At 58.3% G+C, this 57,671-nt stretch carries 53 protein-coding genes, 1 other RNA gene and 1 pseudogene (1 of these 55 running past the window's edge); 37 read left to right on the top strand and 18 right to left on the bottom strand.

Features of this window, described 5'->3' with window-relative positions:
- From Q1B27_RS23335 to Q1B27_RS23320, 4 genes are all read left to right on the top strand, one after another.
- On the top strand, window positions 1–490 hold the 3' end of the coding sequence (locus Q1B27_RS23335) for a saccharopine dehydrogenase (RefSeq protein ID WP_299852155.1). The gene continues 566 nt to the left of window position 1, outside the view; only the last 490 of its 1,056 coding nucleotides appear in the window; the start codon falls outside the window, past its left edge; it ends in the stop codon at window positions 488–490.
- Window positions 491–739, top strand: a complete 249-nt coding sequence (locus Q1B27_RS23330; protein WP_299852152.1) for a SemiSWEET family transporter — start codon at window positions 491–493, stop codon at window positions 737–739.
- A 25-nt stretch (window positions 740–764) separates the two neighbouring features.
- Window positions 765–1,904, top strand: coding sequence for a saccharopine dehydrogenase family protein (locus tag Q1B27_RS23325; RefSeq protein ID WP_299852150.1), 1,140 nt, complete (start codon window positions 765–767; stop codon window positions 1,902–1,904).
- Window positions 1,905–2,198: 294 nt separating this feature from the next.
- The gene (locus Q1B27_RS23320; protein WP_299852148.1) at window positions 2,199–2,402 is read left to right on the top strand and encodes a DUF1127 domain-containing protein; all 204 of its coding nucleotides are present in this window, start codon (window positions 2,199–2,201) and stop codon (window positions 2,400–2,402) included.
- A gap of 65 nt (window positions 2,403–2,467) precedes the next feature.
- Here Q1B27_RS23320 and Q1B27_RS23315 read toward each other — a convergent pair whose 3' ends face one another.
- Window positions 2,468–3,121, bottom strand: coding sequence for a peroxiredoxin (locus Q1B27_RS23315; protein ID WP_299852145.1), 654 nt, complete (start codon window positions 3,119–3,121; stop codon window positions 2,468–2,470).
- Window positions 3,122–3,251: 130 nt separating this feature from the next.
- Here Q1B27_RS23315 and Q1B27_RS23310 point away from each other — a divergent pair, with 130 nt between their 5' ends.
- The 3 genes from Q1B27_RS23310 to Q1B27_RS23300 are packed head-to-tail and all read left to right on the top strand — an operon-like array spanning window position 3,252 to window position 6,306.
- Window positions 3,252–4,694: an aldehyde dehydrogenase family protein gene (locus Q1B27_RS23310; protein WP_299852142.1), complete on the top strand. Its 1,443-nt coding sequence runs from the start codon at window positions 3,252–3,254 to the stop codon at window positions 4,692–4,694.
- Between the two features lie 3 nt (window positions 4,695–4,697).
- Complete coding sequence (locus tag Q1B27_RS23305) at window positions 4,698–5,456, top strand: glycosyltransferase family 25 protein (RefSeq protein ID WP_299852139.1); 759 nt, start codon at window positions 4,698–4,700, stop codon at window positions 5,454–5,456.
- Complete coding sequence (locus Q1B27_RS23300; protein WP_299852137.1) at window positions 5,449–6,306, top strand: alpha-1,2-fucosyltransferase; 858 nt, start codon at window positions 5,449–5,451, stop codon at window positions 6,304–6,306. The genes Q1B27_RS23305 and Q1B27_RS23300 overlap by 8 nt, the downstream gene beginning before the upstream one ends.
- Before the next feature lie 51 nt (window positions 6,307–6,357).
- On the opposite strand, the gene parC is transcribed toward Q1B27_RS23300, so the two are convergent.
- A complete protein-coding gene (parC, locus tag Q1B27_RS23295) occupies window positions 6,358–8,661 on the bottom strand; it encodes a DNA topoisomerase IV subunit A (protein WP_299852171.1) in 2,304 nt (767 codons plus the stop codon).
- Between the two features lie 139 nt (window positions 8,662–8,800).
- Here parC and Q1B27_RS23290 point away from each other — a divergent pair, with 139 nt between their 5' ends.
- From Q1B27_RS23290 to Q1B27_RS23255, 8 genes are all read left to right on the top strand, one after another.
- On the top strand, window positions 8,801–9,394 hold the full coding sequence (locus tag Q1B27_RS23290; RefSeq protein ID WP_299852135.1) for an SH3 domain-containing protein: 594 nt from the start codon (window positions 8,801–8,803) through the stop codon (window positions 9,392–9,394).
- A gap of 36 nt (window positions 9,395–9,430) precedes the next feature.
- On the top strand, window positions 9,431–10,258 hold the full coding sequence (locus tag Q1B27_RS23285; protein WP_299852133.1) for an SDR family NAD(P)-dependent oxidoreductase: 828 nt from the start codon (window positions 9,431–9,433) through the stop codon (window positions 10,256–10,258).
- Between the two features lie 89 nt (window positions 10,259–10,347).
- On the top strand, window positions 10,348–10,557 hold the full coding sequence (locus tag Q1B27_RS23280) for a twin transmembrane helix small protein (protein WP_299852125.1): 210 nt from the start codon (window positions 10,348–10,350) through the stop codon (window positions 10,555–10,557).
- A gap of 1 nt (window position 10,558) precedes the next feature.
- Window positions 10,559–11,131, top strand: a complete 573-nt coding sequence (locus tag Q1B27_RS23275) for a cob(I)yrinic acid a,c-diamide adenosyltransferase (RefSeq protein WP_299852122.1) — start codon at window positions 10,559–10,561, stop codon at window positions 11,129–11,131.
- A gap of 445 nt (window positions 11,132–11,576) precedes the next feature.
- Entirely contained in the window at window positions 11,577–12,740 is a 1,164-nt protein-coding gene (locus Q1B27_RS23270; protein ID WP_299852120.1) for an extracellular solute-binding protein, read from the top strand.
- Window positions 12,741–12,772: 32 nt separating this feature from the next.
- Window positions 12,773–14,374 (top strand): BCCT family transporter, encoded by a 1,602-nt coding sequence (locus Q1B27_RS23265; protein WP_299852115.1) that lies wholly within the window; start codon window positions 12,773–12,775, stop codon window positions 14,372–14,374.
- Window positions 14,375–14,601: 227 nt separating this feature from the next.
- A complete protein-coding gene (locus tag Q1B27_RS23260) occupies window positions 14,602–15,360 on the top strand; it encodes an electron transfer flavoprotein subunit beta/FixA family protein (protein WP_299852112.1) in 759 nt (252 codons plus the stop codon).
- Window positions 15,360–16,286 (top strand): FAD-binding protein, encoded by a 927-nt coding sequence (locus tag Q1B27_RS23255; RefSeq protein ID WP_299852110.1) that lies wholly within the window; start codon window positions 15,360–15,362, stop codon window positions 16,284–16,286. The genes Q1B27_RS23260 and Q1B27_RS23255 overlap by 1 nt, the downstream gene beginning before the upstream one ends.
- A gap of 65 nt (window positions 16,287–16,351) precedes the next feature.
- Here the strand turns inward: Q1B27_RS23255 and Q1B27_RS23250 are convergent, their stop codons facing one another.
- Window positions 16,352–17,185, bottom strand: a complete 834-nt coding sequence (locus Q1B27_RS23250; protein ID WP_299852107.1) for a DUF6473 family protein — start codon at window positions 17,183–17,185, stop codon at window positions 16,352–16,354.
- 163 nt (window positions 17,186–17,348) lie between these two features.
- On the opposite strand from Q1B27_RS23250, the gene Q1B27_RS23245 reads away from it, so the two are divergent.
- The 3 genes from Q1B27_RS23245 to Q1B27_RS23235 all read left to right on the top strand — a co-directional run bounded on the left by Q1B27_RS23245 (window position 17,349) and on the right by Q1B27_RS23235 (window position 20,501).
- The gene (locus tag Q1B27_RS23245; RefSeq protein WP_299852104.1) at window positions 17,349–18,224 is read left to right on the top strand and encodes a 3-hydroxybutyryl-CoA dehydrogenase; all 876 of its coding nucleotides are present in this window, start codon (window positions 17,349–17,351) and stop codon (window positions 18,222–18,224) included.
- Between the two features lie 243 nt (window positions 18,225–18,467).
- Window positions 18,468–18,851, top strand: a complete 384-nt coding sequence (locus Q1B27_RS23240; RefSeq protein ID WP_299852100.1) for a hypothetical protein — start codon at window positions 18,468–18,470, stop codon at window positions 18,849–18,851.
- 399 nt (window positions 18,852–19,250) lie between these two features.
- On the top strand, window positions 19,251–20,501 hold the full coding sequence (locus Q1B27_RS23235; RefSeq protein WP_299852097.1) for a hypothetical protein: 1,251 nt from the start codon (window positions 19,251–19,253) through the stop codon (window positions 20,499–20,501).
- Window positions 20,502–20,584: 83 nt separating this feature from the next.
- On the opposite strand, the gene Q1B27_RS23230 is transcribed toward Q1B27_RS23235, so the two are convergent.
- Window positions 20,585–22,183, bottom strand: a complete 1,599-nt coding sequence (locus Q1B27_RS23230) for a phosphoenolpyruvate carboxykinase (protein ID WP_299852094.1) — start codon at window positions 22,181–22,183, stop codon at window positions 20,585–20,587.
- Between the two features lie 375 nt (window positions 22,184–22,558).
- On the opposite strand from Q1B27_RS23230, the gene Q1B27_RS23225 reads away from it, so the two are divergent.
- From Q1B27_RS23225 to Q1B27_RS23175, 11 genes are all read left to right on the top strand, one after another.
- Window positions 22,559–23,260, top strand: coding sequence for a response regulator transcription factor (locus Q1B27_RS23225; RefSeq protein ID WP_299852091.1), 702 nt, complete (start codon window positions 22,559–22,561; stop codon window positions 23,258–23,260).
- 35 nt (window positions 23,261–23,295) lie between these two features.
- The gene (locus tag Q1B27_RS23220) at window positions 23,296–24,969 is read left to right on the top strand and encodes a sensor histidine kinase (RefSeq protein WP_299852168.1); all 1,674 of its coding nucleotides are present in this window, start codon (window positions 23,296–23,298) and stop codon (window positions 24,967–24,969) included.
- A 15-nt stretch (window positions 24,970–24,984) separates the two neighbouring features.
- Complete coding sequence (locus Q1B27_RS23215; RefSeq protein ID WP_299852088.1) at window positions 24,985–25,425, top strand: HPr kinase/phosphorylase; 441 nt, start codon at window positions 24,985–24,987, stop codon at window positions 25,423–25,425.
- A gap of 12 nt (window positions 25,426–25,437) precedes the next feature.
- Window positions 25,438–26,376: an RNase adapter RapZ gene (gene rapZ / locus Q1B27_RS23210; protein WP_299852085.1), complete on the top strand. Its 939-nt coding sequence runs from the start codon at window positions 25,438–25,440 to the stop codon at window positions 26,374–26,376.
- Window positions 26,373–26,765, top strand: a complete 393-nt coding sequence (locus Q1B27_RS23205; protein ID WP_299852081.1) for a PTS fructose transporter subunit IIA — start codon at window positions 26,373–26,375, stop codon at window positions 26,763–26,765. The genes rapZ and Q1B27_RS23205 overlap by 4 nt, the downstream gene beginning before the upstream one ends.
- A 7-nt stretch (window positions 26,766–26,772) precedes the next feature.
- Window positions 26,773–27,051, top strand: coding sequence for an HPr family phosphocarrier protein (locus tag Q1B27_RS23200; protein ID WP_299852078.1), 279 nt, complete (start codon window positions 26,773–26,775; stop codon window positions 27,049–27,051).
- A 44-nt stretch (window positions 27,052–27,095) separates the two neighbouring features.
- On the top strand, window positions 27,096–27,974 hold the full coding sequence (locus tag Q1B27_RS23195; protein WP_299852075.1) for a lysophospholipid acyltransferase family protein: 879 nt from the start codon (window positions 27,096–27,098) through the stop codon (window positions 27,972–27,974).
- 183 nt (window positions 27,975–28,157) lie between these two features.
- Entirely contained in the window at window positions 28,158–28,538 is a 381-nt protein-coding gene (locus Q1B27_RS23190) for an antitoxin Xre-like helix-turn-helix domain-containing protein (RefSeq protein WP_299852072.1), read from the top strand.
- Window positions 28,525–29,241, top strand: a complete 717-nt coding sequence (locus Q1B27_RS23185) for an RES family NAD+ phosphorylase (protein ID WP_299852069.1) — start codon at window positions 28,525–28,527, stop codon at window positions 29,239–29,241. Before Q1B27_RS23190 ends, Q1B27_RS23185 begins: the two co-directional genes overlap by 14 nt.
- Before the next feature lie 67 nt (window positions 29,242–29,308).
- A complete protein-coding gene (locus Q1B27_RS23180) occupies window positions 29,309–31,276 on the top strand; it encodes a cache domain-containing protein (RefSeq protein ID WP_299852066.1) in 1,968 nt (655 codons plus the stop codon).
- Between the two features lie 82 nt (window positions 31,277–31,358).
- Complete coding sequence (locus Q1B27_RS23175; RefSeq protein WP_299852063.1) at window positions 31,359–32,723, top strand: HD-GYP domain-containing protein; 1,365 nt, start codon at window positions 31,359–31,361, stop codon at window positions 32,721–32,723.
- Window positions 32,724–32,847: 124 nt separating this feature from the next.
- Here the strand turns inward: Q1B27_RS23175 and Q1B27_RS23170 are convergent, their stop codons facing one another.
- The 3 genes from Q1B27_RS23170 to Q1B27_RS23160 all read right to left on the bottom strand — a co-directional run bounded on the left by Q1B27_RS23170 (window position 32,848) and on the right by Q1B27_RS23160 (window position 35,634).
- Complete coding sequence (locus tag Q1B27_RS23170; RefSeq protein WP_299852165.1) at window positions 32,848–33,219, bottom strand: methyltransferase domain-containing protein; 372 nt, start codon at window positions 33,217–33,219, stop codon at window positions 32,848–32,850.
- 285 nt (window positions 33,220–33,504) lie between these two features.
- A complete protein-coding gene (locus Q1B27_RS23165; RefSeq protein ID WP_299852060.1) occupies window positions 33,505–34,581 on the bottom strand; it encodes a PLP-dependent cysteine synthase family protein in 1,077 nt (358 codons plus the stop codon).
- A gap of 84 nt (window positions 34,582–34,665) precedes the next feature.
- Complete coding sequence (locus Q1B27_RS23160; RefSeq protein ID WP_299852057.1) at window positions 34,666–35,634, bottom strand: LysR family transcriptional regulator; 969 nt, start codon at window positions 35,632–35,634, stop codon at window positions 34,666–34,668.
- Window positions 35,635–35,701: 67 nt separating this feature from the next.
- Between Q1B27_RS23160 and Q1B27_RS23155 the strand changes: the two genes are divergently transcribed.
- Window positions 35,702–36,694, top strand: coding sequence for a sterol desaturase family protein (locus Q1B27_RS23155; protein ID WP_299852054.1), 993 nt, complete (start codon window positions 35,702–35,704; stop codon window positions 36,692–36,694).
- 174 nt (window positions 36,695–36,868) lie between these two features.
- Here Q1B27_RS23155 and Q1B27_RS23150 read toward each other — a convergent pair whose 3' ends face one another.
- The 6 genes and pseudogenes from Q1B27_RS23150 to Q1B27_RS24575 all read right to left on the bottom strand — a co-directional run.
- On the bottom strand, window positions 36,869–37,552 hold the full coding sequence (locus Q1B27_RS23150) for a DUF4956 domain-containing protein (protein WP_299852051.1): 684 nt from the start codon (window positions 37,550–37,552) through the stop codon (window positions 36,869–36,871).
- Window positions 37,553–37,566: 14 nt separating this feature from the next.
- On the bottom strand, window positions 37,567–38,328 hold the full coding sequence (locus tag Q1B27_RS23145; RefSeq protein ID WP_299852048.1) for a polyphosphate polymerase domain-containing protein: 762 nt from the start codon (window positions 38,326–38,328) through the stop codon (window positions 37,567–37,569).
- A gap of 2 nt (window positions 38,329–38,330) precedes the next feature.
- Entirely contained in the window at window positions 38,331–41,153 is a 2,823-nt protein-coding gene (locus tag Q1B27_RS23140; RefSeq protein ID WP_299852045.1) for a CotH kinase family protein, read from the bottom strand.
- Window positions 41,150–42,148, bottom strand: a complete 999-nt coding sequence (locus Q1B27_RS23135; RefSeq protein WP_299852042.1) for a hypothetical protein — start codon at window positions 42,146–42,148, stop codon at window positions 41,150–41,152. Before Q1B27_RS23135 ends, Q1B27_RS23140 begins: the two co-directional genes overlap by 4 nt.
- A 172-nt stretch (window positions 42,149–42,320) precedes the next feature.
- Window positions 42,321–42,419: signal recognition particle sRNA small type (gene ffs / locus Q1B27_RS23130), an RNA gene on the bottom strand.
- A 117-nt stretch (window positions 42,420–42,536) separates the two neighbouring features.
- Window positions 42,537–44,387 (bottom strand): annotated as a pseudogene (locus tag Q1B27_RS24575) (bifunctional 2',3'-cyclic-nucleotide 2'-phosphodiesterase/3'-nucleotidase); the annotation flags it as partial.
- A gap of 219 nt (window positions 44,388–44,606) precedes the next feature.
- Between Q1B27_RS24575 and nudC the strand changes: the two are divergent.
- The 3 genes from nudC (at window position 44,607) to Q1B27_RS23105 (ending at window position 47,119) form a co-directional block, all read left to right on the top strand.
- Window positions 44,607–45,572, top strand: a complete 966-nt coding sequence (gene nudC, locus Q1B27_RS23115; RefSeq protein ID WP_299852033.1) for an NAD(+) diphosphatase — start codon at window positions 44,607–44,609, stop codon at window positions 45,570–45,572.
- 41 nt (window positions 45,573–45,613) lie between these two features.
- The gene (locus Q1B27_RS23110) at window positions 45,614–46,081 is read left to right on the top strand and encodes an SRPBCC family protein (RefSeq protein WP_299852030.1); all 468 of its coding nucleotides are present in this window, start codon (window positions 45,614–45,616) and stop codon (window positions 46,079–46,081) included.
- A gap of 114 nt (window positions 46,082–46,195) precedes the next feature.
- Entirely contained in the window at window positions 46,196–47,119 is a 924-nt protein-coding gene (locus Q1B27_RS23105) for a PHP domain-containing protein (RefSeq protein WP_299852027.1), read from the top strand.
- On the opposite strand, the gene Q1B27_RS23100 is transcribed toward Q1B27_RS23105, so the two are convergent.
- Together Q1B27_RS23100 and Q1B27_RS23095 are read right to left on the bottom strand one after the other, a co-directional pair.
- Window positions 47,116–47,604 (bottom strand): protein phosphatase, encoded by a 489-nt coding sequence (locus Q1B27_RS23100; RefSeq protein WP_299852022.1) that lies wholly within the window; start codon window positions 47,602–47,604, stop codon window positions 47,116–47,118. The two genes, Q1B27_RS23105 and Q1B27_RS23100, sit on opposite strands and share 4 nt — an antisense overlap.
- Before the next feature lie 6 nt (window positions 47,605–47,610).
- A complete protein-coding gene (locus Q1B27_RS23095) occupies window positions 47,611–48,450 on the bottom strand; it encodes a neutral zinc metallopeptidase (RefSeq protein WP_299852019.1) in 840 nt (279 codons plus the stop codon).
- A 189-nt stretch (window positions 48,451–48,639) separates the two neighbouring features.
- On the opposite strand from Q1B27_RS23095, the gene Q1B27_RS23090 reads away from it, so the two are divergent.
- Window positions 48,640–49,038, top strand: a complete 399-nt coding sequence (locus tag Q1B27_RS23090) for a DUF202 domain-containing protein (protein WP_299852016.1) — start codon at window positions 48,640–48,642, stop codon at window positions 49,036–49,038.
- Between the two features lie 23 nt (window positions 49,039–49,061).
- Here the strand turns inward: Q1B27_RS23090 and Q1B27_RS23085 are convergent, their stop codons facing one another.
- The gene (locus Q1B27_RS23085; protein WP_299852013.1) at window positions 49,062–49,880 is read right to left on the bottom strand and encodes a PilZ domain-containing protein; all 819 of its coding nucleotides are present in this window, start codon (window positions 49,878–49,880) and stop codon (window positions 49,062–49,064) included.
- 228 nt (window positions 49,881–50,108) lie between these two features.
- On the opposite strand from Q1B27_RS23085, the gene Q1B27_RS23080 reads away from it, so the two are divergent.
- A complete protein-coding gene (locus Q1B27_RS23080) occupies window positions 50,109–51,881 on the top strand; it encodes a DNA polymerase III subunit gamma/tau (protein ID WP_299852010.1) in 1,773 nt (590 codons plus the stop codon).
- A 314-nt stretch (window positions 51,882–52,195) separates the two neighbouring features.
- Complete coding sequence (locus tag Q1B27_RS23075) at window positions 52,196–54,928, top strand: molybdopterin-dependent oxidoreductase (protein ID WP_299852007.1); 2,733 nt, start codon at window positions 52,196–52,198, stop codon at window positions 54,926–54,928.
- Between the two features lie 32 nt (window positions 54,929–54,960).
- Here the strand turns inward: Q1B27_RS23075 and Q1B27_RS23070 are convergent, their stop codons facing one another.
- Entirely contained in the window at window positions 54,961–55,260 is a 300-nt protein-coding gene (locus Q1B27_RS23070) for an HdeA/HdeB family chaperone (protein WP_299852004.1), read from the bottom strand.
- 28 nt (window positions 55,261–55,288) lie between these two features.
- A complete protein-coding gene (locus Q1B27_RS23065) occupies window positions 55,289–55,642 on the bottom strand; it encodes a hypothetical protein (RefSeq protein WP_139836451.1) in 354 nt (117 codons plus the stop codon).
- A 218-nt stretch (window positions 55,643–55,860) separates the two neighbouring features.
- Here Q1B27_RS23065 and gltS point away from each other — a divergent pair, with 218 nt between their 5' ends.
- A complete protein-coding gene (gltS, locus tag Q1B27_RS23060) occupies window positions 55,861–57,066 on the top strand; it encodes a sodium/glutamate symporter (RefSeq protein WP_085801339.1) in 1,206 nt (401 codons plus the stop codon).
- The last annotated feature ends 605 nt before the right edge of the window (window positions 57,067–57,671 follow it).

The following is a 57,671-nucleotide window of genomic DNA, read 5'->3' as shown; positions in this document are numbered from 1 at the left end:
CATCGGTGCCCTGGGCCGCGTGGGCACAGGTGCGTCCGGTCTTTGCATCGCGATGGGCATCACGCCGACCCGCTGGGACATGGCCGAGACCGCGCATGGCGGGCCGTTTCCCGAAATTCTGGCGCATGATCTTTTTATCAACTGCATCTTTGCGCGCCCGGGCACGCCGGTTTTCGTGCCAAAATCCGCGCTGGCAGCGGAACGCGCGCTTGGCGTCATCGGCGACGTTGCCTGCGATCCGGACAGCGATTACAACCCCGTACCGGTCTATGATGCGGCCACATCGTGGGACGCGCCCGCCATCCGCGTGCACAGCGATCCGCCGCTTGACGTGATGGCCATTGATAACCTGCCCTCGCTTTTGCCGGTCGAATCCTCGGAAGATTACGCCGCGCAGCTTTTGCCGTCGCTGCGGACACTGACCGATCTTGACCAAGGCGTCTGGCAGCGGGCGGAAACCACCTTTGGCATCCATATGAAAGACCTGTGAGTGGCGATCTACATCGGGTATCTGGCCGCGATCATGGGCACGATCTGCTGGATACCACAGGCGTGGAAGGCATGGGCCACCCACGATACATCCGGGTTGTCGCTGCCATCGAACCTGATGTTTCTTACAACGGTTTCCCTCTGGCTGCTCTATGGGATACTGATAACCGACTGGCCGCTTATCCTGGCCAATATCTGCGCGGTCACCGCGATGCTGATCATCGTCGCGGCCAAGCTGAAATACAAATAACGCGGGACCATAAGGGGGACGAGAAATGACAATCCACTGGTGCGGCACCGGCCTTTCGGCCATTCCCGGATTGCGCAGGCTGATCGAGGCGGGCCATGAGGTCACGGTCTGGAACCGGACGCTCGACAAGGCTGAAAGTGCTGTGGGCGATCTGACCAAGCGCATCATGGTGTTTGACGCCGACGCGCTGGCCGCCGAGGTACAGGAAGGTGATATTGTCGTTTCGATGCTGCCCGGTGACTGGCACGTGCCACTGGCCGAGATGTGTATCAACAAGGGCGCGCATTTCGTCAGCTCGTCCTACATCGCGCCCGAGATGCGCGAGTTGCACGCCAAGGCGCTGTTGCGTGGCGTGTCCTGCGTCAACGAGGTGGGGCTGGACCCGGGCATCGACCATCTGATGGCGCATCAGCTGATTGCCGATTACCGTGCCTCGGACGCGTTTGACGGCGAAAATGACCTCAGCTTCATTTCATATTGCGGTGGCATCCCGAAACACCCCAACCCGTTCCGTTACAAATTCAGCTGGTCACCGCTGGGCGTGCTCAAGGCGCTGCGGTCCCCTTCCAAGTCGATCCGCAATTATGTCGAGTTGAACGTCAACCGCCCGTGGGATGCGATCAGCAGCTATGTCGCGCCCCTGCCGAGCCCTGAAAGCTTCGAGGTTTATCCCAACCGCGACAGCCTGCCCTTCATGGAAGATTACCAGTTCGAGCCGCATTGGCGGGTCAAGGAATTCGTCCGCGGCACGCTGCGCCTGAATGGCTGGGCCGAGGCGTGGAAGGACGTGTTTACCGAAATCGAAACGCTTGAAGGTGCCGCCGGTGACGCCCGCCTGAAGGAAATGTCCGATCAGTTCTGGGCCGACAACGCCTATGATGACGGCGAACCCGACCGCGTGGTGCTTTGCGTGGCACTGAAGGCTGAACGCGAGGGCAAGCCCGTCTGGCACAAGACCTTCGTGATGGATGCCTGGGGTGATGCGCGCGGCACGGCAATGGCGCGCCTAGTCTCGATCCCTGTCGCACTGGCCATCGAGGCGGTGATGAATCGCGAAATCCCCGCCGGTGTCAGCCCGGCCCCGCATGACCCTAAACTGGTGAGCCGTTTCCTGGGTGAGATCGATAAATTGGCACAGCATTTGCAGGTGGTGGATCACCTCTGAACGCCACAAAGTGCGTTAGCGTGGCGTCGCGGTTAGCCCTCGATCTCGCGTGAGCCGCTTTTCCTCAAGGTCTGTTTCGGGCCAATGGCGGCCTCAGGATATCATTTCAAAACCTGCAGGGGCGGGCCTTCCCATGCTGCTGGCCGCTGAAACCATTGAAACACTGTATCACCGCTGGTGATGACAGGCTGAAACATGTGCCCTCTATCCCGCGTCACGACGTATTTAGAGGAGCCACCGATCGCACATTTCATCAATCATTTTAAAGCCCCGGCATTTCCGGTCCGTTTCACATTGTCTTTTGCCTGGGAAAGGGTTTCCAGCGCGGTCTCGAAACTCAGGCCCGCGCGGCCCGCAAAATCCGATATCGACCATCTGTTGGAGCTATCTGATGCCGAGCTCGCCGATATTGGCCTGCTGCGTGCCGACCTCAGCGACATGCGGTTCGACACGGCCATCGACACCCAGGCGCAAGCCATGCTGAGGGTCTACAGGTAGGACCGCAAAACAAGGGCAGCGGACACGATAGGTATCCGCTGCCCGGGTCGTTCACGGAAAATGTATCAGCTCGGCATCTTGGTCTTGCGCAGGTAGGGCAATATGGTCTCGAACTCGCCAAACTTGGCCTTGGCGTCTTCGTTCGACACGGCTGGCGGGATGATCACATCCTCGCCCATCTGCCAGTCTGCGGGTGTTGCCACGCCCTTGCCGGTGCTTGTCTGCAACGCATCAAGTGCGCGCAGCACCTCGGCAAAGTTGCGGCCCACGGTCATCGGATAGGTCATGCTGAGCTTCAGTTGCTTATCCGGCCCTATGATGAAAACACTGCGCACCGTGGCGCTGTCGGCGGGGGTGCGGCCATCGGGCAGATAGGCCTCGGCGGGCAGCATGTCAAAAGCCTTGGACACGGCCAACCCCTCGTCGGCGATGATCGGAAAGCCGGGTTTCGCGCCGCCCACCTGTTCGATATCGCCCTTCCATTTCTTGTGGTCCTCGACCCCGTCGACGGAAACCCCGATCACCTTGGTGCCGCGTTTCTCCCATTCTTCGCCCAACCGGGCAACGGCGCCGAACTCGGTGGTGCAGACCGGCGTGAAATCCTTGGGGTGCGAAAACAGGATCGCCCAGCTGTCGCCGATCCAGTCATGAAAACTGATCGATCCCTGATCGGTTTCAGCGGTAAAATTCGGTACGGTATCGTTGATGCGCAATCCCATGTCTTCTTCCTTTTCAGTTGTTTTCCGGCAATTCAAAAAATTTGATCAAATTGCCCGACTCGGCTAACTTCTCACCTTGCAGGTCCGCCTGTCCCCTGACACAGTGCCGCAAAATTTACGGAGGTCAACCATGATCGAAAAACGCGATTTCTATATCAACGGTAGCTGGGTCGCCCCCAGCGTAGCAAACGACCACAACGTGATCGACCCGTCCACGGAAGAGCCCTGTGCGATCATTTCGCTGGGGGGAAAAGCCGATACCGATGCCGCCGTTGCCGCCGCCAAGGCGGCCTTTCCCGGCTGGATGGCCACGCCCCCGGCTGAGCGTATCGCCGCGGCCGAACGCATCCTTGCGGTCTATAACTCCACGGCCGAGGAGATGGCGCAGGCGATCAGCCTTGAAATGGGTGCGCCCATCGACATGTCGCGCCAGCAGCAGGTTGGCGCGGGAAGCTGGCACATCCAGAACTTCATCACCGCCGCCAAGGATTACAAGTTCGATGCACCTTTGGGCGATCATGCGCCCAACGACCGCATCATTCATGAGGCGATCGGCGTCTGCGCCCTGATCACACCGTGGAACTGGCCGATGAACCAGGTCACGCTCAAGGTCATCGCCGCCCTGATTGCAGGCTGTACGATGGTGCTGAAACCGTCGGAAGAATCACCGCTCAACGCCATTCTCTTTGCCGAGATCGTGGATGAGGCCGGGCTGCCGCCGGGTGTTTTCAACCTGGTCAATGGTGACGGCGCGGGCGTTGGCAGCCAGCTGACCGCGCACCCGGATGTCGACATGGTCAGCTTTACCGGCTCGTCGCGCGCGGGCAAGCTGATCTCGAAAGCTGCTGCGGACACGCTGAAACGCGTCAGCCTTGAGCTGGGCGGGAAAGGGGCGAACCTGATCTTTGCCGATGCCGATGAAAAGGCCGTCAAACGCGGCGTGCTGCATTGCATGAACAACACCGGCCAGTCCTGCAACGCCCCCACCCGCATGCTGGTGCAGCGTGAAATCTACGATCAGGCGGTCGAAACCGCTGCCGAGGTTGCGGGCAAGATCACCGTCGGGTCGGCCCATGACGAAGGCCGCCATGTGGGGCCGGTGGTGAACGAGGTGCAGTTCAACAAGATCCAGGACCTGATCCAGAAGGGCATCGACGAAGGCGCCAGGCTGGTGGCTGGCGGTACCGGGCGGCCCGACGGGCTGAACCGGGGGTTCTACGTCAAGCCCACGGTCTTTGCCGACGTCACGCCCGACATGACCGTGGCGCAGGAGGAAATCTTTGGCCCGGTCCTGTCGATCACGCCGTTTGACAGCGAAGAGGACGGTATCGCGATCGCCAATGATACGCCCTATGGCCTGACCAATTACGTGCAGACCAGCGATCCGGCACGCGCCAACCGGCTGGCTCGCGCCCTCAGATCCGGCATGGTCGAGATGAACGGCCAGAGCCGCGCCGCAGGTTCGCCCTTTGGCGGCATGAAGCAATCGGGCAACGGGCGCGAAGGCGGCACCTGGGGTATCGAGGATTTTGTCGAGGTCAAGGCGGTCTCGGGCTGGACACCGGGCGCCTGAACCATGCAACTCAGCGCCTTTGTCCTGCATCTGACCCGCGCGGAAAAGCGGCGGGCAAACGCGCATGATCTCAGGGATAACTCAGGTCTGGCCAGCGAAATCTGGCCAGCCGTCGACGGATCGACGCTTTCATCCTCGGACCTTTCAACGCTGGTCCGCGACCAAGTGTTCGATCCGCCCTACCCGTTTCCTCTCAAGACCGGTGAGATCGGGTGCTTTCTAAGTCACCGACAGATGTGGGCCGAGATTGTCCGCCGTGGTCTGCCCGCGGCTTTTATCATCGAGGACGATGCCGGGCTTGATCCCGACCTGTTCGACACCGCGCTTGACATGGCCAGCCAGTATATTGACCAGTTGGGCTATATCCAGTTCCAGACCCGCGCGCCGAAAGACCCGAAACTGCTGATCGACACGACGGGGGGCTGCACCCTGACCGTGCCGCAACAGGGCGGGCTGCGCACGACCGCGCAGATGGTCAGCATCGAGGCCGCACAACATCTGCTGGACAGATCGCAGGTCATCGACCGTCCCGTGGACACTTTTGTGCAAAGCCACTGGTTTACCGGCCTGCGCCCCGCGATGATCTATCCGTCGGGCGTGCTGGAAATCGCCGACACGCTGGACGGATCGACCATTCAAGGGGGTAAGAAACCCATTTGGGACAAACTGAAACGCGAGATTTCACGTACCCGCTATCGCAGCGCGGTCAAACGGCTGTCACGCCATAGCGAGGCGTCGGCCGAGGGTGGATTGCATGGCTGATCGCATCATCTCGCGCCTCTTTGGCGGGGCGGGTAACCAGCTTTTCCAATATGCCGCCGGGCGCGCGCTGGCTGATCATCTGGGCTGCGATCTGGTGCTGGATTCGCGCTATGTCGCGGGCAGTGCAGAGCGAGGCGATTGCTTTAGCCACTTTGAAAACGCCCGTTTCAGCCGCGACGCAAATCTGCCCCCGGCCAAGTCGGACGGCGCCTTGCGCTACGCTTTCTGGCGCAAATTCGGGCGCAATCCCGCGTTTCATCGCGAACGTGGCCTGGGTTTTGATCCGGCTTTCTTTGATCTGCCGACAGGCACCTATTTGCATGGCTACTGGCAGTCGCAAAAATACTTTGACGCGATCATCGACCAATTGCGTCAGGATCTGACCTTTACCACCGCCCTCAACCCTGCCAATGCCGACATGGCCGAGCAGATCGCCTCTGCCGCCAATCCCGTTGCCCTGCATGTCCGGCGCGGAGATTACGTGTCCTCTGGCAGTTATGCCGCCTGTTCACCCGCCTATTACCGTGCGGCAACTGACCTGCTGGCGGAAAAGATCGACGGGCCGCTCACCTGTTTCGTGGTGTCCAACGATCCTGCCTGGGCGCGCGAAAATCTGGATCTGGGACAAGAGAGTGTTTTCGTCGACCTCAATGACGAGAAAACCGGCCATTTCGACCTGCATCTGATGTCGCTTTGTGCCCATAACGTGATTGCCAACTCCACCTTCTCGTGGTGGGGCGCGTGGTTGAACGGCACTCCCGGCAAGCGCGTCGTTGCCCCGAAAGACTGGTTCGCTAAAGATGCGCTTTCGAACCCCGATATCTGCCCCGAGGACTGGTTGCGGCTTTAGGCGGCGGGCATTGATCGGCGCCTGAGCGTCGTTCTGCCGCTGAACCGGCCCTTAGGTAAACGTGTTATCCCTTGGGAAGCCGCGTGGGGCCATGCGCCCGGCGCTGGCGCGCTTGCCGGTCCATTCGGCCAGTTCGGTCTCGGTTCGGGTGCGGCCGGCGGGATCAAGCCAGCTGAGCCCTTCGGCAAGCGTGAAGGTGGTGGCGTCGCTCAGCCCGCCATCCTTGTATTTCTGCAACCGCACGCCCTTGCCCCGGCCCATTTCGGGCAGTTCATCCAGCGGGAACACCAACACTTTGCGGTTTTCGCCCACACAGGCCACGTGATCACCCGTCACCGGCTGGCACACATGCGCGCGCACGCCGTCCTTGACGTTCAGCACCTGCTTGCCCGAGCGTGTCTGCGCCAGGACATCGTCTTCGGGCACGATGAAGCCGTCACCGGCACTGGATGCGACAAGCAGTTTGCGCCCCGGCTGGTGTATGAACAGGTCAACAATCTCGGCCTCGTTCGGCAGATCGACCATCAGGCGCAGCGGTTCGCCCATGCCACGCCCACCGGGCAGGTTGGAGGCGCTGATCGTGTAGAAGCGTCCGTTGGAGCCAAAGGCCAGCAAGCGGTCAGTGGTTTCCGCGTGGAACAGGAAACGCGGCGCATCGCCATCCTTGAATTTCAACTCGCGGGTCAGGTCGATATGGCCGGTCATCGCCCTGATCCAGCCCATTTGGGAGCAGACCACGGTGATGGGTTCACGGTCGATCATCGCCTCCAGCGGCACCTCTTCAACCTCGCCCGCCTCGGAAAACTGGGTGCGGCGTGCACCGTATTCGTAATCCTTGCCGAACTTCTTTTTCACTTCTTTGAGCTGATCCGCGATCGTCTCCCATTGCAGGGCTTCGTCATCCAGCAGGCGCGCCAGCCCGTCGCGTTCTTCAATGAGTTCGGATTGTTCACGCAACAGCTCCATCTCTTCCAGGCGCCGCAAACTGCGCAGGCGCATGTTGAGGATGGATTCGGCCTGAAGTTCCGACAACTCGCCCTCACCGGGTGCCGGTGGCACATAATCGGCCTCGTCCCTGGCGCGGACATGGGTTTTTGACCAATCCTCGCGCATCAGCGCAGCTTTGGGGTCTTCGTCATAGCGGATGATGTCGATCACCCGGTCGAGATTGAGGAAGGCGACGACCAGCCCTTCCAGCACCTCCAGCCGGTGGTCGATCTTTTCCATCCGGTGGGTCGAGCGGCGGATCAGTACTTCCTGGCGGAAATCGAGGAAGGCGCGCAGCACCTCCTTCATCGAGCAGACCTTGGGCGTCACCCCGTCGATCAGGACGTTCATGTTCAGGCTGAATCGCACCTCAAGATCCGAATTGCGATAGAGCATGCCCATCAGCACATCCGGTTCGACATTCTTCGAGCGCGGCTCGATGATCAGGCGAATGTCTTCGGCGCTTTCATCGCGCACATCGCCCAGAATCGGGATTTTCTTGGTCTGAATCAGCTCGGCAATCTTTTCGATCAGCTTGGATTTCTGCACCTGATAGGGGATTTCGGTGACCACGATCTGCCATTGGCCACGGCCCAGATCCTCGACCTCGTATTTGCAGCGCAACCGGAACGATCCGCGCCCGGTGCGATAGGCCTGCGCGATATTCTCGGGCGGCTCAACGATCACGCCGCCGGTGGGGAAATCAGGGCCGGGCACGTATTTCAGCAACGTATCATCGCGCGCATCCGGCGTTTTGATCAGGTGCAGGCAGGCATCGCACAGCTCGGCGATATTATGCGGCGGGATGTTCGTCGCCATGCCCACGGCAATCCCCGAGGAGCCGTTTGCCAGAAGGTTTGGAAAGGTCGCGGGCAGCACAACCGGTTCGGTCAGCGTGCCATCGTAATTGTCACGAAAATCCACCGCGTTTTCGTTGAGGCCCTCGAGCAGCGCCTCGGCCACGGCGGTCATCCGCGCCTCGGTATAACGGCTGGCGGCGGGATTATCACCGTCGATATTGCCGAAATTCCCCTGCCCGTCCACCAGCGGATAACGCACGGCAAAATCCTGCGCCAGCCGGGCCATCGCGTCATAGATCGCGGCATCGCCATGCGGGTGGTAGTTACCCATCACGTCGCCGCTGATCTTGGCCGACTTTCTGAACCCGCCTGTGGAACTTAATCGCAGTTCGCGCATTGCATAGAGGATTCGGCGATGCACTGGCTTCAACCCGTCGCGCGCATCGGGCAAAGCCCGGTGCATAATCGTGCTTAAGGCATAGGTCAGGTACCTTTCGCCAATCGCACGGCGCAAGGGCTCAGCTATTGTTTCGGGGCCGATATTGGGGTCGTCCAGCGTTTCATTCATAGATGCTGTGATACCCAAGCCAAATTCGCCCGTAAAGCGGGTTAGGTGGGAAATCTTTATGCTTTTCCCATGATTCAGAGGATGGAATCGTATATGCTGTCTGTGCTGCTAATTTTGTATGGTAAATAGGGGTTGCGCGATGTGGCGCTTTATTCTTGTATCTTTCGCCTTTCTTGGCTGGTCTTTTTACGTGCTCAGCGGTGGCGCTGACTACGAACCGCGTGTGCAATCTATTCAGGCGCGCGCCAAACTTGATGATATCCGTCCGCTGGCGCGTCCAGGTTCGATTCTGATTGCCGAAACCGCAGAGCCGGAGCCGGTTCCCGAGGATGAGGCCGTGGTCACGCGGGCGCTGTCATCGCCGAATGACCTTGATCTGCCGAAAACCGGCACTTTTGAAATCACGCTTGCTTCGGTCGCACCGGAAGAGCTGTCGGAGCCAAGTTTTGAATCCGATCCACAGAAGGCTGACACCCTGACACAGGTTCCCGACCTGAATGAGGATATTGCAGATCAGGTTGAAACGCTGGCCGATTTGCGCCTTGTCACGGGTACGTCTGTCAACATGCGGGACGGCCCCAGCACCTTCTATCTGGCCATTGGCAGATTGACCAAAGGGGACGAGATCGAAGTGTTGGAAAACCCCGGCGAAGGCTGGTTGAAAATCCGCGTCGCGAGGACCGAGCAGGTGGGCTGGATGGCGGACTGGCTGGTCACGGCGGCTGCAAACTGATTGCATCAATCTTTCTGCCGCGCCATAGCTGGCGGCATGACACAGAAATCCATCCTGATCACAGGCTGTTCATCCGGCATCGGTTATGACGCGGCGCATGAATTACGGTCGCGGGGCTGGCGGGTCTTTGCAGCCTGCCGCAAACAGGCCGATTGCGACCGACTGATAGCGGAAGGGCTGGAAAGCCCATTGCTCGACTACCAGGACGAGGCAACGATGAAGACAGCCCTAGCCGAAGTTCTTGAGGCGACAGGCGGCACGTTGGACGTGCTGTTCAACAACGGCGCATATGCCATCCCGGCGCCGGTCGAAGATGTACCCACGGATGCGCTGCGTTCGATATTCGAGGCCAATCTGATCGGCTGGCACGACCTGACCATACGGATCATCCCGGTGATGCGCGCGCAGGGCCATGGCCGGATTGTTCAGTGTTCTTCGGTGCTTGGGTTGGTGTCGATGAAATGGCGCGGGGCCTACGTGGCCACCAAGTTTGCCCTTGAAGGGCTTAGCGATGCGTTGCGAATGGAAATGGCTGGAACCGGCATTCACGTCTCGGTCATCGGTCCGGGACCGATTGAAACATCGTTCCGAGCCAATGCTGCGAAGCAGTTCGAAAAGTGGGTCGATTGGGAAAACTCGGCGCGCGCCGATGAATACCGCGCCTCTCTGCTGGACCAGCTTTACAAGGGAGGCAGCGGTGGACCGCAATGGCCTGCTTCGACGGTGACGAAAAAGTTGATACATGCGGTCGAGGCCAGACGACCACGACCGAGATATTATGTGACACCGCCCACCTATATCATGGGCACGCTCAGGCGCGTTCTGCCTGCACGTGCGCTGGATTGGGTGCTCTCGAAATCCTAGGAGAAACCCGGGCTGCGTCATGATTACACTTTTGCTTTTCCCGCCGCTCCGCCTACATGGGCGCACAGACCAGCCGCGAAGGACCCAAAATGGCCGATGATCCGCTTTTCTATATCGTGGCAATTGCCTGCCTTGCCGTTGCCGGTATCCTGCTTTTCGGTGTTCTGACATTCGGCAAAGGCGGTGAATTCAACCGCAAGCACGCCAACAAGATCATGCGCTGGCGCATCGGGGCGCAATTCATTGCGGTCGTGCTGATCCTACTATTCGTATTCATCCGCAGACAGACGGGACAGTGACATGGTTGTCTTGAACAAGATCTACACCAAGACCGGGGATGCCGGGGAAACCGCGTTGGGCAATGGCAGCCGTGTTGCCAAACATTCGGCCCGCGTAAACGCCTATGGCACCACCGATGAGGTGAATGCGACTGTCGGGATGGCCCGGCTGCACGCAGTTGGTGACGTCGATGCGGCACTGGCACGTATTCAGAACGATCTGTTCGATCTGGGGGCTGACCTGTGCCGACCTGATATGGAAAAGGACGCCGAGGCCGAATACCCGCCGCTACGGATGAGCGACACGCAGGTCTTGCGGCTGGAAGCCGAGATCGACGCGATGAACAAGGTACTGGAACCGCTGCGCAGTTTCATCCTGCCGGGCGGAACAGGGTTGGCGGCATATCTGCACCTGTGTCGGACGGTGTGCCGCCGCGCGGAACGGTTGGCGGTTGAATTGGCAACAATGGAAAGCGTCAATCCGGCGGCGGTAAAATATCTCAACCGGTTGTCAGACTGGTTCTTTGTCGCTGCCCGCATGGCCAACGATGACGGTCGTGCAGACGTCTTGTGGGTTCCGGGCGCGAACCGCTAAGAACGCCGCCATTCGGTCGAAGGATCAGCGCCCAAGGCGCAGGGTTCCGGGATGTCGATCCAACCCGAATTGCCGAGGGCGGCGGGTCTAAGGACACGCTTTGGCAACCGCATTGCAATCGGTGTTGCAGATAAATTTCCTTGTCATTTCAAGCGCTGCTGAAATGCAGTCAAGCGCTGCTTAGGTCGCGACGGCCTTCCCGTCTTTTCAAGCTTCAGAATACCGCGGCATACCAAGAAACCCTGGCTAACTTTTTGCGTAATGTCGGTTTTCCATCATTTTGCGTCGATTTCTTTGGTCGGGGGGTAGGCAATCCAATTCAAGCTTTGCTGAAGTCGGATTCAGCTTTTCTGAAATTTGACCTTGATAACATCCCAACCGCTCAAAGGACATTATTTGAGTGAGAAAACGAATTGGGAGAAGCTTTGAACCAGGGAGGACTAAGATGAAATTTTGTCAAATCAGGTCATCTGTGAATGCACGGATGCTCTGTGCACTTTTGACGGTGACTGCGCTACCTGTGGCAGTCAGCGCGCAGAGTACCGTCGATTTGTCCGGCACCATGTCGATCGCCAAGCCTGAGATTACCTTTACCTCGTGGACCGGACCCTACATGCGCAGCCAGATGCTGGGCTTTGTCCGTCCCTACGAGGCCGAAAGCGGATCGCGGGTCAATGTCGAGCATTACAATGGCGGCATCGGCGAAATACGCGATCAGGTGGAATCGGCGAATGTGATCTGGGATGTCGTTGACCTGACGCAGGCAGATTCGCTGCGGGCCTGTGAAGAGGGCTTGCTGGAAAATCTTTCCGATATCGACCTGCCTGCGGGCGCCGATGGAACGCCTGCCAAGGACGATTTCGTCGAAGGGGCACTGAACGATTGCGGTGTCGGTGTGATCGTCTGGGGCACCGCCTTCGCCCACAGCAAATCGGCCTTTCCTGAAAATCCACCCTCGACCATTGCGGATTTCTTCGACAATGACACCTATCCCGGCGCCCGCGCCATCCGTGACGATCCGACGGTGATCATGGAATGGGCGTTGATGGCCGATGGCGTCGCCCGCGATGACGTCTATGCCACGCTTGAGACACCCGAGGGTGTGGAGCGCGCCTTTGACAAGATGGAAAACATCCGGTCCGGGCTGCAAACCTGGCAAGCCGGGCGTGAACCTGTCCGGATGCTGAACGGCGGTGAAGTCGTGATGTCGATGATCTGGGCAACCACCGGTGCCACGGCGTCCAAGGAAGAGGGTGCGGATTTCACTGTCAACATGGATGGGCGCGTGATCGAACTGGATCTCTTCGGCATCCCCAAGGGCAGCCGCCACAAGGATGCGGCCGTCGAATTCATCCGTTACGCAAGCAGCACCAATTCGCTTGCCAACATGGTGGGTTTCCTGCCGAACGGGCCGACACGCAAATCGTCCCTGTCCCGGCTCAGCGACGATACCCTGGCGCAAATTCCCAATGGTCCGGCTTACGAAGACAAGCTGAGCATTCAATCGGATGCCGCATGGTGGGCCAAAAATCATGCCCGACTGGAAGAAGCCTTTGACATCTGGATGTCAGCGGGTGCGCGTCAAGGCGCGTCGGGCACGGTTCGCTAGGCCGATTGAACAGGACATAGAGGTTATAAAAGATGAGTGATCAAACAACACCAACGCCCGACAATCTTGTTGCGAAATCGGGCCTTTTCAAGGGTATGAACCCCCTTATGGGCATCCTGTCGATGCTTATGATTATCGGGTTCGTCGGCTATACAATCATGGACGTCGAACGTTCGTCCGAAGTTTTTGCCGCCGGTAAGAATTTCATTATCGGCACGATGGACTGGTTCTATGTGATTGTGGTCAATGCCGCGCTTTTCTTCGTTTTCTGGCTGATGGTCAGCCGGTTTGGCGATGTAAAGCTGGGCAAGGATGACGACGAACCGGATTTTTCCACCTTTTCCTGGATCTGCATGCTGTTCAGCGCCGGTCTTGGATCGGGCCTGATCTACTGGGGTGTGGCCGAGCCGATGTACCACATTCAGGGCAGCCCGTTCATGGAACGCGCGGGCGCTGAAGCCGGTAGCGTGGACGCGGCGATCTCTGCCGTGACGGTGACAAACTTCCACTGGGGCTTCCACGGCTGGGGGCTTTATGTGCTGGTCGGGCTGAGCTTGGCTTATTTCTCATACCGTCGCGATCTGCCACTGACATTGCGCACAGCGCTTTATCCCGTCCTCAAGGACCGGATCTTTGGGCCCTGGGGGCATCTGGTGGACTTGATCGGCGTGTTCGGTACGATCTTCGGCCTGGCCACATCGCTGGGTCTTGGGGTCACGCCAATTGCGGCGGGTCTGGAAAACCTGGGATGGATGGAGAATACCCAGACCAACCAGTTGATCCTTGTGGCGATCATCACCTGCCTTGGCACCGCTTCGGCGGCGTCCGGTGTTGGCAAAGGCGTACGTATCCTGTCAGAGGCAAACGTTATGGCGTCGATCGGGTTGCTGATCCTCTTCATCATCCTGGGACCAACGGCATTCCTGCTTGGCATTACGATCTCGGGCTTTGGCGATTACCTGTGGAACGTCATTCCGATGGGCTTCTGGATCAATGGCGATCCCGAGGTACAATGGCAGGGTTGGTGGACCATCTTCTACTGGGGTTGGTGGATCGCGTGGTGCCCGTTTGTGGGTCTCTTCATCGCGCGGGTTTCCAAGGGCCGCACCATCCGTCAGTTCTGCTTCTGCGTTCTGCTGATCCCGACTTCGGTCGTGATGCTGTGGATGGGTGTCTTTGGCGGCGCGGCCACCGGTGTGGATCTGTTCTACAACGCCGGTGTCGTCGATGCGGTGAACAATGATTACGCCGCGGGCGTGTTCCAGACTGTCGCCGGGTTCGGATATGATTTCCTGACCTATCCGATCACGGTGCTGATCACGATCCTGCTGATCTCATGGTTCGTGACATCATCGGACTCGGGGACGTTGGTGATGTGCACAATGCTGTCGATGGGCGATGAGCATCCTCCCGTCAAGTTCCGCATCTTCTGGGGCCTGACCTCGGGGATCGTGGCAGGTGTGCTGATGCTGGCCGGGGGCCTCAGCGCCCTTCAGACAGCGTCGATCGTGGCCGGGCTGCCGATTGCGGTCATCCTGCTCTTCATGATCTACGGCATCATCCATTCGCTGCACGAGGATCATCCGGTGCCGGATGTCGAGGACAAATACGACCTCGAATTCCTCAACCGCTGATCCTGAAGCAACACAAAAAAGACCACGAGGGGCGGCCCGTGCCGCCCCTTTATTTTTTGGGAAAATCCGCATTTTTTTATCATCCCTACCGGAAACGCGACGTCGCGGGACGCAAACGTGACGATTTTACCCTGTTTCCCGGATTAACAAGTCTGTATCAACGCGCCAGAGAGCTTTCTGGAGAGTCGTGAAAACGGCTCTCCCTCATTTTAACGGAGACCATGCCAATGAAGGTGCTCGTACCTGTCAAACGCGTGATCGACTATAACGTGAAGGTCCGTGTCAAAGCGGACGGCAGCGGTGTCGATCTTGCCAATGTCAAAATGTCGATGAACCCCTTTGACGAGATTGCAGTCGAAGAGGCCATCCGCCTGAAAGAAGCCGGGAAGGCCGACGAAGTGATCGCCGTGTCGATCGGCGTCAAGCAGAGCCAGGAAACCCTGCGCACGGCGCTGGCCATGGGTGCGGACCGCGCCATTCTGGTTGTGGCCGCCGATGATGTGCACACCGACATCGAGCCGCTGGCAGTTGCCAAGATCCTTGCCAAGATTGTCGAAGAAGAGCAGCCCGGCGTTGTTCTGGCCGGCAAGCAGGCGATCGACAACGACATGAACGCCACCGGTCAGATGCTTTCAGCCCTGCTGGGTTGGTCGCAGGGGACATTCGCATCAGGTCTGGACATTGATGGCGACAACGCCCTGGTCACCCGCGAAGTGGACGGCGGCCTGCAGACGATCAAGGTCAAGATGCCGTCGATCATCACGGTTGACCTGCGCCTGAATGAGCCGCGCTATGCCTCGCTGCCGAACATCATGAAAGCCAAGAAAAAGCCGCTGGATGAGAAAACCGCGGCCGATTACGGCGTCGATGTCACCCCGCGTCTGGAAATCGTCAAGACCGACGAACCCGAAGCGCGCAAGGCTGGTGAAATCGTAGGCTCGGTCGACGAGCTTGTTGCGAAACTCAAAGAAGCGGGGGCTGTATAATGGCTGTTCTTCTTCTCGCCGAAGTAACCGATGGCGAACTGGCAATGGACGCGACCGCAAAGGCCGTGACTGCCGCAAGCAAACTGGGTGATGTGACAGCGCTCTGCTGTGGTGGTTCTGCCGCTGCTGCTGGTGAAGCCGCCGCCAAGATCGATGGCGTGTCCAAGGTGCTGGTCGCTGAAGACGAAAGCCTGGGTCACCGCCTGGCGGAATCGACCGCGGCGCTGATCGTGTCGCTGGCAGGTGATTACGAGCATATCGTTGCCCCGGCCACAACCGACGCCAAGAACGTCATGCCACGCGTAGCCGCGCTGTTGGATGCGATGGTGATCTCGGACGTATCCGGCGTTGTTGACGGCAACACGTTCGAGCGTCCGATCTATGCGGGCAACGCGATCCAGACCGTAAAATCGTCGGATGCCAAGAAGGTTGTGACCTTCCGCACGTCGACCTTTGACGCGGCTGGTGAAGGCGGCTCTGCCTCGGTTGAAACCATTTCGGCCACGGATAACCCCGGGCTGTCCGAATGGGTCGAAGACAAGGTTGCCGCAAGTGATCGTCCCGAGCTGACCTCGGCCGGTGTGGTCGTATCCGGTGGCCGTGGCGTTGGTTCGGAAGACGACTTCAAGATCATCGAAGCGCTGGCCGACAAGCTGGGTGCTGCTGTGGGTGCGTCGCGCGCCGCGGTGGATTCCGGTTTTGCGCCGAACGACTGGCAGGTGGGTCAGACCGGTAAGGTGGTTGCCCCTGATCTATACATTGCTGTTGGTATCTCGGGTGCGATTCAGCACCTTGCGGGTATGAAAGATTCGAAAGTCATCGTTGCGATCAACAAGGACGAAGAGGCACCGATCTTCCAGGTTGCTGACTACGGCCTTGTGGCAGACCTGTTCCAGGCGGTGCCGGAACTGACCGAAAAACTGTAAGTAAGCGTGGTGTAACGCCACTTGCCCAAGGCTAAAGAAGGCTCGCCAGATCGGCGGGCCTTTTCTTATGAGCCGACCACTTCGGCAATCAATGGGGCCAGCGCATCGGCCACCTCATAATGCACTGTCGGACCAAGCACTTCTTGCGCGGCCGGGGCCTCAAGATCGCTGAAACGCATGCCTTTTGTACCCTCGGCTTGTGCCGCGTCGCTCGCGGTCACTTCAACCAGTTGAGTGGCCTTGCTGCGCAAGCTCTCGATCATTTCGCGTGTCACGTAGCTGGGATCGTAGGCCACATTTGTCTGATCCGCATCCTCCTCGGGCTTGCGGGCGGACATCCATAGCAGGACGACATCGCCCTCAAGCTTTTGCAGAAGAAGTTGCATGCGCGAAACCCAGGCGGTCTGGATCTCCTCGCGCACCGTGCCAAAGCGCCCTTCCGAGACGGTTTGCAGGCGGTGCAGCATGTGCCGGACGAAATGGAACTCGGTGAAATCGACTTCTCCGAACATGGCGCGCAGTGTGCCCGATGCTTCGAGGAACCGGTCGTTGCGGCGCGGATGTACCGAATAAAAGCGGTTGGTCATGTTGGCGACACATGGCACCTGCAACACTGTCAGGCGCGCGTTGCGGGCTGCCAATTGCACTCCGATATCATTCAGATAGACATCGACGCCGGCGTTCGGCCAGCCGAAATTCACGCATTTCACACCGGTTCGCGCCTCAATCAGCGCGGGAAACGGTTGCTCAATGAACTTCCCGTAAGTGTCGGTGCCGCCCAGAAAAGCGGCATAGCGCCCTTCCAGTTTGCGGCGCGGACCGCGAAAGGAAAGTTTCGATCCCGTGTAGCGACACGGTAGATAGTCAAGAGGGCTATCCCCCAGTCGTTCATAGGCCATGTTTACCCACCAAATTAATCTCACCCGGCGGCAGGATTCGGTGAAAGCCGTTGATAATTCTCTAATGCGCGAATTCACCACAGTTTTTAACGATCTCCGGCCCTTGCGGCTGGCCCCTTGGCGGGCCTATGTTGGCGGCAAATGACGTGAAAGGGCGTTCGAAATGGCGATCCAGACGATTGGTGTGATCGGGGCGGGACAGATGGGCAACGGGATTGCCCATGTGATGGCGCTGGCGGAATACGATGTTCTGATGACAGATATCAGCCAGGACGCGCTGGATAACGCATTGGAAACAATAACAAATAACATGGAGCGCCAGGTCAGCCGCGACAAGATCAGCCAGGCCGACATGGACGCCGCACTGGGCCGTATCACCAATACGCTGACCCTGACAGACCTTGGCAAGACCGATCTGGTAATCGAGGCCGCGACCGAGCGGGAAACGGTCAAACAGGCGATCTTTGACGAGCTGCTGCCGCATCTGCAACCGCACACGATCCTGACCTCCAACACCTCGTCGATTTCGATCACGCGTCTGGCCAGCCGCACCGACCGGCCCGAGAAATTCATGGGCTTCCACTTCATGAATCCGGTACCGGTGATGCAGTTGGTCGAGCTGATCCGGGGTATCGCCACGGATAGCGAAACCTTTGACGCCTGCATGGAAGTCGTTGAAAAAATAAGAAAAACATCAGCCACTGCTGAAGATTTCCCGGGCTTTATCGTCAATCGCATCCTGATGCCGATGATCAACGAGGCGGTCTATACGCTCTATGAAGGCGTGGGCAACGTGAAGTCGATCGACCAGTCGATGAAGCTGGGCGCCAATCACCCGATGGGCCCGCTGGAACTGGCGGATTTCATCGGGCTGGATACCTGTCTGGCGATCATGAACGTGCTGCATGACGGGCTGGCGGACACCAAGTACCGCCCCTGCCCGCTGCTGACGAAATATGTCGAGGCCGGATGGCTGGGCCGCAAGACCGGTCGTGGCTTTTATGACTATCGCGGCGAAGAGCCTGTGCCGACGCGCTGAGGCGCTGACCAAAGCCAAAACGTACAAAGCGTACGGAATGTACGCCCAAAACGTACGGAAATCCGGGTGTTTTGCCAAACGACCGTACGGGCCGTACGTTTCGCCGGAAATCCAAGCGGATTTTCATCGCAATGCGCGACCAGTGACACCCCCAATCGGCGAATGGCAGAATTGCCTTTCGCTTTTAATGATGTATCAGAGATCAAACAGAATTCCGTCATTCAGATCGAAAGGTCATCTCAGATGAAGCAGATTATTTTGAAAACCAGATCAGCCCTGACAAACGGCGTCGTTGCGGGATGCCTCGTTCTGGGGCTGGCGACATCGTCGCTGGCACAATACGCGCATTTTTTCCGGGATGCGGCGATGACCCCCGAAGATATCGAGATGGCGAAGAATGCCGCCGCAACGCTTTACACGAAATCAGGCGTCGCGGTGGGCGAGACGGAAAAATGGTCGAACGCCAAAAGCGGTGCGGAAGGCGTTGTTGAAATACTTGAGGTCGAAGATCAGGGCCCTTGCGTTACCTTCCGGCATCTGGCGAAGACCAAATCCGAGCCCCAGATCAGATACTATTCGCGCCGCTGCAAGGATGCCGGCGGCAACTGGGTCCTCTCCGCGAACTGAATCAGCCGCCTTGGCGGACTGGCCAATATCGGCTGGTCGCACGGCACCGGATCGGGGCTTATCTATCCCCCGCAATACCGACGCGACAGGTGCGTTTGCCGTAGGGCTGCGCCTGCCCAGGTGGCACGGACATTCCCAATACAGGCATTCCCAATGGTGACGATCATCGGGCTGCGCTTTGGCCCGGAAATTCAAGATCAGTTGGCGATCACTGCCTGCCGCACGAGTGAGATGGGTCATCAGGTCACGATCCCTCGGCGTAGCTGTGGCGACCGGGGTGAATTTCGACGTGGGCAAGCCGCGTGCGAAGGGCCAGACCACCGGACAGGGTAAACATTGTCACGACACGGGCAGAAAGATTACTCTGGCGGCATTTATTAACAACAAAGGTTTAGTCGGATGTTCATTCTGTTTGGAGATATCAAGGCCAGCGATCCCAAAAGCTATATTGCGGATAAGATCGCGCGCTTCACCCCCGAAGACATTCTGGAAGAGGTGTCAGAGACATTGGCGAAAGGCCACGGCGGGACGCTTCCGCTGGCGGCTGAAGCCGATATTCCGGAGCTGTCCGGCGCCTTGCAACGGCAGGTGGACGCGCGCAAGACCTGCGCGCTGGACCATCTGGAAGAGGAGGCGCAACTGGCCGCGGGAGAGACCGTTGAGCATGAGCTTTTTACCTACCTCACGGCCGATCATGGCGCCTATCCAAGCGGGACACCGATCCTGCACCGCGTCACCAATATGGCCGAGTTGTTCTATGCCTTCCCCAACCTTGTCGTCGATGCGCAGGCGGTGGCGCTGAGCGAAGTGCCAATTCAGGACCCCGCACCATGTCAGGCGGTGGCCGTCGGGTTGCAAAGCGGCCCGGACCCGGTTTCGGACCTGGCCAAGCAACTTGGCATCGCGCTGCTTGAGAAACTGGGTGCGATGGCCTTTGGCGCGGTGTTTCCGCCGCAACCGCCCAGCTATTTCCAGCAGGTTTATGCGGAACTGAAAAAGATCGTCAGGCAGGAACTGACGGAACAGAATATCGCCTTGATCAGCGGCGCGGTGAACGGCACCGGCACCTGGTTCAAGTACGAATATGTGGAAATCAAGGAAGGCGGCGAAAAACCGGCGGAGCTATTGCGGCTTTTGCGGACGCAATCCATGGACCTTCACCGCCAGATTTCCACCCTGCTGGAAGAGAAATTCCGCATGCCGGGATTGCAGGTGTTTCTGGTGGCCGGGGCGGTGCATCTGGCATTGCGGCAGGAAATGCAGATCGTGAAGCGCGACAACCCCGGTCAGGAGGCAGAGCTGACCGAAGAGGAGAAAACATACGCCCAACGCTATGCGCAGAACGTGGTGGATACTTTCAACAAGATCGTCAGCACGCGCTGCCAGATGGTGAAGATCAAGACCAAGGTCCTGACGCAGGATTATCCAGCGGTCGTCAAATACGGGTATTATTGGGAGGATACCTATACCGGTCAGAAAAGCGAGATTTACTGGGATATGATCGTCAAAAGCAAGGACGTCCCCGGGAAGCCGCAGGCAAAGGCAGACCGGAAACGACACAACACCGCCTTGCGGGCGCAGCTGAGCCTGGATCTGGGAGAGCCCGAAAAGGTGGCGCAGGCCTGGCGGGACAGCGAAATCATCCTGTGAGACCCCGGCGCATTAAAAAAGGGCGCACCATGGCGGCGCACCCTTTTGGATTGGTCGGGATTGGTCGGCCCGGTATCCGGGACTTAGCCGATGGCGGCGGCCTTCACGTCTTCGTCGATGAAGGGCAGGTATTGCTCGAAATTGTCGGCGAACATCTGCACCAGTTTTTCCGCCTGACGGTCATAGCTGTCGGGTTTGTCCCAGGTGCGGCGCGGGTTCAGCAGCACCGTGGGTACGCCGGGCGCATCGACGGGCACTTCGAAGCCGAAGTTTTCATCCTTGCGGAATTCAACCTTGTTGAGCGATCCGTCCAGGGCGGCGGTCAGCAGCGCGCGGGTGGCCTTGATCGGCATCCGGCTGCCGGTACCGTAGGCACCGCCGGTCCAGCCGGTATTGACCAGCCAGCAGGTCGCGCCGTGCTTGGCGATCTTTTCGCGCAGGAGGTTGCCGTACACCTCGGGGCGGCGCGGCATGAAGGGCGCGCCAAAGCAGGTCGAGAAGGTGGGTTCGGGTTCGGTCACGCCGCGCTCGGTCCCGGCCACTTTCGAGGTGAAGCCCGAGAGGAAGTGATACATGGCCTGCGCCGGTGTCAGCCGCGAAATCGGAGGCAGCACGCCAAACGCATCGCAGGTCAGCATGATGATGTTCTTGGGGTGCCCGCCGATGGCCGTTTGCGACGCGTTCGAGATATAGTGCAGCGGATAGGCGCAGCGCATGTTGGCGGTGAGTGAATCGTCTTCGAAATCCAGCTCGAGCGTTTCCGGGTCATAGACCATGTTTTCGATGACGGTGCCGAATTTGGTGGTGGTGGCGTAGATTTCCGGCTCGGCCTCGGGGTTGAGGCTGATGGTCTTGGCATAGCAGCCACCTTCGAAGTTGAAGGTGCCGCGATCGGACCAGCCATGTTCATCGTCGCCGATCAGCGTGCGCGCGGGATCGGCGCTGAGGGTGGTCTTGCCGGTGCCGGAAAGGCCAAAGAACACGGCCGTATCGACCGCATTGCCATTGGCGTGGTTGGCCGAGCAGTGCATCGGCATGATGCCTTTTTCGGGCAGCAGGTAGTTGAGCAGCGTAAAGACCGATTTCTTGTTCTCGCCCGCATATTCAGTGCCGCCGATCAGGATCAGCTTGCGGTCAAAGTTGAGCGCGATCACGGTTTCGGAGCGGCAATTGTGCTTTTTGGGGTCCGCCTGGAAGCTGGGGCAGTTGATCACGGTGAAGTCGGCGATGAAGTCGTCCAGGTCTTCGCGGTCAGGGCGGCGCAGCATGGTGCGGATGAAAAGCCCGTGCCAGGCCAGTTCGGTGACCATACGGACATTGATCGAATGCGCGGGATCAGCCCCGCCCACCAGATCCTGCACGTGATAATCGCGGCCCTTCATATGGGCGGTCATGTCGTCATAGAGCGCATCGAACCCTTCGGGCGACATGGCGGCATTGTTTTCCCACCAGATCGTATCGGCGACGCTGTCGGATTTGACGACATGTTTGTCCTTGGGTGACCGTCCGGTGAATTTGCCGGTGGTCGCAAGAAACGCCCCGCCACGGCCCAGATGACCTTCGCCGTTTTTCAGCGCGATTTCGATCAACAGCGGCTCGATCAGGTTGTACGTGACATTGCCCAGGCCCTCGATCCCCTGATCTTCAAGCCGGAATTGCGGGTTTACCCGTCCAAATGTCATATGTGTCTTGCTCCTAGTAGGCGTATCGCCCGACGGGCGGTTGCGCGTGAATCTACGTGCCAAAAATGGCGCCGGTGTGGCGATGTATACCGCCGTTTGCGCGCCTATTAACATGACGGTTTCCGGATTGAACAGGACGGTTTGGCACAGTTAGCGCAACCAAGTGGAAGTTAGCGCAACCATGGCGCGCAACGTGCAAAACCCGCCCACGCCTGAAATGAAAAGTGAGTCTATTTAGTCATTCCTAAAAGGTTTGTGTCCCAATTGAGACAGTAAAAAAGGGTGATTCGCACTTTGGGATTGATTGTAAAGAGCGAAAAAGCGCATAGTGAAAGAAAAAAACAGGCAACAAGAGCAGTATAAGGAAAACCCCCAATGTCAAAAATCGCCCTTGTGGACGATGACAGGAATATTCTGACATCGGTTTCGATGACCCTCGAGGCTGAGGGTTTCGAAGTGGAAACCTATAACGACGGCCAACAGGCGTTTGACGCGTTCAGCAAGAAGCTGCCCGACATGGCAGTTCTGGACATCAAGATGCCGCGGATGGACGGCATGGACCTGCTGCAGCGACTGCGGCAGAAATCATCGATGCCGGTGATCTTCCTGACCTCCAAGGATGACGAGATTGACGAGGTTCTGGGCCTGCGCATGGGCGCGGATGACTACGTCAAGAAACCGTTCTCGCAACGGCTGCTGGTGGAACGCATTCGCGCGCTTCTGCGGCGTCAGGATGCGGTGGCCGGTGATGTTGTCGGCGATACCGAAGAAACCAAGGTGATCGAACGCGGCGATCTGCGGATGGACCCGCTGCGCCACGCGGTGACGTGGAAGGGGATGGATGTCTCACTGACCGTCACCGAATTCCTGCTGTTGCAGGCGCTGGCGCAACGTCCCGGCTTCGTGAAATCGCGCGATCAGCTGATGGATGTCGCCTATGACGATCAGGTCTATGTGGATGACCGCACGATCGACAGCCACATCAAGCGCCTGCGCAAGAAACTGCGGATGGTCGATGATGAATTTTCGGCGATCGAAACGCTTTACGGTATCGGATACCGCTACAACGAAGAATAGGTGAGGCTCTGGCCGAAAGGACGAACGTGCGCGATCTGACCCCACACAGGGACGGTGATGTTGTTCTGGGCGACGATTTCGTGGCGCCCGACAATGTCGAGCATGAGCTGCGGTCCCGGCGCGAGCGGCGCCGGTTGTTTTCGTTGCGGGAATCCTCGCTGACGCGCAAGATCGTCACTTTCAACCTGATTGCCCTGAATGTTCTGGTGGCGGGTATCCTCTACCTGAACTCTTCACGCGACAGCCTGGCGCTGCAACGCGCCAACAGCCTTGTCGGCGAGGTGGAACTGATCGCCGATGTGTTCGAGGCGCAATTGCCCGCGGACGCGCCGGTCAACCTGGTGACCGGGGATGGCGTCGATGTGGGCGAAACCCTGCAAGAGCTTGATATCAGGTCCGGCATCGAGGTTTATGTATTCGATCCCAGCGGTCGCGTTGCCGGACATATCGTTGGTGAATCGCAACGCGGCGACGATCCCGAGACACGGCCCACGGTCATCACCGACGCACTGTCGGAGCTTTGGAACCTGGTATCGGCGCCGTTTTCGTCCTTTACCACCAAGCAGGTGCCCCCCTCGATCGAGGAACAGGCCCGCGCACTGGTCGGCCTGACGCTGTCGGAGGGTACGCAGGTTGCCTCGGGCGACGTCTATGAGGGCACGGTTTTTTCGGTCTCGACACCGGTGATGCGTGGCGACACGCCCGTTGCCGTCGTGGCGCTGGTCAGCGCCTCGGGCGAGATTGACAATCTGGTATCGTCAGAGCGCGAACGCGTGTTGCAGATGTTCGTCATTGCCACGCTGGTCAGTGTCGGCCTCAGCCTGATCCTGGCCTCGACCATCGCCAATCCGCTGGCCGATCTGGCGTCGGCGGCGGAAATCGGCGGTGACCGCAAGCAATCAAATGGCAGTTCGGGCCGCATCCGCATCCCGGATCTGACCGCCCGGCCCGACGAGATCGGCAGGCTCAGCGGGGCACTGCGCGGCATGGTCTCGGCCTTGTACAACCGGATCGACAGCAACGAACAATTCGCCGCAGACGTGGCGCATGAGATCAAGAACCCACTGGCCAGCCTGCGCAGCGCCGTGGGCACCATGCGTGTGGCCAAGCGTGACGACCAGCGCGAAAAGCTTCTGGAAGTGATCGAACATGACGTGCGTCGGCTGGACCGTCTGGTCAGCGACATCTCGAACGCCTCGCGGCTGGACAGCGAACTGGTCAAGGAAGAACAGGAAGCCTTTGACCTGATCGGCATGCTCAGCAATCTGGGGCATTACCTGGGTGAAGAGGCCAGCAAGAAGGGCATCGATTTCATCACCGATTTCCCGGATCAGCCCATCGTCATCACCGGGCTTGAGGGGCGTCTGGCGCAGGTCTTTGTCAACTTGATCACCAATGCCATCAGCTTTTGCGAGGATGGCGACGCGATCCGCCTGTGGACCCGCAAGCGCGAAAACCGTGTGCTGATCGTGGTCGAAGACACGGGCCCCGGCATTCCCGATCAGGCGCTGACGAAGGTGTTCCAGCGTTTCTATTCGGAACGGCTGGAGGGTGATTTCGGCAATAATTCCGGCCTTGGCCTGGCGATCTCGAAACAGATTGTCGAAGCCCATGACGGCGTGATCTGGGCGGAAAACATCCGCCCGACCGATGCCGATATCACCTCGGATCCGCTGGGCGCGCGTTTCGTCGTGGGCCTGCCGGTCTGATCCGGGATCGCGGCGGTGGCTGTTCCCGGCGCGTCGCCTGACACTTCCCCACTCCATGCAACCACAGTGGCCCATGCGGGCCGGGCGGCCCTGATCCAGGGCCCCGCAGGCAGCGGCAAATCGGGGCTGGCACTGCAGATGATCGCGATGGGTGCACGGCTGGTGGCCGATGACCGCACCGTAATCCGGCGCAGGGGCGACCAGGTGATCGCAGAGGCGCCCGACAGCCTGCGCGGCCAGATCGAAGCGCGCGGTGTGGGCATTCTGGCGGCGCCCCCAGCGGGGCCGACCCCCGTGGCGCTGATCATCGACATGACGGTCGAGGAGACCGAGCGCCTGCCGCCTTTGCGCGAAACCGAGCTTCTGGGGGTGATTTTGCCCTTGCAAAGAAAAGTTAACATGCCCCATTTCCCTGTGGCCATCTTGGCATATCTAAAACATGGACGTATCGCCTGAAGGAACCCTGTCATGACGTCGGCCCAAGCCGCCAACCGCCTTGTTCTTGTGACCGGCCCGTCCGGCGCCGGGCGCAGTTCGGCCATTCGGGCACTTGAGGATGTGGGGTTCGAGGCGATTGACAACCTGCCATTGTCGCTGCTGCCCCGGCTGCTGGCCGGGCCGGTGCCGGACAAGCCGCTGGCGCTTGGCATTGATACCCGCAACCGCGATTTCTCTACCAATGCGCTGATCGAGGTGATCGATGGCATGAGCGGGATGAGCCCGGTGCCGATGCAGGTGTTGTATCTCGATTGCAGTGCCGATGTGCTGCTGCGACGCTTTTCCGAAACCCGCCGCCGCCACCCGCTGGCTCCGGCGGAAACGCCCGATATCGGTATCGCGCGCGAATTTGATCTGCTGGTGCCGATCCGGGCACGCGCAGACATCCTGATCGACACGTCCGAGATGGCGCCTCGTGATCTGCGGGCCGAGTTGGAACGCTGGTTCGCGGCCCGGCCGGGCACCAGCCTGTCGGTGTCGGTCCAGTCCTTTTCCTACAAGCGCGGATTGCCCCGGGGGCTGGACATGGTGCTGGATTGCCGGTTCCTGCGCAATCCCTACTGGGAGGAAGCCCTGCGCCCTCTGGACGGGCGCGTGGACGCGGTGGCGGCCTATATTCGCGAGGATGTACGGTTTGAGCCGTTTCGCGCAAAAGTTCTGGATCTGGCCGAATTGCTGCTGCCGGCCTATGCGGCCGAGGGCAAGGCCTACCTGTCGATCGGGTTTGGCTGCACTGGCGGGCAACATCGCAGCGTCGCAATGGCAGAAACATTGGCCAAGGCCCTTGCGGAGGGTCGCTGGCAGGTGTCAATTAGGCATCGCGAATTGGAGCGCCGGGCCGAGGGTCCGGCCAATGCGCGTACGGGCCTGGGGGCCCCTGGGGATGAGCAAGGAGTGACGGAGCGGTGATCGGTATCGTGATCGTGGCGCATGGCGGGTTGGCCCGCGAATATCTGCGCGCGATCGAGCATGTAGTAGGTAATCAGCAGGGCTCTCGGGCAATAACCATCGAGGGCGACCATGATCGCGCGGCGAAAGAGGCCGAGATCTGTATCGCCGCCAATGAGGTGGATACCGGCGAAGGGGTGGTGATCGTTGTCGATCTGTTTGGTGGATCGCCATCAAACCTGTCCCTGCGGGCCTGTGCCCCGGAAAACCGCCGCATCCTTTACGGCGCCAATCTACCAATGCTGATCAAACTGGCCAAAAGCCGCCACCTGACCGTGCCCGAGGCGGTACGGGCGGCGCTGGATGCGGGCCGTAAATATATAGACAGTCATAATGTGACGGCGGAATAGTGGGACAATGTCAGAGACAATTACGCGACAGTTAAAAATCGTGAATGAGAAGGGGTTGCATGCGCGGGCAGCGGCCAAACTGGTCGAAGTCACCGAAGGGTTTGACGCAACGGCAGAAGTGTCACAGAACGGTCTCTCCACCGGTGCGGACAGTATTATGGGGCTTTTGATGTTGGCAGCGTCGAAAGGAACCACTATTGACGTGCAGGTCTCGGGGCCGGACGCCGAGGCGATGGCGGATGCCGTCGCGGCCCTTGTTGCCGACAGGTTCGGCGAAGAGATGTAACCGCGCGAGGGACGCGCGCAGGCGGGGAAACAGGGACGGGCCAGTTGTCGCAAAAGCAGCAGGACAGGGGTATTGATGCATCCGGCGAGGAGGTGACCTTCACCACCTATGACCGCCGCAGTCTGACCTACGCCAATTCCTTTGATACGCCCGTGACCTCGGTGATCATCCGCACGATGGAATGGATGACTGGCAAGATTGCCATCATCCGCATGATCCGAAAATTCGAGAAACGGGGTGCCCCGACCGGCCAGGCGTTCTGGCGCGCAGCACTGGGCACGATGGGCATCGACCTTGAGACACCGGATGCGGAGGTCGAGAATATCCCCCCCACAGGCCCGGTCGTGGCGGTCTCGAACCATCCGCACGGGCTGGTTGACGGGATGATCCTTGCGGATTTGATCGGGCGGCGGCGCAATGATTACAAGATCCTGACCCGCGCCCTGCTGACCGGCATTGACGAGGTGGCCGCGTCCTACATGATCTCGGTGCCGTTTCCGCATGAGCCGGATGCCCAGCGCAAATCGGTCGAGATGCGTGCCAAGGCGATGGCCCATCTGAAAGAGGGCGGGTTGATCAGCGTTTTCCCGTCGGGTGTCGTGGCATCTTCGGATACGCTTTTTGGGCCCGCGATCGAGCGGGAATGGAATGTTTTCACCGCACAGATGATCCGCCGCTCGGGCGCGAAGGTGGTGCCGATCTATTTCCCCGGGTCGAATTCGCGCTGGTACCAGATGGCCAACCGAATCTCCGCCACGCTGCGGCAGGGGCTATTGCTGCACGAGGTTGTCCATAGCTGCAACAAGCCGCAAAAGCCCGTGGTAGGGGAACCGATCAGCGACGAGCGCATGAAGATGCTGGAAACCGACCCGCGCGGTTTCATGACCTGGCTGCGAGAGCATACCCTGTCCCTTGGCGCGTGATTTTCTGTTGTTAGATTGAGTGCGCCTGCGCGCACGCAGGGTCTCTCGTCGTCTGCCTCCGGCATCCTCCTCGGATTGGCGCATGTCCCATCTGTTATGTCTTGATTTTCACAAGAAATAATGGCCTTGGTTGAAATTTATGGGAAGATATGATATATAACTTTCTGAGGAAAGGTGAATACCATGTCTGCACTTGCTGAACGTATCGAAGATGTGAGCCCTGAGCCGGGCCGGGTTGTTGCCAAGGCGGCATTCAACGCGGCGCAGGAACTGGGCCTGTCACAGCGTGACCTGGCCCAGGCCATCGGGGTGAGTGAGGCCACGGTGTCGCGCATGAAGGGCGGAGGATATGCCTTGCAGGGCAAGCCTTTTGAGCTTGCCACCTGTGTCATTCGCATTTTCCGGTCGCTTGATGCCATTGCCGGGGCTGATCCGGATACCATCCGGGGCTGGATGGCCGGTGAGAACCGCGATCTGAACGGTATCCCGCGCATCATGATGGCGCAGGCAACCGGGCTGGTGACGGTGATGAATTACCTGGATGCTGCCCGTGCACCTACCTAACGGTTTTGCCCCTTATCGTGGCAATCTATGGCGGGTAATCGAGGGGCAATATCGCGCATCGACCATGCGGATTGTTGATACCGATGATGAACAATCGGTGCTGGAAGACATATTGGAAACCGCCAAACCGCCCGTGCCCGAACCCTGCCGTCACCTGGATTACCAGTTCTGGTCACCCTTCCGCTATGGCTGCTATCCGCGCGCCTCGCGGTTTCGCCGGGCCGGGCCAACGCCGGGGGTCTGGTATGGATCGGAAAAGGTTTTGACAGCCGTGGCCGAGAGTATCTGGGGCAATCTGCGCTTTTTCGCCGCCTCGCCCGGCACGCCGATGCCGCGTTGGCCGGTGGAACATACGGCGGTAATGGCGGACATACGCGTAGGCGCCTCGGTTGATCTGACCACGCCCGAAATGCTGGATCAGGGCAGATGGGACGCCCCTGAGGATTACAGCGATTGTCTGGATCTGGCCGATGCCGCGCGGGCGAAGGGGTGTGAGGCGATCCGCTATGCCTCGGTCCGGCACCCGGATCACGGGGCGAATGTCGCAGTGCTGGCATGCGCCGGGTTCGCCCAGCCCGCCCCGATTGCCAGCCAGACCTGGCATCTGATGCTGACGCCGCATCTGGTGCGGGCCCATTGCGAGACATTGCGTCAGCGCCATCAATTCGTGGTGGGCGAGACCCAGCTTTACCATCCGGCCTGAGGCGGTATTTGCCCGGTGCGCAGCTTGACGGTAAGCTACAGGCAATGACGTTTGAGTGCCCTGTCCGATGAAATCCGTCCGCCTCAGATTGCTGATTCTGGCGCTATTGCCGCTGGTGGTCTTGATGCCGCTTCTGCTGCTGTTGGCGATCAGCCGGTGGTCGGCGAATTACGATAACGTTCTGATTGCCAATGTGGAAAGCGATCTGCGCATCGCAGAGCAATATATGCAGCAGATCCTTGTCACCACGGGCAATGATGTCGAGAGCCTGGCGCGTTCGGTCGCGTTTCAGAAGGCGGCGGCCCTGCCGGGTGATGTCTTTGCCGCATATCTCGACCGCAGCCGCGCCTCGCTGCAACTGGATTTCCTCTATTACCTGCCATTGGGACAAGCCCGTGAGGCGGCGGAGACCTGGCCAGTGATTGCTGCCGCCGTGGGCGGCACGGGGGCCAGCCAGATCGACATCTTCTCGGGCGATGACCTGACGACCCTGTCACCAGAGCTGGCCGATCAGGCGCGTCTGCCGCTGATCGACACCGAGGCCGCCGTGCCCACCGACCGCACCGCCGAGGATCGTGGCATGGTCGTGCACACGGCCACGGATGTGCGCGTGCCGGGGCGGCTGGGGGTGCTGGTGGGGGGCATTTTGCTGAACCGAAACCTTGATTTCATCGATACGATCAACGCGCTGGTCTATCATTCCGACAAGGCCGAGGGCGACCGACAGGGCACCGCAACGCTGTTTCTGGAGGATGTGCGTGTCTCGACCAATGTGCGGTTGTTCGAGGGCGCACGCGCGCTGGGCACACGGGTGTCGGCGGTGGTGCGGCACAAGGTGCTGGACGAGGGGCTGACCTGGCTTGATAGCGCCTTCGTGGTCAATGACTGGTATATTTCGGGCTACCTGCCCCTGATCGATAGCTTTGGCGACCGGGTGGGTATGCTTTATGTGGGGTTTCTTGAAGCGCCATTTACAGCGGCCAAGCGCAGCGCCTATTTCCTGATCTTCGGTGCTTTTGCGTTGATCCTGGCGCTGACCGTGCCACTGTTTCTGCGACTGGCGGGCGGGATATTTTCACCGTTGGAGCGGATGACAAAAACGATGGAAGAGGTCGAAGACGGCGAGTTGAGTGCGCGGATCGGCCCCGTCGCGGCCCGCGATGAGATCGGCACCGTGGCGGCGCATCTGGATACGCTTCTCGATCAGGTACAGGAGCGCGACCGCAAGCTGCGCAGCTGGGCGGATGAGTTGAACATTCGGGTCGAACAACGCACGGCCGAGCTGCGCGAAGCGAATGAGAAGCTGGAGACCACTTATCAGCAATTGGTGATGAGCGAGAAGCTCGCCTCGATCGGGGAAATCACCGCCGGGGTCGCGCATGAGATCAACAATCCCGTGGCGGTCATTCAGGGCAATGTCGATGTGATCCGACAGACCCTGGGCGCGGAGGCGCAGCCGGTGATGACCGAGTTGGCGCTGATTGACCAGCAGGTGGGCCGGATCAATGCGATCGTCGGCAAGCTCTTGCAGTTCGCCCGCCCGACCGAGTTTGGCACGTTTGAGGAAAGCGTTGATTTGGCAAGCGTGCTGGATGATTGCCTGGTGCTGGTGGATCATGTGATCACGAAAGGGGATATGAGGGTAACGATCAACCGCGCCGACGCGCCGCCGGTGCGGATCAACCCCGGCGAATTGCAGCAGGTGATCATCAACCTGATCGTCAACGCGGTTCAGGCGATGCAGGGGCATGGTGCGCTGGAAATTAGCATTTCGGCCGCAGCGCGGGACGGGCAGACCGGGGCGCAGCTGGTGATTGCCGATACCGGACCGGGGATCGCCGAGGAAAAACTGAAGACGGTGTTCGACCCGTTTTTCACCACCAAGCTGGGCGAAGGCACGGGGCTGGGCCTGTCGGTCAGCCAGACGCTGATCCAGAACGCCAATGGCCTGATTTCGGTCGCCAACCGGGCTGGCGGCGGGGCGCAGTTCACCGTGTGGCTGCCCGGTGAGGAAGCAGGCGAAGTGGCCGCCTGAGCGGCGGGTAACCGAAATTTAGCCCCAAACAGGTAAGATACAGGCGGTTTATCTTTGTCAGTATCGGTTTGTTTGTCCGTCTATGCAGCCTCATCACCATTTCTCAACCTCTTCTGCCACCGCCGTGGTCCGCCTGGGTGAAATTCTGGGTGCGCTCAGCCATGCGTTGGATCTGACCGAGGGCCAGCCCGAAGGTCATTGTGTGCGCTGCTGCTGGATCGGGATGCAGGTGGCAGAGGTTCTGGACCTGACCGCGAACCAGCGCTCGGATCTCTATTTCACGCTGCTGCTCAAGGATCTGGGATGCAGTTCCAACGCGGCGCGGATTTGTCAGCTGTATCTGACCGATGACATTGAATTCAAACGCGATTTCAAGTTGGTTGACGGCTCGGCCAGGCAGGGGTTGGAGTTTCTGCTAAGTCACACGGCCTCGCAATCCGGACTGGTGCAACGTCTTAAGGCGGTAACCAATGTCCTGAAGAATTCCAACGATATCGTCGGTGAGGTGATGCAGACCCGTTGTGACCGGGGGGCTGAGATTGCCCGGATGATGCGGTTTTCCGAGGATGTGGCGCAGGGTATTGCCGGGCTGGATGAACATTGGGATGGCGGCGGGCGCCCGGCACGCCTGAGAGGGGAAGCGATACCGCTTTATTCAAGGATCGCCCTGTTGGCGCAGGTCGCGGATGTGTTCGTGACCGAGCTGGGTGTTGAGGCCGCGGTGAGCGAGCTGACAAACCGCGCCGGCACATGGTTCGACCCCGATCTGACACCGGTTTTCATCGAGGTGATGCGTTGTCCAGGATTTTTGGAGGAATTCAACGACCCCGGTCTTGAAGCGCATGTTTTTACCAGTGAGCCCGCCCATACCGGCCGGGTCGTGGACGAGCAGTATCTGGACGAAATTGCCTCGGCCTTTGCGCAGGTGATCGACGCCAAAAGCCCCTTCACCCACGGCCATTCCGAACGGGTGGCGCAATACACGGATTCGATTTGTGCCGAGATGGGGTATTCGACGGAAAAACGCCGCTGGATGGCGCGGGCTGCTTTGCTGCATGACATCGGCAAGCTGGGGGTGTCGAACACCATCCTCGACAAGCCGGGAAAACTGACCGATGCCGAATTTGACCTGATCAAGCTGCATCCGGCCATGAGCCACGAGATCCTGAGCCGCGTGTCGGTATTTCAGGACATGGCCCTGACCGCTGCGGCCCATCACGAGCGGCTTGACGGCAAGGGTTATCCCAACGGGATGAGCGCCGATCAACTGACGCAGGACATGCGTATTCTGTCCGTGGCGGATATCTTTGACGCGCTGACCGCCGATCGCCCTTATCGCCCGGCGATGCCACTGGAAAAGGCGTATGCGATCATGGACGACATGGTTGGCTGCGCGATCGACATAGAGTGTTACGCCGCCCTGCAAAACGCGATCGCGAATAGCTGACGGAGCGCTGTGCCGCTCGGGCGATCAGACATGCCGGATCATCACCGCGACGGACGCCGTTCAATGCAGGGCCAGAACATGCAGCGCCTCGGCCTCCGACGCCCCGGCGGTCAGGTTTTGCAGTTCAGAAAGCGGCCCCGGTCAGAACACCTAATATACCCGCGTGTCGGCGCACCGATGACCGACCGGGGCGGGCAATCAACGCAATAGACCAGGCGGAACTGACTGCCGGGTCGCGCAATGTGGGGCGTGGATAATCCAGTGTCTCCAGCCCCCGGACACAGGTAATCAGATCAAAGGACTGCGCGGCAACTGCCATGTTTTCCATTCGACCCAGCGCATCAGCGGCTTCGATATCGACGCCGCGCGCGATCATCCGTGTCGATACATCCAGCGGCGCCAGCATAATTTTTCCCCGGGCAATTCCAGGTAAATGACGGGTCACGGCGCCCAGCCCGCAGGCGGCCTCGGGTATCGAATTACCCGGCCGTAGCAACGCAGCCGGGATGATCGCCAAGGGACATGACTGGTATGGCGAGGCGTGGTCCAGCGTGATCCCCTATGTCAGCGTGGGCGGCACCCGCCAAGGTGGGATCGGACCATCCAGCGCGACAATGCGCCGGTCAAACACGTGGTCGAAAAGGACATGCGCGCCCCGCCTGGCGATGCCGATTTCGAAACCTGTTTGGTCTGCTGGGGAAAGTCGGATCGGAGCCGCAACCCCAGAATCAGGCGCATCCTATGGCACAGCCATGCCCCCGCACGGCTGCGCCGCGCGAATTTACATCTGAAAGCCCGGGGTCGATTTCGAGATTTCGACCTCTTCGTCGGACATATCTTCGGGGATGCCCTCGAAGAGCGGTGTGGTCATGTAGCGTTCACCGGTATCCGGCAACATGCACAGGATCACCGAACCGGGTTCGGCCTTTTCGGCAATGCCCATGGCGATGGCAAAGGTCGATCCACCGGAAACGCCGGTGAATATCCCCTCTTTGCTGGCCAGTTCGCGCGCCCATTTGATGCCGTCCGGCCCCGCGACCGGGATCAGGTCATCATAAAGCCCGTCATCAATTGCCTCTTGCAGCACCAGCGGAATGAAATCAGGAGTCCAGCCCTGGATCGGGTGCGGTTCAAAATCGGGATGGCTGACGGCGGGGGCGCCATCTTCAAGCCGTTCCTGGGCGTGCCCGCTGCCCACGATCTGGGCGTTTGCGGGTTCTGACAGGATAATCCTTGTCTCGGGGCGTTCCTTGCGCAACACCCGGCCAACGCCCGTCAGGGTGCCGCCGGTACCATAGCCGGTCACGAAATAATCCAGCCGGTCCCCGGCGAAATCCGCCATGATCTCGCGGGCGGTCGTTGCTTCGTGAATATCGGCATTGGCATCGGTTTCGAACTGATGCGCCAGGAACCAGCCATGCGCCTCGGCCAGCTCAACCGCTTTTTTATACATGCCAAAACCCTTTTCGGCGCGTGGGGTCAGCACCACCTTGGCGCCCAGTATGCGCATCAGCCGACGACGCTCGATCGAGAAACTGTCGGCCATGGTCACCACCAGCGGATAGCCCTTTTGCGCGCAGACCATCGCCAGCCCGATGCCGGTATTGCCGCTGGTCGCCTCGACCACTGTCTGGCCCGGCTTGAGTGTCCCGTCACGCTCTGCGGCCTCGATGATGTTCACCGCCAGCCGGTCCTTGACCGATGCCGCCGGGTTGAACGCCTCGGCCTTGACATAAAGCCGCACACCATCGGGCGCCAGGTTGTTCACGCGGATGACCGGCGTGTCACCAATCGTGTCCAGCACGCTGTCAAAAAGTCTGCCGCGTCCGTTGGTGCTGCGAATATCATTCTCGGCCATGTGGCTCTCTCCCCCGTTAGCTGTGATCTGCCGAAAGTAACGGATCACACCCGGCGCGGCCAGTCTTTGGGCCTGTTTCGCATATCATTGGCAAATCAGACGCTGCGCGGCGGATGTGGTGATAAAATTTTCCAAGGCTTCCAGGAATACCGAAACGGGTTTCCGCGGGCGGCCCCTGACATGCCCGGCAAAAAGCTGCAATTTCGGCAGGTCCGGTTCCAACGCCAATGCGATCAACCGGTCCCCGCCATAGGTGATATCGGTCAGGGGCCGCATGGCCAGAATGGCGATCCCCGCCCCTGCCCCCACCAGGCTGCGCGCCATTTCGGTGCTGTCGACCCGCGCCACGATGTCGGGCTTCAGGCCCTGCTGTCGAAACAGACGGTCCAGATAGGGCCGTGCCAGCGGGCGATCCAGCTGGATGACCGGATGTTTCGCCGCCTCTGACAGTTTTACAGGTTCGGCGTCGGCCAGGGCGTGCCCGTCGGGTGCCAGCACATAGGGTGGCAGATCAAGCAAGGGTTTCGTGTCGATCCCGCTGCGCAGATCCTGCCCGGCGAACAGGATGACATCCAGCTTGCCGCTCAGCAATGCCTCTTGGGCGCTGTCGTTGTCATGTTCATAAAGTTCCAGCCTGAGCGATGGATTGGCCTGCATGATCGGGCGCAGGATACCGGGCAAAAATGCCGGGGCCACCGGTGCGTAATAGCCGATACGCAGGCTGCCGCTGAGGGATTGTACCAGCGCCCGCCCGTGATCCATGACATCGGCGTAATCCTCCAGCAGACCACGAAACCGTGCCGCAATCTCGCGCCCTTCGACCGTGACCGAAATCCCCCGGGCGCGGGCGCGGATCAACAGGTCAGCGCCGAACTCGGCCTCGACCTGATCCAGCGCCGCCGCAACCGCCGATGCTGCCACGTTCAGATCGCGCGCCGCGCCGATAATCGAGCCATGATCCACCACCGAGACAAAGGCCCTGAGCGCCCGCAATGAAAGTCGTAAGTTTTTGCGCAAATCTTCTACCTCTGAATAATAGATATTAAATAGCATTTATTTCTGTTTTTCCACTTTAAGGTTCTGTGACAGGGTCAGGCAAATCCGAAATCGGAGCACCGCGATGCAAAACCCCAGAAAAGAGGCCGATCCCACCCTGCCCGGCTGGCATCATGTGCCCAAGGTGCCGATCAGCGTCTCGCCGTTTTTTAGCTGGCCACCTGACCCAAGGCACATGGTCAGATGGATCGCGACGCGCTGGCTTGGCCTGGCCGAGAATGTGCTGGTTCTTGGCATCGCCCTGATCTGCTGGTTCTGGTTATCGCCCTCGCTTGAGACCGCCGCGACGCTGGCACCGGGCTGGATTGCGGGCATCTGGCTGCGCAATATGGGGCTGATGCTGCTGGTCGCAGGCGGGCTGCACTGGTTTTTCTACATGCGCAAAGGCCAGGGCATGCGCCTGAAATACGACAAGCGCGACCTGATGCTGAAAGGTCGGCAGTTCAGTTTCGGCGGACAGGTGCGCGACAATATGTTCTGGTCACTGACCAGTGGCGTGGGGTTCTGGACCGGTTACGAAGTACTGTTGCTTTGGGCGATGGGCAACGGTTGGGCGCCCTTGCTGTCCTTCGGCACTCATCCGATCTGGTTCATCGCGATCTTCCTGCTGACACCGGTGTGGATTTCCTTTCATTTCTACTGGGTGCACCGGGCGTTGCATTGGAGGCCGCTCTACCGGATGGCGCATGCGTTGCATCATCGCAATGTCAATGTCGGGCCATGGTCGGGCCTGTCGATGCACCCGGTCGAACACCTGATCTTCTTCAGCTCGATCCTCATTCACTTCGTTGTCCCGGCGCATCCGCTGCATATCCTGTTTCACCTGCAACACCAGTCTCTGACGGCGGCAACATCGCATACCGGGTTTGAAGAATTACTGGTCAAGGACCGCAAGCAGCTTGCGCTTGGCACATTCCACCACCAGATGCATCACCGCTATTTCGAGGTGAATTACGGTAACCTTGAAATGCCCTGGGACAAGTGGTTTGGATCCTTCCACGATGGCACGCCGCAGGCCCACGAGCGGTTGAAAGAACGGCGGCAGCGGCGCGCGTGACCTACTAGGGTCTTGGGCAAATTCCGTTGGACAGCCCCCGAAACCGGGCGGGCTGAAATCCCGAACGCGCCTTGTCACTTTCTCGAATGAAAAACGCCGCCATGACGGATTTCGGCATGGCGGCGCTATATGGTGTGTCTTGGAATGTCGACCGGTTGGGCCGTCTAGATAAGCCTAGTAATCCACGTCATTCTTAGAGGCGATCAGTACGACCTCGGAAACATCCGGGATGCTGTCCAGGCGCTCGATCAGGCTGGAGTGAGAGACATCATCGCGCATCGCGATATCGTATGTCTGCATCAGGCTGTTGCCATCCCCCGAAGGCTCGATGTGCAAAAGGTTCGAACGCTTGCAGAATTCCTTGATCGCGCTCAGGAAGGCCCCGCTATCACCATTCTGGTTGAAGCGGAAACGCAGGATGAACTCGCTTTTGTAAACCGATCCAAAGTTGGTGACGTTCAGCACGAAAACCAGAACGGTCATGAAAAACGTGCCCAGAACCGCCAGGAAATAGTTGCTTGTCCCGGCGGCCATACCGAGCGCAAGCGCGCCGAAGACATAGGACAAATCCTTGGTGTCTTTCAGAACCGTCCGGAAACGAATAATCGACATCGCACCGACAAGCGCAAAGGCGCGTGCAAGGCTGCCGCCGATGACCATCATCACCACCGCAACGATCAACGTCACGAATATAAGCGTTTGGGTGAACGATTGGGAATATGACAGACCCTTGTGGGTGAACTGATAAATGAAGGCAAGCCAGAAGCCGATGCAGAGCGCTAACAGGACGTTGACCGTCATTTCCGTCACAGAATAGGTCAGCAACTCGGTTGCGACTGGCGAGATTACTTGTTCCATCATGAACTCCAGATTTAGTCTTCGTCGTATGCCATGCCCAATACCTCCATGCCGGAGCAGATTTTGGATATTGAGACGCGCCTTAATTCGTGGGCCTGAATGACTCGATGAAACCACGATGGCAAGTGATGATGGAATTTAACTTCCATTACCGTATGGCCGGGGACGATGTGTTTTAGTTGTGCAACATCTTCGGGGAACACTTTGCCTGCTTTGAAGCAGGTAAGTTGCTCGTCGAATGTTATGCGGAAGCTCGAATCGTATTTGCTGATATACGGGCGTCTTTTGTAGTCGATAAGAGCAATGGGTCGGATGCGCCGCTGATAATATTCATAGGTGAACTGGTCGAGAACACCGCTGGGATCCGCGTTCTTGATCAGCGAGGTTGACAATCCGTCGCCGCTATCATCAATCCAGGCCCCGGCGGGGATCGGTGTGCGATGCTTGAACACCAGGTTGTTGTGGCGACCCTTGATTTCCAGGAAGTAGGGCGCGGGGCCTCCGGCCTCTTCATTATAGGTGCGAACCCGGAATTTTCTGCGGCTGTGCAGCCCGTCGATCTTGTCATGGAAGGCCGAGAAATCCGCAGTATCGTAGTAGAGGCTGCGGACGCTGTATTTATGCTCTTCGCGATCGCGCACGAAGGGATCGAGTTCGAGAAAATACCGCAAATGCGCCTCGACATCATCGCGGCGGCGTTTGGGCAGGACATACTTGAATTCAAATCTGGCGAAGTGGAGCGGCGTCGTCAGATTGCGCTTGTTTTCTTTCAGCAATTCTACATCGCTCCCCGGCGGCCTACGTCACGCAATTGCATCACGGATTGGTCAAATCTCTGGATGAGCGCAGCATTGCGCTGGTTCAGCTTCATCCCTTGTGGCACCAGGCGACCCTCGTGTCTGGCGGCGCTTTCGCTTTCGCCATCGACAGCGAAGGCACTGACGCGGTTGGTGACCGTGACAGGGGTGTCCGCATAGCTATCGAAAACCTGGATTTTTGACTTGCGCTCGGCCGTTACGTTCTTGTCATTGTCAACAAGCTTGGACTTGAAGAGCAAGATTTCTCCCCCCGCGCCATAGCGCCAGTTCTTCTTGTAAGCGTGCAGGGCCTGACGGTTGCCCATGAAGCTGTGATTATAGAGAAACGCGTTCGACCCGTCCTTGGACTGAACGCCGATCTCGTTATTCACAAGCGTGTTGTTGACGCCAAGCAGGTAGCTGCCCTCGCCCACCGAGATACCCTTGTCACCACTGTCAATGAACTGAGTATTGTCGATCGACGCAATGGAGGACATCAGGTCAACCGCATCATTGCCGCTATTCTCGAACCGGCTGTCCGAAATCTTGGCCTCGGATATGTCGATATCGAAGGCATCTGAGAACGAGTTGCGGAACACGGTCCGGGTGAATTCGGCGGTGGAATAGACGATATGCACCATGTCATCGACGACCGTGCCATCGGCGAATTCGCAATCCTCTACAATCAGGTCCCTTACGTCATGGGCCGAAAACAGGGCGGAGAATTCAAACAGATCGCCCTTGTAACCACTACCCCCCACAAAGCTGCAATGCGCAAATTTCGATCCATCCGCTCCGCGCCCCTGTAGTCCGATTGCGCCCCAGGGATTTTCCGCACCATCGGCGCGCTGAAAGCTGATCGGGCGATCCTTTGTGCCGACCGCCGTGACCTGGTTTTTCATGATGACCGAGGCATTTTCAGCAAGCTTGATGATCGTGCCGGGTTCGATGATCAACGGCTGTTCGATCGTTTCAACGCCTGAAATTTCCTTCACGCCGCTCCACACGACAGGCTTGGTGGAAAGCGGGTGATTGATGGGTTCGAAAATATTGTCGAAAGCTGTGGATTTCAGACGGTCAACACGGCTGATGCGTTTCCAGCCAGACCCAAGATCGACCCAGACCGAGGTGGGAACCTGGTTCACATCAAAGTTGATATCATAAATCCCGGCTGAGTAATCGAGTTTCAACCCGTTCTTGAATTTCAGCAATCCGGGTTTTGTGAAACTGGAATTGGGCACCATGGCCGCGTTCAAGGTCAGTTCCGAACCTGACAAGCTGACAGCGGGCTGCATGTCAACGGAATGAGTGACCGATTTTTTCTGTGCGGTTCTGGTCCGATATTTGACGATCAGATCAGCCATCCCGTCAATGTCATTGGGAAATTTGAACATCACCCGCTTGACGGAATTCTGCCCGCCAACCGACAACCGAATGCCTTGCCCTGTCTCGGCATAGGTGATGTGTGACGCCGATTTTTCGTGCAGAATTTGCGCGTCGGCAAATATTCTGTCGATGTAAACGCTGGCTGCTTCGACCTCGGATTTGATGAGTTCGGGATCTTGCGGGTTCAAAAAGCGATCGGTCTCAAGTTCAGAATTGAGCGTGGCAACGGCGTTATCTTTATACGCCAGGAACCGTTCGGCCTTCCCCGAGGCAAAGAACTCCTCCAATGCGGCCTCGCGGGCTTTCAAAAACGCGCCATTCTTGAACAGCATCTTTTGCAGATCGGTCTGAATGACCGGGTTCAGGGCCGTCGGGCTGCTTGCCGGTTCGCGCCACCCTTTGGGCCAGCCTACGGGGTCCCAGACGATGGGAACTAGGTTCTGCCGCCAGGGATCGTAATAGATGCGCCAGTTGTGATTGGGGTGAAAGTGATAGGTGCCTGCCAGCGATTCATAGGCGCTGAACTTTCCCCAGGCTTCCATATCTAGAAGATCTTCAAGCTTTGCCTGCGCCTGCATCCGATCGGGCGCCTGAACCAGTTCCACCATCGCTTCAAGCGGTTTCGCCGACGCGTCGGGGTAGTGATTGTTGATTGCCACCTTGTCCCAGAATCCGGGATGTTCAAACAGGTTTCCACCCATGTCACCGATGCCTCTGAACCGGTCCTTGGCGACAATTTCACCCCGGTAAATATCACCCGGCATCTTGGCATTGCGCCGGAGTGTGAGTTCCTCAAGCTGCTCGACCATGATGTGCACACCACGGTCTTCACCGTTGATCATAACCCGTACCAGTTCTGACTTGGGCCCCAATAGCCCCATCTGTTCAGCCAGTTGGTAGCCCAGATAGTTATTTATTTGTTCCTTGAACTTCGGCGCCTGCAGGTTGAATGCGCGCATGCCCTGGAACAGATCATCCTTCTTGGTCTTCACCCGAATAGATTTTTTCTCATAGGCCCAATGGTAGGCGAAATCGCCGCGGTAGCGGATTTTGACCCTGCGTGGCTTGTCACCGTAAAGCAGAGTGCCCTTGACGTATTCAAAGCCAGATTGCGGCATGTGCTGATGCAAGGTCGCAAGAGCACGTCTTTCGGCGGAAAGGCGGATGGTCGGCAATTCGGTCGACGGTGTCGGCGTTATCACCGACGCGATCTTTCCTGTCACATTGCCAATCTGGTACTCCAGCAGCCGCGACAAGTTACCCTTCATATGAGATGGGTCATAGCGCACGAAAAACGTGTCGAACCGTTTCCAGGTCTGAAAAAGCGTGTGGCCGCCCACGACAACGATGGGCAGAGTGATCACCCAGCTCCAGAGAACGATTTTCTTGCACCAGGACCGAATGGTTGAACTGTTCATAGGCCTTCCATCCTCTTTGCGATCCAACCCGTGAATTCACTTTTCACGTTCAGCTTGACGACCAGCGTGATGATATCCTGAGCGTCGGTATTTTCTACAAGTTCCTGAACATCAACGGCGATAAACGGATCTGGCCCTCCATTTGTCCTGAAGATGCCGTCTTCGAGCGTTATCATCTTAAGTCCATGACCTTCCTCGCCGATAACTGTCGACATATCTCCAAGCAGGTGAACCTGAAAATCATCAATCACAAGTTTTTGGGCGACCGGTGGGTCGATACGCAAAAGCTGTGTTCCTTTCGGAACGTCGATTTTCGCAATCCAGTCCGACCCGGTCGTTTCAAAGTCAATCGACCTGCGATCCCTGGCGTTTATCTTCTGTTTCGAGCCCCAGAAAACCTCCCAGCCGGTTGGATCAAGCGGCTTCAGGTATCCATGTTCCTCTAAAAGATTTTTGGCATGTACCGGATCATCCCAAGCATAGACCTCGCGCAGGTAGAGTTCGGTCATCGCCTCGCTTTTTGGAAAGCGGGTCCAGAATTCGGTCACTTGTGCTGCTGCTGCTTCGCGCGTGCTGTCGATTTTCAGCGCAGCTTTGGCCCAGGCCATGAAAGCAACTATATCGCGGTCATCTTCGGCCATCAGGGGCGCTATGACATCCGCAGCCTCCTGATACGAACCGGCCTGGTAATAGGTGTTCGACAGCGCAATCGCCACGTTCCTTTTAAAGGCGAAATACCGGTCACCGCTTTGATAATGGTCCCATTCTTCCAGCAAATCCTGTGCAGTATCGGTATTACCTTCCTGCAAGTCGGCAATCGCCTGAGCGGCGTCCATGCGTCCCGTGTTTAGGTAGGTTTCGAGATGCCTCTTGCCGAAGTTGTCAAAACTTTTGGGCGATAGCCACGAGAAGGCAAAAATCAGCGAAATGCCCAGCGCCGCAAGAATAAGAACACTGTTAACCAGCAATAACAGGCGTCCAAAACTAAAAGCCATTTCAGTTCTTCCAGAAGCAAAACCACAGACATTCGGTGAGTCAGTGCGATTATATCACTTTGCCTTAGTTGAAAAGCCCCCAGCCCGTTCAGAAGCGTTTTGGATCCGGTTTTGCCAGGCGCATGGGGCGAAGTCGCCACAGGCAATTCATATCTGCAAAAAAACTGGAAGAAGGTGAGAGGCTGGACAACGACCCAAGCGGGGCTCGTTACGGCTGCTTCCTTCCGGATCTGACCGGGTTGGCGAGGCGCTCGCCCGCGCCAACCTCTCGGGGGGATACATAGGCCTCATGCCCGGGATTCGCAAGGCTTTCGGACAGGCCGGATTCCAACGGCAACCTGAATCGCGCAAAGCCTGCACCGGTATCGCCAAGGTCGGTCACGCCAAGGGCGGCAATCTCATCAGGATACCGGCGGATACCGGGGCCAGTGTCAAAAAATACACTGGTGTCGGGCATCGGCGCAAAGGACCAGAACCGTTCGGTGGCGGAGCTTACAACCTGAGCATCCTGGACGAATTCCGCAACGATGTCGCGCACAGGGACGCGGCTGGAAACGGCAAAACAGCTTTCGGCCAAATGGGGATAGGAGCCACCGCCACGCGCGCGAAAGCTGTTGGCCGCCAACAGGAACTGCTGATCGTCATCGACCACTTGGCCCTTGTAGCGCAAATCCAAGATGCGGTGCGCGGATTTACAGAACAGATGCCCGTTGCGGTCATATCGGGCGGGCTGAGACAGGTCGATCACATAGCTGAGACCGTCTATCACATCAAAATTGTGGCCTGGTACCATCGGATTAATGAGCGGTTGATCCTGCTTGCCCGGTTCGACCCTGCTGAAACATACCGCTGCGCGCTCCAACCAGTCACGCAGCTGCGCCCCGGTCACACGCAACCCGCAAAGCGTGTTCGGAAACGCATATAGATCCGCCGCGTTCCGCAGGCGAAAATCACCCGGCGGAACATCAGAGTAATATTTAGGCCCGCCGCGTCCACCGGTCTTGAAGGGCGCCGAGGTCGACAGGATCGGCAGTGCGGCATCATCGGTTCCCTGCACCATTTGAGCAAGAGCGGCGCGTTGCGCACGTGTCACCAGTTGGGTTGCCGCATCGTTGCGAACCAATGCGAAGTAGCTGTGAAGCGGCGCGGTGTTGCGACCCAACGGTTTGCGGATTAACTCAAGCGTATGCTTATGAGCAGGCATCAGCAGTTGTTTGAAATTTTCGTCAGGCGGAACCGGTTCGGCCCCCGAACTTGCAACGCAGCGCATCTCGGATTTATGTGCCGTTACCTGCCATCCTGTGTCGTTTCGTTGCAGATAAAGGTCCAGCACCCCAAGATGCGACCCCCGAAACCCCGACATCACCGCCGGTGTCCCGGACAAGGTACCTTCCTGATTGCTGGCGCCATCCACATCGGCTTCTTCAGGGTTTGGAAAGACCTCGTGGGTGTGGCCGGCAAGGATTGCATCGACACCGGGAACGCCCGCCAGCGCCAGCGCCACATTTTCCTTGAACGGATAATAGTCATCCGGGTCGATCCCGGTATGGGCCAGGGCAATGACAATATCGGCGCCTTCGTCGCGCATCCGGGGAATCCAGGCCCGGGCCGCATCCAGGATGTCACGGGCGATCAACCGGTCCTTGAGGTGGAACTGATCCCAGGTCGTGACCTGCGGTGGCAGCAGGCCGATCAATCCAATGCGCAGATCATGTACCGCACCGTCGCTATCGGTCATGCGATGATCGAGGATCAGGAAAGGTGGGTAAAGTGTCTTGTCCTCATCCGGCGTTTCCCCCGGACCCGTCACCGCATTAGCGCAGGTGATCGGAAAGGATGCGTCCGAGAGAACCGATTGCAGCCAATCGAGGCCAAAATTGAACTCGTGATTGCCCAGACCGGCCGCATCATATCGCAGATAATTCATCGCCGTGATTGCAGGATGTGGCCCGGCCCATCCACTGGCAGGTTGAGCCGTCATATCACTGATCGGTGTACCCTGAAGGAAATCCCCATTGTCCAGAAGCAGGCTATTCGACACCTCCGCTCGCGCCTGATGGATCAGCGTCGCGGTACGTGCCAGGCCAAACGATGCCTCGCAACTATCGGCATAATAGTCGAACGGCAGGAGGTTTGAATGCACATCCGTCGTCTCCAGCAACCTCAGGCGAATATGCGGAACACCCTGCAATATCCGCCCTTTGATATCCGACGGCGGCTTTGTGTCAGTCAAATTCATTGCCTGTTCTTTGAGGATTCATGGTTTGATTTATCTTCATGCACCTGCAGTGTTTGAGTGTCTGACGTCCTACGCTACTATACCATTAGTACATTGGCACACTCATTTGTTTACTTAAAGTTGTTTTATTTTCGGATTCACAACCAAAAAGAGCCTTTAAAGCAACTTGCCCCGACCCTCTGAACATGCCACCGATAGCGCGCGGAAACGGGGGCTAAAATGGAAAACGCGGAGACCGTGACATTCGGGGGCAGCGGGCTGGATCGCGCGGCTGAATTACGCGGAGACGCGCCCGCACTGGACGCCGCAAGCGCCGCATGTCAGGCCACCAGCATTTTGCTATGGCGCGGCAAGCCATTGGTCACAGAGGGCAGTTTGAACAGCCTGTTGCGGTTGCCATTGGATCACATGATCTTTGCGCAAGCCGGTGCGCCGTTATTGTTGGGCCGGGACGAAGATGGCGGCCTGATTTTTGCGCATGACCTCTTGGCCTGGGAACCAGAAGATCTGGATGACAGCACCCTCAATCAGTTTCTGGACGCCACAGAGCAGCAACATCCAGATGTGCCCGGCGCGGTCTTTGCCGAATTGCGCCGGATCATGACCCGGCTTGACGCACGGGATGCCGAATTGGCGGCCACGGCAAAATCCGTTTTGGGCTGGCATGTCAGCCACAGATTTTGTGCCCGATGCGGTGCAGAAAGCAAGCAGGCCCAAACCGGATGGCAACGTAACTGCACCGCGTGCGGCGGGCAGCACTTTCCACGCACTGATCCCGTGGTCATCATGTTGATTACGCAGGGAAACTCGGTCCTCATGGGGCGATCACCGGGTTGGCCCGAAGGAATGTATTCACTGCTGGCCGGTTTCGTCGAACCGGGTGAAACCATTGAGGCCGCAGTCCGCCGAGAGGTATTTGAAGAGGCTGGTGTGCGGGTCGGTCAGGTCGGTTACTTGGCCAATCAGCCCTGGGCTTTCCCCTCGTCCCTGATGATCGGATGCAGCGGCAAGGCACTGACCCGCGAGATCACCATTGATCCGAACGAAATCGAAGACGCCCGCTGGTTCCCCCGCGAGGAAATTCTGCAAGCCTTTGCCGGGCGACACCCCGTGCTGGCACCGGCCAGACAGGGGGCCATCGCGCATTTTTTACTTCGCAACTGGCTTGCGGATACAAATTATTAACGCGACAATAGCCCCGAGCAGAAGACAGTGAAGGCCCGGCCATGAAGTTCAGCGCAAGGGAAGATATAGAAGCCCCTATCAATTACGTGTTTGACCAGTTGACCGATTTCCAGGCTTTTGAACGTTCTGCCCTGCGACGCGGGGCCGAAGTGCAAAGGGTCGATAACAAGACAGTCCCGGGTGTAGGCATGGCTTGGGACATTGCCTTCAAATGGCGCGGTAAGATGCGCGAGTTGAAAATGGAACTCACCGGCCTGGACGCGCCCAATTGCATGGTTCTGTCATCACGCTCACCCTCAATGGGAGGCGACATGATGGTCGATCTGGTACCGTTGTCGCGCGGGCGCACACGGGTGAGCATGGATCTGGGGCTACGCCCCAAAACGCTCTCTTCCCGATTGCTGGTTCAATCGCTGAAACTGGCACGAAGCAACCTCGCCAGCAGATACGCAATGCGGGTAGCCGAATTGGCCCGTGATCTTGAGGACCGCTATAAACGTAGTGCCTGAGGCCCGCGGCGGCATCGCCTGAAAACGGCCAAGGGGCGTCGCGAACAGGGTTGATCATGTGTTTTGCGCTGATAGTGTCCGCCTGACACACAGCGCAAGACATGAGGCCTGAAGATGACGCCAGCCGCTTTTGACGCACCGGGCCGGTTTTACCGTGGCAACCTGCACACTCATTCCACCTTGTCCGATGGCATGTTGGAGCCCGCCGAAGTGTGTCGGCGCTACAAGGCCGAAGGCTATGATTTCATCAGCCTGACAGACCATTTCGTAGAATTATTCAACTACCCGATCGCCGATACCAAACCATTCCGCGACAATGGTTTCACCACCATACCCGGGGCGGAACTGCACTCGGGGAAGATGGAAAATGGCGGTCTCTGGCACATTCTGGCAGTGGGATTGCCTGAAGATTTCGCCCCAGCCAACGCGCCGGGTTTTGTAGCTGTGGCCGATCAGGAAACCGGCCCCGAGATCGCCCGGCGCGCACGAGATGCCGGCGCCTTTGTGGCGGTGGCGCATCCGCATTGGTCGGGGATGACGCTGGCCGATGCGCGCTCCATCGATGCGGCGCATGCGGTCGAAGTGTACAACCACGGCTGCGGCGTCGATTGCGACCGGGCCGAGGGGTTCCACATCGCCGACATGCTGATTTCCGAAGGCAATGATCTGTCGCTGATTGCAACCGATGACTCCCATTTCGCAAGCCCTGACGCCTTTGGTGGCTGGGTGATGGTAAAGGCCGAGGCGAACGAGCCCGACGCCCTGTTGGCTGCGCTGAAAGCCGGGCATTTCTACGCCAGCCAGGGGCCAGACCTGCACGGGATAGAGGTTGAGGGCGATACATTGCGCGTGACGTCCTCGGCTGTTGAGACAGTAATCGTGCAAGGCCATGGCTCGGGCGCGTATGCCCAGCACGGTGCATCAATGACACAAGCCGAGATGGATCTGAAACGTCTTAAGGGCAGCACATGGGTGCGGGTAACCCTTGTGGACCGCGCGGGAAAACGGGCCTGGTCCAATCCGATCCGGCTTGACTAAGACTGCCCGTCAAACGCCCATTGCCTCTGGGCGTCGGTTTCTACCGCGCAGGGCCTGATCGCGCGTAATCGTGCCAAGGCTGTGTCGGGGGCCTCCCCTGCCTCGATCATCAGTCTCAGCACCGCCATGCCCGAACGACCGCACCCGCCATTGCAATGGATCAACACCCGCCCACCACCTTGCAAAGCGCCAAGCGCTGCTTTGGCGGCTGCATGCCACTTGTCTTCAACCTCGGGCGTCGGAGCGCCAAAGTCGGCGATCGGCACATGCATCCAGCGCGTGCCCATATCTCGCACATCATTGCCCAGCCCCCCGGCATCGCGGGCCACCATTTCGGCAAGCGTTGTCATGCTGATGACGATGGCGGGTTGCCAATCGCGCAAATGCTCAAGATCGGCCTTGTAATCACCATTGCGCCCCGGCAGCGGCGAGAGCGCAATGATGCCCTCGGAAACCGGAAGCGCATAGATGACGAAACCGGTCATGGCACGTTACAACCGATCAGTGCCAAAGGTATCGCACTGACCGGGGTCACCGCTTTGATAGCCAGTCGCAAACCAGCGCGAGCGCTGCTCCGAGGTGCCGTGCGTGAATGTATGCGGTTGCGGCACTTTCCCTGCGCGTTTTTGCAAATGGTCATCCCCGATCTTGCGCGCGGCGTTCAACGCCTCTTCCAGATCACCGGGTTCCAGCATGCCATCGACTGACCGCGCCCAGACGCCGCTGAGGCAATCGGCCTGAAGTTCCAGCCGCACCGTAAGGGCATTGGCTTCGGTCCTGCTGACAGATTGCCGGCGTTTATTGACTTCGGGCAGAATGCCAATCTCGTTCTGGACATGATGCGCCACTTCGTGGGCAATCACATAGGCGGCGGCAAAATCGCCCTTGGCGCCCATCTGTCGCGAAAGCGTGCTAAAGAATTCGGTATCCAGATAGGCCTTGCGATCCGCAGGGCAGTAAAACGGCCCAGTAGCGCCCGAGGCATTGCCGCAAGGGCTGGACGTGACACCGGAATAAAGCACCATCACCGGCGGGCGATACTCCTTGCCGATCTGGGCCGGGAAAATCTTGCTCCAGACCGCTTCAGTGGTGGCAAGAACACGCGCGGAAAATTCACCCGCCTGCTTTTCCTCTGCACTGAGTGCGCGCGGCTCGCCGCTCTGCGTGCTTGGCTGCTGCCCTTGCAGCAACGGTGTAACATCTATCCCCGAGAAATACCCGACAGCCAGCACCACCAACAGACCGATACCGCCAATACCCGCCCCGGCCTTGCCGCGCCTGCCACGCCGATCTTCGACATTGCGACTACCGCGTACACCCCTTAACCGCATCTGTTCTCTCCCCCATCGGTTTCAGGCAACAGCATACACCGTTTGTGAATTTTTTGCCTAGGGGAAGAAAGGCTGGAATGTACCCGGTGCAAAAACCCGCGCGAGGCCGTTTGGAAGAACGCAGCGGTTCGAACAATATGATCAACGAATTCCGTTTCCCAATTTAGCGCCTTGGCCTAGTCTGGGACCATGGGAGATACGGAAAGCCGAACAGAAAAGGCTCGGGAGGGCAGCAATACCGACAAGGCCCAGGTTCGGACGGACTGGGCCGAGGATCGCACGATCATGGCCAATGAACGCACCTTCAACAGTTGGATGGGGTTTGGTCTGGGGGCGGTTGGCATAGCGATTGGTCTGAAGGCTGTGTTTGGTGATTTTGAACCGACCTGGGCCGCCAAGTCCGTGGCGTCGTTCTTTTTGGTGATCGCCATCGTCATCTACTGGTCAGCCCAACGGCAGGCCAACAAGACACTGACAAGGTTAAGCGAAAACGATGCTGAGGCGATGCCGTCAAAAAACTTCACGTTGATCGCCGCACTCTTGACCATCGCCACGATCGCAACCGGTTCAATTCTATGGGGACTCTGAGGCTTTTTTGCCGATCAGGCGCTTTATGCTTCGCGCATCCCCTTTAGTTGCATTGGCGCAGTCTGTCCCGGGTCTGTGTCGGCTTGCCCCACCTCAAAGCGATCCGTTGTCGCATCTGTCAGATCATTCACCTGATCTGTTTCATGGCTCATTTCCGCGATTTCATCGACAACCCGCGATGAAAGCATCTTGTCAAAGCTCAATCCAATGAAATTACTGTTCGTCCAGACAACTCGCGAGACGATATCGTGATCGGTCAACTGAAGCGTCAGGTCGCTTGTTGGAAATTCCTCGGTCGGAGATTCGACCATCGCACCGCCACGACTGATATCAAGGATCGTTGTTTCAACGCAGAGATCACCATGGTGCAACATGGCCCGCACATTGCAAATCCGTCGTTTTGACTGGTACCGCTGCCGAACCAGACGATAGATGCTGAGCACTGCAAGCGCGCTAAACAAGACTGCAATCAACAATGTCAACGGATTGATCGGCGCTGATTTGACATTCCATAACGTCGACACGCTTCCATTGCTGGGAATCTCACATCCGAACTTGCTGGCAATCGCTGACAGCTGCGTCTGAATCGTTGTGGATGTTTTTGTCAGGCCGGGGATTTGGCGACCATTGGATGAACTGCCGTTCATCTTCCAATCTTCACGCACGGCGCCTGCAAAAATCCTCATTGTGCGAAGCTCGGACCGGGTAAAAATAACGGTTCGGCGACGATCATTCAGATAGCCAAGCGATCGACGTAAATCCATCTGAAAGGCGGTGGTATTCCCACCGTTCGCCCGAAGCGACGCCAAACTCATCGGCAGCCCTGCAAGCGTTTCAATCATGTCGCAGCTGTCTTTTGAGCTGGCGCGTGCCTTTCCGGCGCCCAAAGCCATGCACAGAGTAATTCCAAAAATAATCGCCAGCCGCACGGTATCTTCCCTTCTAGAATTCCCGGGCAGATTGACTCAAAATCATTAAGAAAGAGGTACTTGCAGTTACCGCCTTCCAAGGCCCGGTGAATGCTGGACCTCGCCCCTGCCAACCCATAGGCTGAGGCCAACGATTCCCCGATGACAGGCAGCGCCCGCGTGACCGAAAACACAGCCTATCAGGTCCTTGCCCGGAAATACCGGCCCGAAACCTTTGCCGATCTGGTGGGGCAGGATGCGATGGTGCGGACGCTGAAAAACGCGTTTCAGGCGGACCGGATCGCGCAGGCCTTCATCATGACCGGCATTCGCGGCACCGGTAAGACGACGACTGCGAGAATCATCGCCAAAGGCATGAACTGCATCGGCGCCGACGGCGCGGGAGGTCCCACGACCGAACCGTGCGGCCAATGCGAACATTGTACCGCGATCATGGAAGGGCGCCATGTCGACGTGATGGAGATGGATGCCGCCAGCCGCACCGGTGTGGGCGACATCCGAGAAATCATCGAAAGCGTGCATTACCGCGCGGCCAGCGCCCGCTACAAGATATACATCATCGACGAGGTTCACATGCTCTCGACCAGCGCATTCAACGCGCTGCTGAAGACCCTCGAAGAGCCGCCGGAACATGTGAAATTCATCTTCGCCACGACTGAAATTCGCAAAGTGCCTGTAACGGTGCTGTCGCGCTGCCAGCGGTTCGACCTGCGCCGGATCGAGCCCGAGGTGATGATCGCCTTGATGCAAAAGATCGCGAGCGCCGAAGGGGCCGAGATCAGCGAGGACGCACTGGCATTGATCACCCGCGCGGCGGAAGGTTCGGCGCGGGATGCCACATCGCTGCTGGATCAGGCGATTTCACATGGTGCGGGGCAAACCACCGCTGACCAGGTCCGCGCCATGCTGGGACTGGCGGATCGTGGACGGGTGCTGGACCTTTTCGACCTGATCATGAAGGGGGATGCGGCGGGGGCGTTGTCCGAACTTTCCAGCCAATATGCCGAAGGCGCCGATCCCATGGCGGTGCTGCGCGATCTGGCCGAGGTCACGCACTGGATTTCCGTGGTCAAGATCACGCCCGAAGCCGCCGAAGACCCCACGATCAGCCCGGATGAGCGGACCCGCGGTCAGGCGATGGCGGCGGACCTGCCGATGCGAGTGATGACGCGGATGTGGCAGATGCTGCTGAAGGCCCTGGATGAGGTCGCCGCCGCACCGAACGCGATGATGGCCGCCGAGATGGCGATGATCCGCCTGACCCATGTGGCCGACCTGCCCAGCCCGGAAGAGCTGGTGCGCAAACTTCGGGATGCCCCCCCACCGTCCCCTGGATCGGGCGGAGGGAAACCAGTGCAGAGCACCGGTGCACCTGGCGAGCACGGCGAGGGGGCCTCGGCTATCGCTTCGGCCCGGACATCCACCGGCGCTGGTGCCGGACCGCAGACGGCATTGGCCACCGACGCGGATGCCGCACTTGCGCGGTATCCGACATTCGAGCATGTGATCGAACTGATCCGCGCCAATCGCGATGTGAAACTCCTGGTCGAGGTTGAGGGATGTGTCCGTCTGGCGGCCTACCAGCCGGGCCGGATCGAATTCGTCCCCACCGAAAACGCACCTGCCGATCTGGCGCAACGGCTGGGTAGCGCGCTGCAACGCTGGACCGGTAACCGCTGGGCGGTCACGCTGGTCAACGATGGCGGCGCCGAAACCATTGCCGAAAAGCGTGATGCGGCCGACCTGGCGCTGAAATCAGCGGCAGAAAACCACCCTTTGGTACAAGCCGTGATGGCCGCTTTTCCCAAGGCACATATCACCCAGATCCGTACACCCGAAGACCAGCAGGCCGAAGCCTTGGCCGAGGCGTTGCCAGAAGTCGACGACGAATGGGATCCGTTCGAGGAAGATTAGCCGTTCCGCAAAATTTTCTCAGGTCACCGAAGGCACGGTTTGAGGGCGCACAGGGCGTCAATGGCCGGTTTGAGCCCATAGCGACCAATGCTGCACTGAGTATAAATGTCGCCAAAAATCACAAAGCAGACACTTCATATTATTTTCAATCCATTCGGGCAGATAGCAATAACGAATTTGGACGGCGGTCACACCCACGAAGCTACGCAGGCTTACTTTCGCAAAACTACTTGCTGATAAACTTTGATACAACACAAGGAAAAGGCGAGTGTTGGGTGTATAGTACTCTCAATGAATTTTGATGGGAGGCACTTATGACATTTCTTAATCCAACCCGAAGAACGTTTCTAAAAAGCAGTGCGGCTGCTCTCGGCAGCACGTCCTTGCTTGGTAGCACATCGCTGGCCAGTATCGACCCCAACTCCTATTCAGACCGCATCTTTCACGCCACACACTACGGCCCGTTTGAGGCGGTCGTGCGCGACGGCAAGCTGGTCGGCCTGACGACGATGACCGAATTGGATTCGCGCCCCACCGAGATGCTCACCTACGGCGTGATGGATCGGACCTATGACAAGACCCGCATCAACTACCCGATGGTGCGAAAATCCTATCTTGAGGGCTGGGAAACCGGAGATATCAAACCCGAGCTTCGCGGCAAGGAAGAATGGGTCAAGGTCGACTGGGACACTGTGTGGAGCCTCACGGCCAAGGCTTTGCTGGATACCGCCACTGAGCATGGCAATGAGGCGATCTTCAGTTCCTCCTATGGCGGCTGGTCCAACGCCGGTGTTTTCCGCCCCAACGTGCTTCAGGGGCGGCTGATCAACCTGATGGGCGGCTGCACCAACACTGCCGGCGACTGGTCGGCCGGGGCTGGTCAAGTATGCATGCCGCATATCATCGGCGACATGGAGGTTTATTCTCCACAATCAGCATGGGAAACCATCCGCGACAACACCGAGTTATTTGTCCTGGTGGGATGCGATCCGATCAAGAACAACCGGATCGAATACCGCGTCGCCGATCATGGCATGTACGCCTATTGGGAGGAAATCCGCGACAATGGCGTCAAGTTCATCTCGATCAACCCACAGCGTACCGCCAGCGATGTCTATCTGAATTCGGAATGGAAGCGTATCATCCCCAATACCGATACCGCGCTCTTCCTTGCCATGTCCTATCACGTGCTTGAAAACGGTCTGGAAGATCGGGCCTACATGGACAAATACACCGTCGGTGCCGACAAGTGGATCGCCTATGTCAAGGGCGAGACTGACGGCACGCCCAAGACGCCAGCCTGGGCCGCGACGATCACCGGCATAGATGCGCAGGAAATCAAGGACCTGGCCGAACTTATCGTGGCCTCGAAAACCTGCATCGCCGGATCATGGGCCATCCAGCGCGCCCAACATGGCGAAATGGCCTATTGGTCGATCGTCAACTTCGCCGCGCTGGTGGGCAAGATCGGCAAACCGGGCGAAGGCATCGGATTCTCCTGGCATTACGGCAATGGCGGTATGCCTCAGGGCGGCAACGCGACGCCCGTGGGCATGAGCCAGGGCCGCAACTTCGTGACCAAGGTTGTGCCGGCCTCACGTATCACCGAGGCGCTGGAAAATCCGGGTAAGGAATTTTTCTACAACGGGCAGACCAACACCTATCCCGACATCAAGATGGTGTTCAACGCGGGCAACAACTTCATGTCGCACCAGCAGGATACCAACCGGCTGATCAGAGCCTTGAACAAGGTCGAAACCGTTGTCTGTGTCGATGTCTGGTGGACGGCAGCAACCCGTTGGGCCGATATCGTCCTGCCTGCCGCCTCAACGTTGGAGCAGGACGACATCACCTCAGGCGGCACCTATTCCAACGACCGCGTCTATGCGATGAAGAAAGTGATTGAACCCGTTGAGGATAGTCTGCCCGATTACGAGATTTTCGAGGGTCTCGCCGACAAGCTGGGTCTCTGGGCACAGTTCACGGACAGCGAAGACAAGATGTATCACATCCAGTTGGCCTACGCAGCTTCGGGGGCTGCAAAGCATACGCCGTTCGAAGAATTCTGGGAGCAAGGTTATGCCTTCATGGGCGAGCCACTCATCCCCGAACGAGAGATGAAGCGTAAGCGCAAGCGGAGCGGCCGGACGCACGGCTTTACCAAGCAAGCCCGCAAGTGGGTGCGCCATAACGACTTCTACAGTGATCCGGAGGCCAACCCGCTGCACACGACGTCGGGCAAGATAGAGATGTTCTGCGAAACCATCGCCAATATGGAGATCAAAGATTGCCCCGGCATGCCGGTCTGGATGGAGAAACACGAATATCTCGGCAACGCCAAGGAGGGCCAGTTGCATGTGGTCTCACCTCACCCGTGGTTCCGTTTGCACAGCCAGATGGGAAACTCCGAACGTCTGCGCGATCTCTACATGGTGCAGGGACGCGAACCGGTGAGGATCAATGACCAGGACGCAGTGGATCGTGGCATTGAAGATGGAGATCTGGTCGAGCTCTACAATGATCGTGGTACGGTGATCGCCGGGGCCGTCGTCTCGGACGGGATCATGCCAGGTGTCGTGTCGATCTACGAAGGCGGTTGGCCGCAGCTAGACAACAAGGGTCGCTGCAATTCTGGTCTGGTGAACTTCCTAACCTCGACGCAACCTGCCTCTGGATTGTCGCAAGCCACGTCAGCCAATACCGTGCTTGTCGAAATGCGCAAATGTGAAGATCCAGAAGGTCCCAACATGGCCTATGATCCTCCCGCCATCATAGACGATATCGAGGTGGCAGAGATAGATGAGGACAAGGTGGGCACCGAGCGTCTAGCCGCCCTAACCGAGGCTCTTATGGCGGATATGAGCCCGGGCGAGAAGATCTTCTTCGAGCGCTGCACGGTCTGCCATGCGCCGCGCGAGGTTACGCATTACACGCGGCAACAGTGGAAAGGCATCACGCCTTCCATGTTCCCCCGCGCGGGGCTTGATGAGGAAGAAGCGGCGCTGGTCATGGACTATCTAATGACGAACGCCGCAGACGCAAACTGACGGGCCAGCGCTCCATCAGAAAGTCCTGAGGCTTATTGCTTCAGGACTTCCAGTGCAGACGCGTCAGGATGTTCAGCACAGGTTTCGTCAAACTTCTCGACGAGATCCACAATTGCCTTCGGAGAGGTTTGGGATTGACTGGTCTGACCATTCGCGTAGCCAATCAACATGGCCGTCACGAAAGTTGCGTCATCTTCGGGCAACGTAATCACATCCCAGCAACTGATGCTTTCAATATTGAAGGCCTCGGTTGCCGGTTGTTCTTGCGCCAAGACCAATACAGGTGCCGCAGCAAGTGCTGCTGCTGCCACGCGTCGAAGAAGTTTTTTCATTCCCTGTTCCCTTGAATTGGTCATCCTGTCACCTCCGGCGCATACAATCATCAAATTCCAGCCGGTAGATCCGAGCGGCGCGGCTGTTCGGGCGGTTTGCCCCTGAAATCCCACCTAGCAGTGCGCCGAGTTTTGCAGCCTTTTTGCGGTCTTTCTTGCTGCCGCCCAATATGCCGCTGATTATCGCGCCACCGACTGCACCCTTGACTGCGCCGCCTACGACACCACCGGCTCTGCCTTTGTATCCACTCAGACGTTTAGCACGATCATGGCAGTAGTCGCGGTAAGATTGCGCTTCCGCTGGGGGCGGAACCAAAGATGAAAGCGACATCGCAATCGCAAGAATAATCACGGTTTGCGCTATTTTATTGATAGGTTTCACAATACATCCCCGCCCTGCTTGAACAGACGCTACTGTACCCCTCTACTGCCGGTAAAGCGGAAACCAGTCTGCTAGGCCTTTCGGCAAGATACGACCGGTTGCAGCAGATGATGCACTAATTTAGCGGCTATTGAGGCTATAGTTCACACCAGCGGGTGATGGCACCAGGAGTCAACTTCTATAGGTTGGTGCGAGAAACTGGAGCGCGAGCGAATACCATGCAGATCCTAGTCCCCGCATTTGTTGCTGTTACCTTGGGGTTCATTGTCTTCTTCCTAGGTGCCTTTTTGACCCGCCGGGTGGCGTTCCTGAAGAATTACAATATTCCCGAGCCGGTGTCCGGCGGACTTGCTGTTGCCTTTGCCACTTGGGGATTCTTCCAGTTCACCGGAAAGCAAATCGTGTTTGACCTGCAGGTGCGTGACTATCTTCTTGTTCTGTTTTTTTCGACCATCGGGCTGAATGCGCGCGTCACAGATCTCATAAAGGGCGGTCGGCTGTTGTTGGTCCTGCTCTTTCTGACAGTCGGGTTCATGTTGTTGCAGAACGTTGTCGGGCTGATAGGGACGCTTTTGTTTGATCTGCCCACTGCCGTTTCAGTTCTGCTCGGATCCGCTGCCCTGATCGGCGGCCATGGGACGGCCATTGCCTGGGGTCCGCAAATCGAAGATTTGACGGGGTTTGCCGCCGCAGATGAGGTTGGCATTGCCGCCGCAACATTAGGGCTGGTTCTGGCGGCACTGGTCGGTGGCCCAATCGCAAAGCGGTTGATCGACCGGCATGGGTTGAAAGGTGAAGCTGACGCCGATCCGATTGTCGGGTTGCAATACGAAGAAGAAGGTGAGCCCGCGGATGTTGTTGACCATGTCAATTTGATGCGCGCGATGCTGGCGGCGCATACGGCCATCTTCTTTGGCTACTTCGCCCATCTGACGATCGGCGAGATGGGAGTGAAACTGCCCCTTTTTGTGCCCTGCCTTTTGGTTGGGATTCTAATGTCCAACACTATCCCTTTTGTGTTCCCGAAACTCATCTGGCCCACTGGTAGCCGATCGCTGGCGGTTCTGTCGGACTATAGCCTGTCAGTTTTTCTAGCGATGTCACTGATGAGCATGCAGCTTTGGACATTGGCCGAGCTTGGCGGTCCATTGTTGATAGTTTTAGCATTGCAGGTGGTGGTGACAGTTTGTTTTATCGGCTTTGTTGTATTTCGCGCCATTGGCAGCGACTATACTGCTGCCGTTCTCAGTGCAGGTTTCGCCGGATTTGCCCTTGGTGCCACCCCTACGGCTATCGCAAACATGTCTTCGGTGACAAAACGCTATGGTGCCGCGCCGCTGGCCTTTATCGTGCTACCCTTGGTCTCAGCTTTCTTCGTCGACCTGGCCAATGCCTTCATCATCCAGTTCTTTGTCGGGATGTAACCCGTAATTCAGATTCCTGGAAGAATGGCTCGAATGCGCCACTGAGATTTCGTAAGCACGGATGCGGTAAAAGGCAGCTCCGTCCGCGCACCGTTCATCCATTGTCTTAGCCCCTTAGAACTGTGCCACTATTTGTGTGTCACAGGAGGGATGGGAGATGGCTCGGAAGCGGTATTCGGATGAGGACGCGCTGAAGCTGTTGCGTGAGATAGACGTGCATCTGCATGATGGTTTGGATGTCGTGAGTGCGTGCCGCAAGGCGGGGATCTCAGACGACGGACATCCTGTCTTTGCTTGCGACGGATGCTTACAATCGCGCCCATAGCGAGGGCCTGGACAATCTTGACGGTGACGAGGTGATTGCCGGGAGTCGGCCAGCGGGTCGCTCTTCAGCAAAAGGGATGTCAAAGTCTGTCAGCTGGCATGAACCACGAGGGTTGTTGCACAATCCAAGGCTGCCTGCTTCATGACTGGTCAAATGGCGGTCACGACAGCTGATTGACACCAGTTAAATCAATCAAGTGCGCGCAGGTGCTTAATTATCTCCTAGATTCGGTTGACGGGCACCCGTATTGCGGTAGTCTGATTTAGGGAAGAAAAAAAAT

It is taken from the genome of uncultured Roseovarius sp., assembly GCF_947489715.1.
GTDB lineage: Bacteria > Pseudomonadota > Alphaproteobacteria > Rhodobacterales > Rhodobacteraceae > Roseovarius.
The sequence above is the reverse complement of the archived record's forward strand: the minus strand, read 5'-3'. Positions and strand labels throughout refer to the sequence as shown.

Bases quoted from the DNA above. Each gene is read 5' to 3' on its own strand.
- Q1B27_RS23100 (WP_299852022.1), bottom strand. From the start codon at position 47,604: ATGACCGGTTTCGTCATCTATGCGCTTCCGGTTTCCGAGGGCATCATT.
- Q1B27_RS23260 (WP_299852112.1), top strand. From the start codon at position 14,602: ATGAAGGTGCTCGTACCTGTCAAACGCGTGATCGACTATAACGTGAAG.
- Q1B27_RS23175 (WP_299852063.1), top strand. From the start codon at position 31,359: ATGCAGCCTCATCACCATTTCTCAACCTCTTCTGCCACCGCCGTGGTC.
- Q1B27_RS23160 (WP_299852057.1), bottom strand. From the start codon at position 35,634: ATGCTATTTAATATCTATTATTCAGAGGTAGAAGATTTGCGCAAAAAC.
- Q1B27_RS23275 (WP_299852122.1), top strand. From the start codon at position 10,559: ATGGTTGTCTTGAACAAGATCTACACCAAGACCGGGGATGCCGGGGAA.
- Q1B27_RS23225 (WP_299852091.1), top strand. From the start codon at position 22,559: ATGTCAAAAATCGCCCTTGTGGACGATGACAGGAATATTCTGACATCG.
- rapZ (WP_299852085.1), top strand. From the start codon at position 25,438: ATGACGTCGGCCCAAGCCGCCAACCGCCTTGTTCTTGTGACCGGCCCG.
- Q1B27_RS23095 (WP_299852019.1), bottom strand. From the start codon at position 48,450: ATGCGGTTAAGGGGTGTACGCGGTAGTCGCAATGTCGAAGATCGGCGT.
- Q1B27_RS23305 (WP_299852139.1), top strand. From the start codon at position 4,698: ATGCAACTCAGCGCCTTTGTCCTGCATCTGACCCGCGCGGAAAAGCGG.
- Q1B27_RS23315 (WP_299852145.1), bottom strand. From the start codon at position 3,121: ATGGGATTGCGCATCAACGATACCGTACCGAATTTTACCGCTGAAACC.
- Q1B27_RS23090 (WP_299852016.1), top strand. From the start codon at position 48,640: ATGGGAGATACGGAAAGCCGAACAGAAAAGGCTCGGGAGGGCAGCAAT.
- nudC (WP_299852033.1), top strand. From the start codon at position 44,607: ATGGAAAACGCGGAGACCGTGACATTCGGGGGCAGCGGGCTGGATCGC.
- Q1B27_RS23270 (WP_299852120.1), top strand. From the start codon at position 11,577: ATGAAATTTTGTCAAATCAGGTCATCTGTGAATGCACGGATGCTCTGT.
- Q1B27_RS23245 (WP_299852104.1), top strand. From the start codon at position 17,349: ATGGCGATCCAGACGATTGGTGTGATCGGGGCGGGACAGATGGGCAAC.
- Q1B27_RS23105 (WP_299852027.1), top strand. From the start codon at position 46,196: ATGACGCCAGCCGCTTTTGACGCACCGGGCCGGTTTTACCGTGGCAAC.
- gltS (WP_085801339.1), top strand. From the start codon at position 55,861: ATGCAGATCCTAGTCCCCGCATTTGTTGCTGTTACCTTGGGGTTCATT.
- Q1B27_RS23235 (WP_299852097.1), top strand. From the start codon at position 19,251: ATGTTCATTCTGTTTGGAGATATCAAGGCCAGCGATCCCAAAAGCTAT.
- Q1B27_RS23080 (WP_299852010.1), top strand. From the start codon at position 50,109: ATGACAGGCAGCGCCCGCGTGACCGAAAACACAGCCTATCAGGTCCTT.
- Q1B27_RS23075 (WP_299852007.1), top strand. From the start codon at position 52,196: ATGACATTTCTTAATCCAACCCGAAGAACGTTTCTAAAAAGCAGTGCG.
- Q1B27_RS23290 (WP_299852135.1), top strand. From the start codon at position 8,801: ATGTGGCGCTTTATTCTTGTATCTTTCGCCTTTCTTGGCTGGTCTTTT.
- Q1B27_RS23165 (WP_299852060.1), bottom strand. From the start codon at position 34,581: ATGGCCGAGAATGATATTCGCAGCACCAACGGACGCGGCAGACTTTTT.
- Q1B27_RS23070 (WP_299852004.1), bottom strand. From the start codon at position 55,260: ATGAAAAAACTTCTTCGACGCGTGGCAGCAGCAGCACTTGCTGCGGCA.
- Q1B27_RS23135 (WP_299852042.1), bottom strand. From the start codon at position 42,148: ATGGCTTTTAGTTTTGGACGCCTGTTATTGCTGGTTAACAGTGTTCTT.
- Q1B27_RS23200 (WP_299852078.1), top strand. From the start codon at position 26,773: ATGTCAGAGACAATTACGCGACAGTTAAAAATCGTGAATGAGAAGGGG.
- Q1B27_RS23310 (WP_299852142.1), top strand. From the start codon at position 3,252: ATGATCGAAAAACGCGATTTCTATATCAACGGTAGCTGGGTCGCCCCC.
- Q1B27_RS23240 (WP_299852100.1), top strand. From the start codon at position 18,468: ATGAAGCAGATTATTTTGAAAACCAGATCAGCCCTGACAAACGGCGTC.
- Q1B27_RS23140 (WP_299852045.1), bottom strand. From the start codon at position 41,153: ATGAACAGTTCAACCATTCGGTCCTGGTGCAAGAAAATCGTTCTCTGG.
- Q1B27_RS23155 (WP_299852054.1), top strand. From the start codon at position 35,702: ATGCAAAACCCCAGAAAAGAGGCCGATCCCACCCTGCCCGGCTGGCAT.
- Q1B27_RS23255 (WP_299852110.1), top strand. From the start codon at position 15,360: ATGGCTGTTCTTCTTCTCGCCGAAGTAACCGATGGCGAACTGGCAATG.
- Q1B27_RS23280 (WP_299852125.1), top strand. From the start codon at position 10,348: ATGGCCGATGATCCGCTTTTCTATATCGTGGCAATTGCCTGCCTTGCC.
- parC (WP_299852171.1), bottom strand. From the start codon at position 8,661: ATGAATGAAACGCTGGACGACCCCAATATCGGCCCCGAAACAATAGCT.
- Q1B27_RS23190 (WP_299852072.1), top strand. From the start codon at position 28,158: ATGTCTGCACTTGCTGAACGTATCGAAGATGTGAGCCCTGAGCCGGGC.
- Q1B27_RS23265 (WP_299852115.1), top strand. From the start codon at position 12,773: ATGAGTGATCAAACAACACCAACGCCCGACAATCTTGTTGCGAAATCG.
- Q1B27_RS23325 (WP_299852150.1), top strand. From the start codon at position 765: ATGACAATCCACTGGTGCGGCACCGGCCTTTCGGCCATTCCCGGATTG.
- Q1B27_RS23150 (WP_299852051.1), bottom strand. From the start codon at position 37,552: ATGGAACAAGTAATCTCGCCAGTCGCAACCGAGTTGCTGACCTATTCT.
- Q1B27_RS23230 (WP_299852094.1), bottom strand. From the start codon at position 22,183: ATGACATTTGGACGGGTAAACCCGCAATTCCGGCTTGAAGATCAGGGG.
- Q1B27_RS23085 (WP_299852013.1), bottom strand. From the start codon at position 49,880: ATGATTGAAACGCTTGCAGGGCTGCCGATGAGTTTGGCGTCGCTTCGG.
- Q1B27_RS23250 (WP_299852107.1), bottom strand. From the start codon at position 17,185: ATGGCCTATGAACGACTGGGGGATAGCCCTCTTGACTATCTACCGTGT.
- Q1B27_RS23110 (WP_299852030.1), top strand. From the start codon at position 45,614: ATGAAGTTCAGCGCAAGGGAAGATATAGAAGCCCCTATCAATTACGTG.
- Q1B27_RS23285 (WP_299852133.1), top strand. From the start codon at position 9,431: ATGACACAGAAATCCATCCTGATCACAGGCTGTTCATCCGGCATCGGT.
- Q1B27_RS23180 (WP_299852066.1), top strand. From the start codon at position 29,309: ATGAAATCCGTCCGCCTCAGATTGCTGATTCTGGCGCTATTGCCGCTG.
- Q1B27_RS23300 (WP_299852137.1), top strand. From the start codon at position 5,449: ATGGCTGATCGCATCATCTCGCGCCTCTTTGGCGGGGCGGGTAACCAG.